Below are 43,501 nucleotides of genomic sequence, written 5' to 3' on the forward strand. Positions count from 1 at the left end.
ACCCACAACAGCGCTTCCTGGCGCTGCCGGAGGTCCCGGTATCCCCGCTTCGAGGGCCGCATCTTCAGCGCCACGGAGGTCGCCCACGGCAAGCCCGCCCCCGACCTGTTCCTGCACGCAGCGGTGGCGATGGGTGTCCCGCCCGTGGCGTGCGTCGTGGTCGAGGACAGCCACTACGGAGTCCAAGCGGCCCGCGCCGCCGGGATGCGCTGCTTCGGCTATGCGAACGGATTGACTCCCGCGCATCGGCTGGAAGGCCCGGGCACGGTGGTCTTCGACGACATGCGCAAACTCCCGGCTCTGCTGGACGCAGCCTGACCACGCGCGATGGCCACAGCATCAACCGCAGCACGGACGGCGGAGCCTTGGCACTCATGAACGATGGCACGACCGTCGAATAATCACGTCGATTGGCCGTATCGCCGGCCCCTGGCCAGAGCCGACGAGCCTTCGCGGGCCGAGTGCGACCGCGTCGGTGGTCGGCGACCTGGTTGAGGCATTCCTGACCAGGAACCTGCGCAAGATCACGTATACGCTCATCGGCACGACCGGGCGGTGGTCAGGTCACGCGCCGTGAGGTTGAGTCGGGCGCGGTCAGCGGCCAGAAGCCGATGGCATGAGGCACCACTGTTTCCCTCTCGGCGGAGGAGGTTGTTATGGAGTCGGGCCAGCCGCCCCAGGCTGCGATGGAGGCGGCGACGGCGGACCTGCTCCATCTAGGCTTCCTGGACATCCGGATCCTCACTGCGCCACTGCTGGAAGCCCATCCGGCGGACGCACTGGACCGACGTCGTGAGCGCGCCAACATGATCGCCGACATCTGCCACCAGCTTCCAGGACTCCTCGCGCCGCAACGACGCGATCAACTCGCCGACGGGCTGCGATACCTATGGCAAACGGCGAGCGCGACCAAGCGCCAGTGGCTGCGGTCCCGCTGGGACCACCTGAACTACGACCACCGCTGGCTGACCGAGGCCGTAACTGAACAGCCCAGCCCGGACGAGAACTACCGCAACTGTGGACCGCCGGCCCCACTGGTTGAACCCTGACCCCTTGGCCTCGGACGGTGGCGAGCTACCTGCGGATGCGGATGCTGAGCGGGCATCTCCGGCATCCGTGCAAGGATCATCCGGTGGTCATGGAGCCGGTCCCCAGCTACGAGGACCTGATCTGGTTGTTCGAGGCGGAGCCGGTCTATCGGTACGCGGACGACGAGCGTGAGGCCGGCTACCAGTTCGACTGGCGAGAGCTGTGGCCGTACACGGCAGTTACGTTCCGAACCACCCGAGCTGGTTACGACGTAGAGATGTACATCGAGCCGGGATACGAGGTCGTTCGGCTACGGTTGCGTACCGCCTCTGACGGAGTCGAGTTGCTCGACCTGGATCTGCGTGCCGTTCAGGGTGTCGGAGTCGAACGGATCCATGGTCGCGAGCTGCTACGGGTCGATTTCCCGGACGACTCGCCGGCTTCCACCCTGTGGCTACGGATGAAGCCCGACGTCGCGCTGCACTGGTCGTATGGCCCGGCAGGTTGACGTGGCTGCGCGGAGAGCGGCAAATCTGTAGTGGTCAAGATCGTTAGAATTGTCCGCACACAGCCTGTCGGGGCCGCCTGGTGGTCAACGGTCCGGTGCCCGTAATTCTTCTATCAGCGCCACGATTGAACGTTGGACGTGTAACCCGTCGTTTCTGAGCACGTTTCGGGCATGCTGTTCCTCTCGCTGTCGTGTGGGAGGTGGTGCCGGGTGGGCCGACGCCCGGAAGTGTTCGTGCGGGCGCTGTCGATGCCGGAGGGTCAGCGGCTGCAGCGGATCACGCGGACTGCGAAGGATCCGGTGAAGCTGCGCCGGGCGATCGTCGTGCTGATGTCCGCCCAGGGCCAGCCGCAGCGGACATCGCGCACCTGGTCAAGGCCGGCGACGGCTATGTACGCGGCGTGATCCACGCGTTCAACGACAGGGGGTTCGACGCACTGAACCCAAAATGGAGAGGGGGCACACCGCACAGGATCAGTGAGCAGACCCGTGACTGGATCTGCGTGATCGCCCGGTGTGACCCCCGATTCCTCAGCCGACCCTTCTCCTGCTGGAGCCTGTCGAAGCTCCGTGACTACCTGATCGAGACCGGCCGGGTCACCACTGCACACGCATGGCAATTATTCATGGTCGGCACCGGCCATCCATCAGAACCGACCTTGCAGGCCGGTCCCCGTGTTGTGCACGAGGACCGACGTGTCAAGACGGCCCGGCTACGCCGGGCCGCGCGCACGCGCTACAGCCGTTCCGGCCCGCGCGCACGCGCCCAACAACAGCGGGCCGACCGACCAAAAGGCCGAAACAACCTTCCGACGGGCCGTAACGATCCCTTTGCGATGCGACCATCGCGGATGGTTCCGGGGATCGACGCCGCACCGCTGCGCGGCATGCCCCCGCTAATCTGGTCTCACGTTCGACCCACCCGAACCATCCGTCGATTCGCCTGGATGTCATCCTCTCGTTGACGGCAACCGTGACGGCAACGTGAGGCGACAGACGCGCATTCGGACAGCCGGCAATTAACGCATGTAACTGCTGACCCTGCGTCAGATGATCGTCAGTTCCGTTCCCAGCGTCACCCTATGACCGGCCTGAGCGGCTTTAATCAGCCACCGAACGGCCATAGTAAAGCAACATTTCCTCACGCACCGGTCCGCCCTTAGGAATCCGATACCACCACCCTTCGCGATCTGGCTTCACTCTCCCATCAATCCGTTCTGCATAGCCCTCCGGGTCAGGCTCGGTAAAGTTCATGAACCGTTGGTCCAGCTCCGCGACAGCCCGCTCGATGCGCGGCCTCATATCGAAACTAAGTTGAGCAAATCCTTGCGCTATCAGGTCTCGAATGACGAGCGCGGCGACGTAGTCGTGAGCTCCCCAAATCGAGCGATCGTCCAAGGGCGCAAGCAAATCGGATTCAAGCTTCGACAGGTGCTCTCGCCACGCTCCTACCAGGTCAACTAGACCAATGCCTCTGCCGGGCGAGGCAGACACAACAGTTTCATTGAGCCGCAAAATATCGGCTTCACTAAGGCGCTCGCGAAGCCACTTGGCTGTATCTTCGCCCATCAGCTCACCTGCCCGAGAAGTATGCCGTACTCTTCCACGGCATGTCGTAGTTGATGATGACCCTAACGCCGTTGTGCTCAAACTTGGCAGCGTTCTGCTTATCAACCTGAACCGGGCCAGCGTTCCTCAACGCATCCTCGATTTGGCTGCGGCCAGGTCGACCCATCGCCGGGTTTCCGCCGCCCGTATGGCCATAAACGAACTCGGTCATCTCGTCTAGAGAATAGTCCGAACCGTGGAAATCAGCATCGCCGGGAGTCTTCTTCCCGAAAGGCACCCCACAGAACGGTCCTGTGTTGTGCACGAGCACCGGCGTGTTGCCAGCCATCACATAGTACGTGTGGAAGTCTTCGACCGTGAGGTTGTAGGCGAGCGAGCGCCAGGAGGACTTCGAGGTGCCTTCAGTGACCTGTACGGGTTCTCCAGCGGGGTTGGCTAGCTGGTCGCCCGGTTGGAGCATGTCGGCGCGCAGCCATTGGCGATTTGTTTCACTCCAGAAGGGGTGGTCGTCAGTGGTTGCGACGGTGGCCCCTTCCACCATAAGGGCTCGGAGGTCGTCCTCGTGAATCCAAACGTGGCTGACTTTGCGTTCGCCGCTTCTGCCAGCCTCTGGGTCTGCGGATTGAATCTTGTCGCCAACCTTGAGTTCGCTGATGGCTTTGGTTGTTCCGTCCGCCATCAAGACCCTGGTGTCGGCGCTGAAGCTGCATGCGGCCCTCGCCCCGTCAATGGCGTTGTCGGCGCCACGTAGCAACTTGTAAACGCCCTTCAGGAGTCTACCCCCAATAAGGGATGCTCCTGTCCAAGCGCAACCCGACGCGCTACCTTGGGCGCAGTCTCGCAAGTCGGCATATCCGTTGACTTGCGCGATGAATTCAGCTCCTGCTTCGACTCCACCGGGATCAGACGCTGCGCATGCCTTCGGGTTGTTGTAGCACCAGACCCTGGAGAATATTTTGCTCTGTTCGAATGCCGGAAGATCCTCGAAGTAGGTCTTGAACTCGCGGAATGCAAGCCAGTTAGGTGTCAATAGATTAGCGACGCCGTTTTCTCCACCGAGGGTGGAGTTTCCAATATCTACCCTCTTTCCGCCACCGCCACCGCCACCGCCGTTGCCGCCGCCGCCGTTGCCGTTGCCGTTGCCGCCGCCGTTGCCGTTGCCGCCGCCGTTGCCGTTGCCGCCGCCGTTCGTGGGGTTTCTGGGTGCGGTCCGTTTGCAATCGCTGTCTTCGCATGGGATGAAGCCGGTGGGGTCAGCGAAGGTGGTGGCGTTGTTTTTGGCGTAGCTGTAGGCGTTCCACTGTTGCGGGTCGGTGAGGTCTTGGATGGGGTCGACGCTGATGAAGCGGCCGAGGGTGGGGTCGTATTCGCGGGCGCCGAGGTGGGTGAGGCCGGTGTGATCGCGGGTGCCGCCGACGAAGCCGCGGGTGCCGAGGAAGATGCTTGGAGGAGTGGCGCGGTCTTCGCCGTATGGCAGGAGCCGCTGGCGGTTCGTGGTCAGGTTGTCGGCGTTGATCTGGACCTGTTCGGTGCCGTGGTGGTCTCCGCCGCTCCAGACGAGGCCGGTGTGGGTACGGACGGCGATGGTGCGGCCGGCGGCGGTGTAGTAGCGCGTGCCGTCGGTTTGGGTGGCGCCAGCGGCAAGGGTGAGTTCGGTGGCGCCCAGGTAGAGGGTGGTTTTGTCAGGGTCGCGGCTGATCAGCCTGTTGCCCTCGCTGTCGTAGATGTAGGTGGTTTCGTCGGTGCCTTCGGCGATGGTGTCGAGCCGGCCTTCGGCGTCCCATGCCAGTTGCTGCGCCACGCCGCTTTCGGTATGCCGGGTGAGGGTGTTCCCGCCGGAGTCGTAGGCGAAGGAGCGGGTGGCCGTGGCGGCAAGAGGGCCGGTTGCGGCGACGCTGGTGAGGGCGTGAGGTTTGCTGACGCCGGAGGCGGGATGGGTGTAGGTCCAGACGGTGTTACCTGCGGGGTTGTGGTCGGTCTGCTTGGTGCGGTTCCCGACCGCGTCGAATTCCCAGGAACGCCAGTAGGGGTCGATGCTGCCGCCCCTCTGGGGGGACTGGTCGCAGGCTGTGGCGGATGGAGTGCTGCCGGTCCAGGCGTTGGTGAGTTGGCGTAGGGGGTCGTAGCGGAAGCATTCGACCTGGTCGGCGGTGCCGTTGGTGCTGCCAAGGAGGGAGGTGATGTTGCCGATGGCGTCGTAGCGGTAGGCGGTCGCGTATTTGGCGGTGAAGGTGCCGGGGCTGTTTTCCAGGTCGATGCTGGTGGCGTCGAGTCGGCCGGTCTGCTGGTCGAGGGTGTTGGTCAGTCGTACCCGCTTGCCGCTGGAACCGAGAAGGAGTTGGTGGGTGGGGCCGTATGCGTAATAGCTGGTGGCGGCGACGTAGGTGGCCAGGCCGGTGACGGTGGTGGGGTAGCCGTTGTTGTCGAAGCTGTAAGTGATGGTCTCGGCGGGTAGCCCTCCTGCAGCTGCTTGGCTGCTGCTGGTGAGGTGTCCGGCCTTGTCGTAGGTGAGGGTGCTGGTGTAGGTGCCGGCGAGTGCTCCTTCGGCTGCGGGGATGGTGACGGCGGTGCCGCTGGGTTGGTAGTCGTCGGTGTAGCCGGTCACGGCGGTGGTGTAGTTGCCGCCCACGTCGTGGCGGGTGGAGGAGGTCAGCTGTCCCTTGGCGATGCTGTCGTAGACGTAGCTCGCGAGTTTGGTGCCGGTGCCGACATCGCCGGCCCAGCGGGCGATGGCGCGGGATTTGCCGTCGTATTGGGCGGAGACTTTTTGTCCGCGTCCGTCGATGGTGTAGGCGAGTCTGCCGGCGGCGTCGTAGTGGGTGGTGGTGGTGCCGGAGTCTGGGTCGGTTTTCTGGGTGAGGCGGCCGGCGAGGTCGTAGGTGTTGGTCCAGGTGTTGCCGGCAGGGTCTACGGCTTTGGTGAGTTGGTTGAGGAGGTCGTGGGTGTAGGTGGTGCTCTGGACGGTGTTCGGGTTGGTGGTCGAGGTGTACTGGTCGAGGCGGGTGACGTTGCCTCGGACGTCGGTGTGGCTGACGGTTTTGGTGCCACCGGTCGGGGGGACGACCGTGATGCGGTCGCCGTGGTAGGTGGTGGCCGTTTGCCGCCACGCCGCACCGAGCTTCTTGTCCACTTCCGTTGTGGTCCGGTTCAGGTGGTCGTAGCTGGTCTCGCGGATGGCGGGGACGGTGGCCAGGTTGGGGTTCACGAGCCCGGCCCCTGCTGCGGAGCTGTTGTGGAAGGGGGCGGTGGTGGCCGCGACGTTGCCGCGGGTGTCGTAGGTGGTGGCGGTAACGATGCGTCCGCCGTTCGGGCCGGGTTGCTGCGCTTCTCGGCTGCGGGCGAGGCCATCGAGGTATTGGAACGAGGTTAGGTAGACGGGGCTGCCGCTGTGGGATTGAAGTGTCTCGGTCTTCGTGCGTGCTGGGGCGGTCGGTTGTCCGATGCCGCTGGAGGTGATCTGGTAGCCGAATCGCAGCGACGGCACCGCGGAGGACTTGGCCTGCCCTGGCAGGTAAACCTCTGCCAGCCGGCCGAGCGGGTCATAGACCAAGTCGGTGACCTTGCCGTTCAGATCGGTGATCTTCGAGGGTTGACCGGTGTGCCGGTCGATCACAGTGGTTGCGGTGTGGTTGAAGCCGCCGCCGGCGGTACTGGTGATCCCGTTGTCAGGCCAGTTGATCGCTGGACTGTAGTTGGTAGTGGTGGTCAGTCCCGCAGGGCCGGTCGTGGTGCGGATCCGGCCGGTGTTGTCGTAGGTGCTGCGTCCGCTGGAGGTGTAGCTGGTCGGGCTGGTGTAGGTGCGGACCTCGGCGACGTTGCCGTCGAACGGGGCCTGGGCGCCTTCGGCCGTGTAGGTGTCGTAGAAGGTGACCGCACGGGACAGCAGCGTCCCGGACCCGCAGGTGTCGCCGGACCAGGTCTCGACCCGCTCCGGGAAGCTGATCATGTAGTAGGAGTTCGGGGCGTCCTGCTGCGCGTACGTGTAGGAGGTGCAGGTGTTATCCGCGACTCCTACCTGGTTGTACTGATGGAGCCGGATAGGCAGCCCGTAGGTCGACTCGTAGACGATCTTCTTTTCGCTGTGCCGCCAGCTGCCGTCGTCGAGTTTGACGCGGGTGTTCTCCAGGCCGGTACGGACTTGGCGGGGGTTGGCGTAGCCGGGGCCGTTGTAGCTGCCTTGGATGATGTGGTCGTAGCGGGTGCTGGCGACCTCGGTGTAGGTGGCGTTGGCCGGATTCGCGTTGTAGGCGGTCATCCGGTACTGCCGGGTTTGCAGGGTCCGGCCGGCGCGGGCGTAGTGGTCGTCGTAGGTGTTGCCGTCGTAGTCGGTGACGGTGGTTTGTTTGATGCCGCCGCCGCTGCCGGGGTCGTAGATGTCGTGGTACATGCCGCGGAAGAAGTTCGACATCCACACCGTGTACTTCGACGGGTCCGTACCGGAGCCCTGCAGCACCCGGACCCGGTTGTAGCCGGCGAAGATGCTCCACGTCTCCTCAGCGTCCGGCACGAGCGGGTTGTTCGGGTTCTTCCAGGCCGGATTTCCGACCGTGTAGTCGTACTGGGTGACCTGGTCCGGTGAGCCGCCGACCTGGTCTTTTACCACGACCTTCTTGACCAGGTATTTGTGGAAGATGCCGAAGCCGGGGTCCGCGCCGGGTGGTGAGTGGAAGATCGGGTAGCAGTCCTCGGTGTTGACGTCCCAGTTGCCTACCTTGCCGTTGTGCCAACTGGTGAACCCGGACTGGTTCGAGCCGCCCTGCGGGCACGGTTTCTGCGTGCCGTACGTGACCTCCGTCCGACCACCGAAGCCGTTGCGGACCACCAGCAGGCGTGGCATGCGCATGGCGGACACGCCGAGGCCGGTCTCGTTGTAGTCGACGCGGCCGTCACGGAAGTTCGGCTGGACACCGTCGACGTAGTCGAAGTCCACCGGCGGCATGTCGATCTTGTTCGCGTCCGCACCAATCAGGCCGATCGGCCGCACGTAGTCCAGCACGAACGTCCGCTCGGTCAGACCCGTCGGGTTCGACACCTTGTACCGCAACTGCACCCGGCTGATGTTGTTCCACGCCGCGGTGCCGGAGTTCCACTGGTACGACGTCACCCGGTCCAGGATCTTGCTGGTGAAGAACGACTGGGTGTAGTTCCCGCACGAGGACGACCCGCACAACAGGTCGCCTGGCACGTCAGGGTAGGAGTTCGGGTTCGACGACAGCGACGGGCACGCTGTCGGCGTGTTGTTGAACGGGTCGTCCTCGGCGGTGCGTTCCACGCACCGGTTCTCCCACCCGAAGACCACCTTGCCGACCGGTACCGCGCCCGTCTCGGTGACGTTCTTCGCGTACTCGATCTCCGACAGGTACCCGCCCCGGTCGTACTCCAGGATCGAACCGCTCAACGCCCGCTTGTAGTGGTTCGTCTCCCGCGTCCAGTGCAGATACGTTTCGTTCTCATTGGCGTCACGAACCCGGTCCAGGTTCCACCGCCACGGATCCCGACACGACCCCGGATACGAGCTGTAACACGGCTCCCCCGGCTCATCGCCGAGGAACGACATCTTCCACACCGAGTCCCGCACGAACCCGAACCGGTACTCCGTGCCGTCCTGCGTCCACACCTTCCAATAGCCGTCGTCCTCGGCCCCACCGGCAAGGAACTCCACCCGCCACCCGAGATCGTCGACCGGCTTCCACACCCCCGCGGTGGTCTTCACGATCTGCGTCGACTGCCCCTGCAACGAGATCGTGATGTGCGAGGCGGTCACGTCGTTGGTGGCCGCCTCACCGTCCTCACCGTCCGGGGACTCCCAACACATCTCCGTCTTGTGCGTCCGACACGGCTTGTACGTCCGCTCGACGTACCCCGGGGAGTACGACCAGCCCAAGCCCACCGGACCAGACTGGTTGTTCGTGCCGTGCGTCATCCCATCCACGGCAGAGGAGCTGTACGACAACTGCAGGCCCAGCGTCTGCCCGTACGGCAGCGGCGGCTCCGGCAACGGATACGTGTAGGAGAACGAGCCCGCGCTCTCCCCCACCTGCCACGACCCGGACGGCTTCAAATCCGACGCCGTGTACGAGCCGGTCGACCCACCCGACGCCGATGACGCCAGCGCGTACACCCCGGTCGACTCGACCGTCGACTCCGGCGCGAAACCCTCGAACACACCAGTCCGGCGTCCGGCCTCGGTCGGGTCGCCACCGACGTCCACCACCGCCGTCAACGTCTGCGCGTGCGGATCGTTGGTAGCCGACACCCACACCGGATCCGCCGAACACTCCGGCACCTCCGGCGTCGTCGCCGCGCACCCGGGCAGCCGCACCAACGTCAACCGGTCAGCGAACGAACCCCCATACGCCTGCGCGAAATCGGAGTAGTCGACCACAACCTGCACCGCACCCGCCGCCGCCGAACCGTCCGCCCTGGCAAGCGAATACAGGGGGCCCGCGTTGCCCAACGCCACCGACGCCGCCCGGTCAAACGATCGCACCCGCACCGACCCGACCCCGGCAGCCGACAGGCCTCGCGCCGCCACACCCTCACCCGCGGTCGTCTCGCTGGCCGGCTCGACCGTCAGCCCGAACGCTGCCCGGTCTTCGGCGTCGCTCTGAAGGTCGAGAACCGCCTCACCGCCTTCGGGGAACTTCCCGGCGGGCAGGGGGTCCGTCACCGTGACCTCGTCATCCGGATCCGGATCCTGCGCCTGCTGCCGCACCGCCACGCTCGCCACCGACGTGGAATCACCCGGCTCCAACGCCGGTGCCACCGCAACCGCCGGACCTTGCAGCTGCACCACCGGCAACAAGCCCGCCAGCACCGCCACCGCCAGGACTCCGGCCCTGGCCCTCCCTCGGACGCCGAAACGGTCGAAGGCGGTGCCCTCACGGCGGTCAGCAAGCATGACGACACTCCCGGTCGATCAAGAAAAGTGATCGACACGCTAGACACCCCAGAGAGACCGGCACAAGAGCACGACCGGCCGCACGAGGGCACCGTCCACCAGGGACGATCACCCTGCGCACATATCTGGGTGCAAGGCCCGTCGCTGCCGCCGCGCGTTACCGCCACAAAGTTCGCACCAAGCTCACCGCGCCGTCGCCACCCGGCCGACACGCTCACGCAAAGCGATTTTCAGCAATTTTTCAGTTGGTGGAAAGATCACCGCGGTGAGGCTTGCTCCGTCGGGGGATGCCGCCGGCCACGTGTCAGCGGCTGGCAGCCCGGACGGCCTACGGAGGAGGCAGGTCCTGGTGGCCGGGTGCTCCAGCCGAAGCGATGCGCGCGCAAGGCGCCGTGGCTCAACGAACTCCTGGCACCGACCGCGCCTCGACACCCACAGCCTCTACGAGATCCGGGGCTGTTCACCGCCCCGCCTGGGCGAATGGTGTCGGCGGTTGCGGTCTGCGACTTGGAGGTCGAGGCGCGAGGCCGGGCTCAGTCGCTCGACCTCGGCGGGCAACGATCCGTCTTCCCTGGGCGGCCGAACCTGACCGAGGTGCCCGTTGGCCGGCCACAGGGAGGCAATGGGCAGGGCCAGCGGTGGGATCGCGCGGACGGCGGTTCGCGGAGATCGTTTTCGCCGTGGCGCTTCGGCCGCGATGGTTGGTCGGCCAACGAAGCGCCGAGGCAGAGGACGGGCCCTCCGGTAGGGCCACCGGTTGTTGGCGGTCATTGAAACTCCCGGTGTCCGCTGTCACCGATCACGGCTGCGTTGATGGGAGGGCGGCGGGCTCACGGAGTCGACACGGTGCCGGGTTGTTTAGCCTTTCGAGGCGGGCGAGTGTGTGCGGTTCGTGCGCGAAGCGGCTGGCCAGGGTCGTGGCGGCGGCTCTGGTTTGCGGTGTGTTGTCGAAGCGTAGGTGCAGGTCGACCCAGGCGGAAACGGTGCCTGGATAGGTGACGTCGGGTCGCAGATGGCGATATGACGTCCACGCCGCGTCCCACCGGTTCTGGTTGAGCTGGGAGATGATCAACGCCCATGCGTGATCATGATTCGTCGGGTCGTCTTTGAGCGCTGCTCGGCAGCACGCCTCTGCGCCAGCCCAGTCGTTTTGCGTGGCTCTGTGCTCGATGAGCCGGCGATGCAGGGCTCTGCGTTGCTCGGCTGCGAGTTCGCCGGTAGCGAGTAGATCCTTGGCGCACTCGTCGGCGGCGTCGAGGTCGCCCCGAATAGCCAGAATGTTGACCTTCTCCTGGAGAGCTTTCAGTGCCCCGTATCCCGTCCAAATCTCGTCGCACACGGCGAGGGCCTCGTCGTAGCGTCCCGCCTCACGAAGGATCTCGATCAGGATCTCTGCCGCAGCGGGTGACCAGGCAGACCGCAGCAGCGTGACAGCTACGTCGAGGTCACCGCTGCCAGCGGCGTTGCGTGCGGTGTAGACGACGCGGTCGCCGTTGTCGAGATTCGCCAACGCCGCCGCCCGATCGAGGTCTGTTGGGTCGAGTGCGCCCCTGGAGGCAAGCTGGTTCAGGCAGATCCTGGCCGCGAGCGCGGTATCCGCGTTGTCGAGCGCGATACGCCACATGGCGACCGTAGCCGTGGCGGGTTGGCGCGGGTCCGCAGCGAGCGCGCGGATCAGTGGCTCGGCGGGTGTGCCGCGCATGGCGTCGCCGAACCGGACGGCACGAATGCGGTCGTCCAGGGCGATGCTGGCTTGGGCGCCCACGATCGCGACGACGGGGTCGTCTGCTTCTCGGTCGGTTGCCTGGCCGCCGAATGCGGTGGGTGTGGCCAGCTCGATGACCTCCATGAACGCGCCGACGAGCATGCGCTCCTGCACGAGAAGGCGATGGACGGTCTCGCTAGGCCCAGCCCATCGCCGTACGTTGTTGCGGACGGACGTGGCGAGCTCTATCGCCTCCTGCTGGTCACGGAAAGGTAGGGCCGAGGCGCCGCGCAGCAGGCGCTCCATCAGCGCCCTGGCCCGGCCGAGCCTGCCACCGGTGCTGCTGGGTTGCCGTTCGCAGACGCGTTCATAGATGGCCAGCGCCTGGTCGAGGTCGCCCCGGCCTGCGGCGCGCTCGGCGAGGAACAACAGGCAGGTGGGTTCCGCGTCGAGCTCACCGTCGGACCGATCTCGTAGGAGTTTCTCCAGCAGGTCCTCTCTGCCCGATTGATCGGCTTCGAGGGCGCAGACGGCGATGTCCATGAGCAGGTTCGTCCATGCCCGTTGCGGGGCCTGGACCGGACGGAGAAGGCCGGCGGCTCGGCCCTTGTCCCCGACGGTGATGGCCATGATCGCCGCGATGCCGCGCAGCCGCAGCTGGTTGTCCGGGTCCCGTTCGGCCGCCAGCGCGAACGCCTCCATCGCCAGGTCCCGGTGGCCGTGGTCGTTGGCGTACGCCCCGACGGTCGCCAGCCGCGCCACCGTCGCGTGAACCCAACCCCGACTCGCGGCAAGGAGCGGCTCCACGACCGCTCTCGGGTCGTCGCGGCCCCCGCTGAGCATCCGTGCGAGACGCCGTGCGCCCTCGGGGTCGACCAGGTTAAGGGCTGACAGCGTCTCCACCGTGGATGGTGGCAGCAGCGGCAGAACCTCCGCGACAGGATCCGGGTTGGCCGAAGGCGCGGCGAGCGCGATGTCACGCAGGGCGTCACACGATGACGCGTCGAGTACGTTCGCGGACGGTACCTCAATCGACCAGCCGCGGTCGGTCTCGTGCACCGCGTCGGCGGTGATCTGAACCCAGTATCCGACTCGGGTCGCCGGGTCAACGATGACGAGTACCACGGGCATCAGGTGGGCCAGCCAGTACGTGAGGTGCCGAGGCTTTCCGGTAAAGCGCCACCCGTTCCGCGTCCTCCGTCTGAAGAACGTTGGCCCGCATTTGATCTGAACGGCGATGTACCGGCCGGTGGGGTTTGTCAGACCATCAACCTCGACTTGAGCGTCGATACCCTGATCCGCCTCGCGCTGCTCCCGAAACGCCCAGTTCAAATTGGTGAACGCGAGTTGCACCTCGGCAACGCCGAGGCGCTCCATCCCGACGGACGACGTCGTCACCCTTCGACCCCCATCCACCTCGTCGCCAGCCGTGCGCGGCTGGCCCCGCTGTCACCGTTTGCCTCGTCGACTTCGGCCGCCCAGGTCACACGGGCCGACCCCGTCACCGTCTCGGTCACCAGGCCACGGCGTCCATCACCGCCCGTACTTGGAGCCCAGCGCATAGCACCTCCCACGGCACGGACGGAAGCGCCGTAGCTCACGTGCCGGTGGGACCTCCGCCCGAACCATGGCTGGGGCGGCGTTCGTGTGCCCCGTGGGGTGGCTCAGTCGTCGTCTTGGTCGATGTCGGGGTCGAACTGGGTGAGCCATTCCACGTCCCCGTTCGCTTCGGTGGCGACCAGCCCGGCGACGAGCCATATCAGGGCGGGAAGGAACGCGTTGCCGAGCCGGTCGAGGGCCTCGTTGACGGTCACCGTTGGTGCCAGTGGGCTGCCGAGAAGGCCCGCGAGTTGGAATGCCTGATCGGCGGGTTCGTCATCAAGGTTCTGGCGGATCCACCGCACCGCGGGGCCGGCGAGGTCAGTGGTCGCGGTTGCCTTCGCGCTGGTCAGCCAGGTCATCAGGACGGCAGTCAGGGTGGTGGCGGCGAGGCCGGCGGCGTCGGGGTCGTCGGCGTGGTCGAGGGCTTCCCCAAGCCGCCAGGCGGGTTCTTCCATGCCGCTGGTGATGGTCTCGTCGATCAGGTCCCGCAGCCCGTCAGCGGAGAGCTCGACCGTGGCCGCGAGGTCGATATCGTCGGCATCGCCCTGATAGCGGGTCACGGCGTCGGCGTAGGCCCGCACGTCGGCGGCGCTGAACAGGTGCTGGTTCTCCACCGTGACGAGGTAGCCGACCTCCCGCCAGGCATGGATCGGGGCCGGGTCCACCCCCGAGGCCTCGGCGGCCTTCAGCATCTGGTCCACGGCGTCATCGAAGCTCCGCTGACTCAACGGGGTCGGCTCGTCGGCGTCCGGGTCGAAGAACAGCGGATCGTTCGGCCCCGGATCGCGACCGAACTTCTCGCGGAACGCCGCGAACTGCGCCTGGAACCCCTCACGCAACTCCGTGCCCGCCTCGGATCCCGCGTCCCACGTCAACGTGGCAGCGCCGTCCGCGCCGACGGTACGCTGCACGAACTGGGGGTCCCCCATCCGGTTGAGGACCAGACGGGCATGCTGTTCGTGGAACTCTTCCTGCCGGGCCACCTCTTGCCGCTGCTGCAGGCGTGCGCGCTGCTGCGCGGCGCGACGCTGACGAGGTGTGCGCTTCTTCGGCATAACCCGCTCCTCCCGCCACCCCTTTCACAGGCGACCCGGGCATTATCCCTATGCGACAGCCCGACCCGACTCCGCGACACAGGCCCTGTCGGACACGCCTGCCTGTACCTGGCTCGGCAAGCAGATCCGCCCCGTAGACAGCCTCGCCTCCGGTTCCCCACGCACCGGCCCGCTATCGTGCGGATGGACTCGCCACCACAGGAGGACGCGTGCGTCGGATGACCAAGTTCCACGAAGCGGTCGAGCGGCTGCGCCAGGAAGGCCGCCGTCGCGGCCTGGACATCTCGACAGCCACCGCGCAGGACATCCTCGCCGACCTCGTCACCAGCACCGCCGCCACTCTCGGCATCCGCGAAGAGACCTTCGTACGGTCCCACCTTCCGAACGTCGACCTCACCGACCTCGTGGCCCACCTCAAGCAGGCGGACGACGCGCAGAAACGCGAGGTTGCCGACGCCTCCCCTGCGGTGGTCAGCATGGAGGACACCGGCCGGCTCATCGCGTCGCTCGCCCAAGCGGTGCGGTGCGTCAGCCTCAACCACGACCGACTCGCGCAGGGGCACCGCGACAAGTGGGAGGCCGTCGGCGTCCTCGACGACGCCAGCAACTGCCTGACCCTGCTCGGCGAAGCCGTGAGCAATAGCCACACCACAGCACAGGGCACCGCCGTGCTCTGGAACGACGAAAGCGTCGTGTACGCACGACGCGCTCTCACCCAGACCATCACCAACCTCCGCGACGGCGGCTGGACCTTCGCCCACGGACGGCAACTCGACGCCGACGTCGCCACCCGCATGGACGACGACCTGCAGATCCTCCCGCAGAAATGAGCACGCCATGTGCCGGGCAACCCAGCGCACAGGTGCCACCGGTTCACCGAAAGATCAACTGAAGAGTCAGTGGAAGCCAGCTGCGAACCTTTGATCCCGACACTCGCACATCGTCGGCGCGGAAGGGGAAATCAGCTGGAAACCGGCAGAGCGGCCAAGGCGAATACGCTTCGCGTATCCCCGAAGGAAGTGTTGACCACCGCGAAGCCCGCCGACGCGAGGTCCACGGGGACTACCGCGACACCACCCTGCATTGAGGTCTATTCCACGGCGACCGCGCCGACGAGGGGGCCGAGGAAGGCATCGCCCGCTGGTGTTGGTGGCGTCGAGGTGAGGTGCGGACACGAGTGCTCTTTGGTCGGGGCTGCTGTGGACGAGCCGTGGCGTATTGCTTCACGCCACCGCCGCGCAACTGGCATCGGCCCGGCTGCGGCATGCGGCCCGCAGGGTGGGCGTTGGCGATGCTCGCCGAGGCGCGGCGGCGGCTGCGCGCCCAGGCCGTGGAATCCGACGCAGCGGACCGGCTGGGCCGCAACCGGATCGCCCGCGAGATCGAGAGAACCTGCGCGAGACGGCTCAGGCTCTGGTTCCCCACTGGAATGGCCTGATCCAGGAGGCGCGTCTCGCGCTGCCGGCGAACTGGTCCCCCACCACCATCCTTGAGGCTTCGACGAGTTCCTGTACCGGCGGGACTGGGAGTGGCTGTTGGCGCCTTGGTCCTGGCCGATCGGCTTACTTTGGTGCGGCTCGTCGTGCCGGTATGGGCAGGGTGCGTAGCTCGTTGACGAGGTCGCGGACGGCTGGAGAGCGCGGGGCGGCGGGGGCGAGTTCGTCGTGAAGTCGGAGTAGGAGGACGACGCTGCGCACGGAGTTGACAGCGGGTAGGCGGCCGAGGGCGAGCCGGGCAGCGCCGACCGCACGGTCCAGGTCACCGGCGGCGTTGTGGGCAAGACTGAGCCATGCGCCGTGGCGTAGTGCGGAGCGTTGTGGCGCCTCAGTGGGACTGGTGTGAGCACGGGCATGAAGTAGCTGGCCGGCTTGGCGGAGCAGTTGTTTGCGTCGTGTCGGCACCCGCTCGGCCAGGACCACGAGGCCGCGGCCGGTGATCGCGTCGAGTTCGATGCGGTCGATGTATGAGGCCCACCGAGGAAGCGGCGTGTCGGACTTGGCGTCGAGGAGTTCAAGGGTGCTCGTGCGCATCCGTGAGTAGCTGGTGACGTCACCGGCGACGGCGTGGGCGAGGCTGCTGCGGGCGGCGACCAACGCGCGGACGGCGGGTGGCGTGGTCTCCGCCGATTCTTGCGCCGCCGCGGCGAGTTGCAGGGCGTCGAGGGCGTGGCCTCGGTCTGCGGCCTGGTTGGACATGAGAGCCAGGACGCTGGCGGCGAGGCCCGGCTCGGCTGCCGCGTGCGCGGCGCGCAGGGCCGTGAGATACCAGCGTTGCGCGATGCCGTCTTCGCCTGCGTCGAATGCCATGAAGCCGGCGGTCTGCGCGAGCTGCGCCAGGGCTGCGGTCAGGCGGCGGCCGGTGGCGGCGTTGTAGGACGCGCGGCGCAGGAGCCGGGCGACGGCGGTGAATTGGTCGTTGACAAACTCTCGTGCGGCGCCACCTTGGTTGTCGTCGAGTTGTTGGGCTTGGGCGACGACGGTGTCGATCATGTCGAGCAGCGGCGGGCTGACGGGCCCGCCTTCGCCTGCGGCGGCGACCATGTCCGGGACGGGCTGCTGCAATGCGGTCCAGGCGGGGGCGGTCAGTGCTGCGCCGGTGACGGCGATGATGGTGCGACGGGTCGGCACTGGTCCTCCTACGAGGCTGAGCAGTCCGTTGCTGTCCCAGGGTAGATCCATCGCGTGGTCTGCCGGCAGGGCAGGCTGGGGACGTGGCGCGGCCTGACCCCACACGTCCGTGTACAGCAGGTCGGTGTGGAGTTGGGCGGACAGTAACTCGACGACGAGGTCGGGTATGTCGCCGTGCGGCACGGCGCCGTCGGAGATCCACTTGTAGGGGGTCTTGGGGTGGACTCTGCGGCTGTTGCCGCGTGCCGCCAAGACGGTATTGATCCGTCGGGCTAGGGCCTCGGGTCGCCATCCCGCGTCGTGGAGCAGATCGGACAGGCCCCGGTTGGTGTGGGGAGTTGATGGCTCGGCTTCCACGGTCGGAGCCTCCCTTGCGAGCGCCGAGGTACGGCGGCGGGCTCGACAGTAGCGGCCTGATCGGTGGCGGAGAAGGAAACGCACCATCCGCACCAGGTTCCGCGCGTACCGCACCGACGGCACCGCGTCGATCTCTGCCCCGGACACACGACAGCGGCGACAGTCGATAAACGGGCGCGGCGGACATCGAGGCGCCGTCCCGTCTGGACTTCACGTCTGCTCACCGTCCGCCGCCACGAGGAGGGCCGCGATGCCAAGCACGCCGCTCGCCGGCCAGGAGGGATCCGCTATGTTCGTCGATGTCGTTGTCGTCGGTGCCGGCCCGAGTGGTCTGGCCTGCGCCCACACGGTCGTGCGCCAGTCCCTGGGCCAGCGGGTGCTGCTGTTGGAGGCCGGTCGGGGGTTACGGAATCGGCCGTGCCCGGTCGACCGAGGGCTGCGCTGCACGGGGTGCGCCGGGATCTGCAACGTGATCAGCGGCTTCGGCGGCTGTGTGCACTACGGCGACGGGGTGAAGCTGAGCCTGCTGCCGTCCGGCCGCCGCCTCATCGATCACTTCGGCGAGGACCGCGCCGGCGAGCTGTGCGAGCGCGCGTTCCAGTTCCTGACCGTGCCGCTAGCGGAGCAGCCGCTGCTGCGCGGCACGTGCCTGGGCGCGCCGGTGACCACGGCGTTCGCCGGTCACGGTCTGGCCATCCGGGAATACCCGGTCGCGGTCCTCGGCGAGACGCAGGTCCGGGCCATGCTCACGGCGTTGCATGGCTTCCGTGACGACGCTCTGACCGTGTGGGAGAAATCGGAACTGATCGCCACCGCCCTCACCGGAGACCGGCTGACGGTGACGGTAGCGACGCCCGGGGGTCCCGTCACGGTCGACACAGCGCAGCTGGTGCTGGCCACGGGCCGGCACGGGGTGACCAGCACCCAAAACCTCCTGACGGCGTTCGGGGTGCAGACGGTCGCGCCGGACATGTCGCTCGGCGTGCGTCTGGAAACGAGGGCCGAGGTGCTGGCCGCGATCGGTGTCGAGCACCCCGATCTGAAGATCACCCAGCTGGAGCAGGTGGACAGGAAGACGAAAACGTTCTGTTTCTGTGGCGGCCCGAACGGTGGCCGGATCAAGTTCACCAACTACCAGCGCTCGTTCGGCCGCGAAGTGATCACTCTCGACGGGCACGAAACCACCGAACGCCGCCCGGGGGCGAGGCCGCTCGCGGCCAACTTCGGCCTGTTGTGCCAGCTCGCCCGCCCCGGCACCAGCGCTGAGGTCCGCGCGGAGATCCTGTCCGACTACTGGCGGCTCAGCGCCGGCCGGCCGGTCGCGCAGAGCCTGCGTGCGTTCATGGCCAGGACGGCCGAGCCGCGGAGCTGGCCGGAGTTGGCTGCGGCGGTGACGTTCGAGCCGTCCGTCCAGGACTTGAGCACGGGCCGGCTTGACAGCTTGTTCACCGGCGCCGAGCACGCCAGCCTCGTTGAGAGCTTCCGCCGTGTCATGGGCTCGATTCTGGACCACGCCGGCACCGGCGCGTCCACGGATGATCTTGTTGATGACGTTCTCGTGATCGGGCCGGAGGTCGAGTTCCTGTGGGACCGGGTCCCGGTCGACGAGGACTGTAAGGTGCCGGGCCTGCCGATCTTCGTGATCGGTGATGCCGCCGGGATCGCCCAAGGCATCGTGCAGGCCGCCATGATGGGCGTAGCCGCCGGCGACGCCATCGCGACCGGCATGCCGGCATGACCGCCGCCACGACCCGCCGCCCGGTCCTGGATCGGTTCGGGCCGCTCTACCCGGCCTCCGCGATGGCGTTGCCGGTCATCCCCAGCCTCCCGATGCCGCGCCTGCCCGCGCCGCCACCGGACGTGCGCAACCTGAGCCCGCACTACCGCGACCACTACGGCTCCCACATCCTGCGCGAATACCCCGCCGGAGACTGCGGGGACCGGATCGCGGTCATCGACAAGGCGTTCCCGCACAGCGTCTACGACATGATGCTGCTCGCCACGGTCCGCGACGACGACGTGATCGCGTCGTCGGTCAGTGATGTCCCCGAGGCCATGCTGACGACGCTGCTCACGTTCTGCGCGCAGTTCGTCCGCTACGTCCACGCCGGCTCGACTCGGCGCCGGTTCGCACTCGACGGGGCGCAGCTGATGATCGGCACGAACTACGACCCGGCCACGACCGACCGGGACAACGGGCAGTGGTGGGACAAGCGGATGCACTGGCACCTCAACTGTTGGCCCGCCACCGCCTACCGCCATGCCTCGATTGTGCCGCTGGGCGAGGTGACTGACGTGAACCGGCGCCGGGCGCTGGTCGACCCCATCGCGTACCTCGCCGCGCAGGTCATGGGAGACGCACTCCGCACGCAGCCGCTGCCCGCCGGCTGCCGGGTGGTGGGCGATGCGGATCTGTCCCCTGCTGGTGGCCCGGTAGGTTTCAAGATCGCTCTTCCGGGCTGGGATTTCCTGCCCGGTGCCGCCTGCGCGCGGCTTCTCGTTCAGATTCACGACGTGGCCGCAGGCGCGTACGCGCAGCTGCGGGGGTGTTTCACCGGTAGCCCGGCGGCGTCACCGTCATGGGCTCGGCCAGGGCTGCTGCCGCCCGGTCAGGTCGCGGCGAACCTCGACAACCTCGCCTGGCTCTCCGAACCCGCCCGGCGGGGTCTGGTCGTGCTGAGGTCGTTGCTCCGGGACGTCACCGCCCACGAGATGGACCTGATGCGGGCCGACATGGACCTCGCGAACAGGTGCTTGACCCTGGCTGGCCTGGACTATCACCTCGGTTTCTGGTCCCCACCGCACCCCGACAGCTGGCCCGACAATCCGCGGGTGTTCCTCGTGATGCAGTTCAAGCTGCTCAGCGCCGTCGGCAGCAGCCCCGCGATCGGAGGCGGCGTCGCCTCGATCCTCGACCGCTTCCGGGGCCCGGTCATGTCGGCGCAGCAGACCCGGCTGCGCCGACAGTTCCAGGACCGCTTCCTCGCGCTCCTGGACTGCCACACCCCGCAGGTGACGGCGTGACCAGCCGTGCGCCCCACGCAGCCGTCGGGGCGGGCATCACCCCGGAAATCCTCGCCTTCTACGCCGACGGGGCGGAGCAGGGGCGCCTGAGCGACCCGCGCCGCCGCATCGAGTACCTGCGCACCCTCGATATCCTGGCCCGCCACCTTCCCCCCACAGGAACGGTCGCCGACGTGGGCGGCGGACCCGGCGCGTACGCGCTTCGGCTGGCCGCGGACGGCTACCACGTGCACCTCGTGGACCCCGTCCCCCTGCACCTGGAACAAGCCGCTGCCTCGTCCACCCACGCCACGTCGCCAGTGGCGTCGATCGTGCGCGGGGACGCGCGTCGGCTGCCACTCGGCTCCCGCAGCTGCGACGCCGTTCTTCTGCTCGGCCCGCTGTATCACCTCACCCACGCCGCCGACCGCGCCCGCGCCTGGACCGAGGCGCACCGCGTGCTCGTCCCGGGCGGCATGGTCGCCGCCGCAGCGACCTCGCGCTTCTACACCACCTGGGAGTACCTCGCCAAGAACCTCTACGACGACCCGGCCGTGGAGGCGATCCTGGCCCGGCATCTGCGCGACGGGCAACACCGCAACCCGACCGGCGACCGACGGCTGTTCACCACCGGCTACTTCCACACCCCGAACGACCTCACCGCCGAGGCCACCACCGCCGGCCTGCGCCCGCACGCCCTGCTCGCGGTCGAAGGTGCCGCGAAACTGCTGCCCGACCTCGCCGAGCGCCTACGCGACCCACACCGCCGCGACCTGCTCCTACGCGCGATCCGCCGCATCGAGGCGGAACCCTCACTGCTCGGCATGTCCGAACACATCCTGCTCATCGCCCACAAACCCACACCCGACAGCACCGCCACGGAGGAGACGAGATGACCGCCACCGTCCGGCTCGCCGGCTGTGACCTCCCCACCGCCCACGGACAGTTCCAGCTGCACGTCTTCGGCCCCGAGGCGGGACCCGAAGAAGTCCTCGCCGCCGTCCACCGCCCCCAGCCCACCGACGGGCAGACCCCGCTGGTGCGGATGCACAGCGCCTGCGCCACCGGTGACCTGCTCGGATCACTCACCTGCGACTGCGGCCCCCAGCTGGCCACATCCCTGCACCTCATCGGCACATCCGACTACGGGATCCTGCTCTACATGCTGCGCCACGAAGGCCGCGGCATCGGCCTCGCCGCCAAGATCCGCGCCTATACCCTCATGGACCAGGGATACGACACCGTCGCCGCGAACGCCGCCGTCGGCGCACCCGCCGATGCCCGCGACTACCGGCCCGCCGCCGACGCGCTGACCTGGCTCGGCGTCGCCTCCGTCCACCTTGCCACCAACAATCCGGGCAAGATCGACGCCTTCCGCGCCGCTGGGATCGCCGTCGACCGTGTCCCACTATCCGGTTTCGTCACCCCCGCGAACCGCGACTATCTCCACCAGAAGGACACCCTGCTCGGACACCTGAACAGCAGCGGAGCCGCCGCCGCTTACTGACCCGTATGTCCCTCCGGACACGGCCCGCCGATTGCCCCCGGTATGTATCATTCCGCCGTGTAGCAGGCGGGGGCACGCGGCTTACAAGCCGGACCACGACCCGCAGTAGAACGGTGGCGCACACCGACGCCGCTGATCAGCGGCACCAATTCCTCCGAACCGGATCACCACTCGTCGGCATAGCCGACGAGGAAAGGAAACGCTCAATGAAGGTCTGCGTTGTCGGCACCGGATACGTCGGTCTCACGACCAGCGTCAGCCTGGCCTTCCTGGGCCACGACACCACCTGCGTAGACCTCGACAAGCAAAAGATCGACACCCTCCGCGCCGGCCACTGCCCGATCTACGAACCGCACCTCGAAGCGCTCCTCGAACAAGCTCTCCCTCACCTGACCTTCACCACCGACTACGCCGTCGGCGTAGCCGACGCCGACGTCGTGTTCATCGCCGTGCAGACCCCGCAACTGGACAACGGCAACCCCGACCTGCAGTACCTGCGATCCGCCGCCGAAAGCGTCGCCCAGCACCTACGCGGCGACTTCACCGTCGTGGTCAACAAGAGCACCGTCCCGATCGGCTCCGGCAACTGGGTCGACGCGATCCTGCGCGAAGCCTACGAACGCCACCACGGCCACCGCCCCAACGGCCAATTCGCCGTCGCCTCGAACCCCGAGTTCCTGCGCGAGGGCACCGCGCTCGCCGACACCCTGTACCCGGACCGGATCGTCATCGGCTCCGACAGCCAAGCCAGCCTGGACGTCCTCAACCAGCTCTACCGACCCATCCTCAACCAGTCCTTCACCCCACCAACCGTGCTGCCCCGGCCCGCCGGCATTGGCGCCGTGCCACTGATCTCCACCGACCTGGCCTCCGCCGAGCTGATCAAATACGCGGCCAACGCCTTCCTCGCCCTCAAGATCAGCTACATCAACGAGATCGCCGCCATCGCCGGCAAAGTCGGCGCCGACATCCGCGAAGTCGCCCGCGGCACCGGCCTCGACGCCCGCATCGGCCCCCGCTTCCTCAACCCCGGCATCGGCTGGGGCGGATCCTGCTTCGGCAAAGACACCGCCGCACTCATCGCCACCGCCAGCGAGTACCACCTCCCCATGCCGATCGTCACCGCCGCCCGCGACGTCAACCACCGCCAACGCACCAAGGTCATCGACCGGCTCCTCGACGAACTCCACATCATCAAAGGCCGAAAGATCGGCATCCTCGGCCTAGCGTTCAAACCCGACACCGACGACCTACGCGACTCACCAGCCATCGACATCGCGAACCTGCTCCTCGAACGCGGCGCCCGAATCACCCTGCACGACCCCGTCGCCGCCGACCGCTTCCGCCGCGAACAACCCACCCTGGCCGAACACCTCACCAACCGCGTCGACGACGTGTTCGACGACGCCGACGCCATCGTGGTCGCCACCGAATGGGCGCACTACCGCGACCTCGACTGGGCCAAGTTCGCCCCCACCATGCGCTCACCCCTCGTCCTCGACGGACGACACTGCCTCAACGCCGACAGACTCACCGAACTCGGCTACCGATACCTCACCATGACCGCGCCAGCCATCCCCCCGCGCTCCGACACCCAATAGCCACGACGCACCGACGACAGGCACCATCCGGGCCGTCGACGGCCCCCGTTGACCGTGCGCTAAGGCGAGCAGAGTGGCACAGTCGGACGTGGTCGTCGATCAGCGCACGGCGGCATTCCGACGCGGTGTCCACGCGAGCGCTCTGCAGGCGGTGACTCGAAGATGGCAGGGCGTCAGCGCCGGAAGGGACGTCGTCCGTCTCGCGGAGTCGCCTCCGGGAACGGGCGGAACCACACTGCCGGCCGATAGTCACCCATTCCTGTAGACCGGTTGTATTCGCTGTCGGGGTCCTCGACGCCGTCGAGCTGGGCATCGAACAGGTTGAGGATGTCGTCATCCTCGAGCAGCACTTCGGACGTGATGTCCCAGTCGTAGTCGTCGGGGTGTGAGGGCAGCCTGGCCAGGTCGGACGGGGCCACGCCCCAGCCGTCTTGGTGGGCGTCCTGGCCTGCGCGCAGTATCAGGTGTAGGGCCATCTCCTCGCCCGGGCAGGTGGGCGTGGGGATCCTGCCGGCTTCGAGGTCTCCGGTGAGATCGTCGAACGCGCGGGCGGCCTGCCGACGCCACACCGCGTCCTGCCGCCAGGTGATCCGCGGGTAGCTGGCGAGAAGGCTCCACTCCCCTTCCTCGATGACCGGGGCGTCGCCGTGCTCGTTGACGTCGTCGTATGCCTGGTCGGCGAGGATCTGCGCTACCGCCCACAAAATCATGGAGGTGCGAGGAGTCAGTTGATATCCAGAGCAAGCGGTGCAATCGCCCTTCCCGCAGCGGCACAGCGGGAAGAGCGTGGCGAAGTCAGGTGCCGCAGGGACGGCTGCCGGTATCGACTCGCCGTCGAACACCTGCTGGGTCGAGTCGACGACAACAACGCCCGGAACGTCGGCGATGACGTCGTCCACGTGGACGAGCCACGCGACAGCACCTGCGGGATCGCCCTGCACGTCCTGCCGCGCCTCGGCGCGGACATCGGCAACGCTGTGCCCGGCAGGGGCGCGGAACGGCGTGGCGTCGATGTCGTCGAGAGCTGCCTGTTCCAGCGCGGCGTGATCGGTGACCTCGACGACCAGTTCGGCCTTTACCACGATCCGCTGGCGTTGCTTGCCCGCAGGACGTTTGCCCGGACGCCTGCTCCGCTTGCCCATGCGCGCCAGCGTAGCTCCGCTTTCGAACGCTGAGGGTGGTGGGCAGTAAGCGGCGAACAGTGCACGGCGCTCACGAAACCCGTCATCAATTAGCACAAACGATCGAATCGCAGGGTACCGTGATGTAGTGACCGTCCCCGACGCACTCCCTGATCAGCCTGCGCTGACCCGCCGGCAGCAGCAGATCCTCACGGTGATCCGGCAATGGGTCGCGCAGCACGGCTACCCGCCGACGGTGCGAGAGATCGGCAGGGCGGTTGGCCTCGGCTCGCCGTCGTCGGTCACGCATCACCTGAAGACCCTGGAAGGACGCGGTCTGCTCCGGCGGGCTGCGGGTGGCCCCCGTGCGGTCGACGCACGCCCGGCAAGCACAGGCGACACGACCTCCGGCTCCAGTGCCCACGGCGGGACACCGGTTCCCCTGCTGGGAGCCATCGCCGCCGGCGCACCGATCACCGCCGAAGAGCACGTCGAAGACATTCTTTCCCTGCCCGCCGAGTTGCTCGGTCGGGGCACGCTGTTCGCGTTGCGGGTGCGAGGAGATTCGATGATCGAGGCGGGCATCACGCATGGAGACGTCATAGTGGTGCGTCAACAGTCGGTGGCCGATAACGGCGACATCGTCGCCGCGATGATCGATGGCGAAGCCACCGTCAAGCAGTACCGAATCCACGACGGCCACATCACACTCGTCCCCCGCAACCCGAGCTACCCGGTGATCCCCGGCGACGACGCGACCATCCTCGGCAAGGTCGTGTGCGTGCTTCACCGCCCGTAGACCACGCACTAGATGCTGCAATCAGTGTGCGAACTCTAGAGGTGGTCACCCGAGAACGACCTCGTGGCGGTACGCCTGCACCCGAGCGCCGTCGGCAAGAACGACCTCGACCCGCCCGCCGCCGTCAACCTGCCTCCCTACAGCGTGGACCGGCTTACCAGCATGCTCGACGGCGCGCGCCTGGTCGGGGTCCGCCCGGTTGGGGCGGAAGACCCAGCTGAGGCTTACAGGCTGATTGATCACGAGCACCCCCCGACGGTGGCACACTTGTTCGATCGCCGAGCCTAGTCGGACTGTCTTCGACAGTTGCTTGCGGCGCGCCGACTCGCGATCGGTCAGTGACTCAGCCGGTGGCTGCGGTTAACCCGCCATCCAGCCACCAACATCCGCTGTCTCCAGGTCCAGTCTGACTCGGAGAAGGCCCACGGGATGACGCCATCGGCCGTGTTCCCAGGCGATGTCTGCGCTCACCTCAACCACCATCACCGGCTCCACCGCGATGTAATCGATGGGGGGTGGCCGGTTGAACTGCCCGAGCCATCCGGCCGGCAGGGGCTGTGGCCATGGATGCCGCTGGTGCGGTCCACGCCAGGCGATGACAGGCAGCAGGGCGCCGAGTTCTCGGCGCTGGGCCGTGGACAGCGGCACGGTGCGACCGACGTAGCGCAGGCGCCCGTCGCGGTGGTCAAACCTGCCGAGCAGGAGCGCGATCGGGTCCGTCAGGCGACCGATGACACCTCCGACCACCGCCTCGGCGCTGATCCGCTTCTTAATCTTGATCCAATCGGCTCGCCCCAGCCGGTAGGTTCCCGCCAGGGCCTTGACCACGAGCCCTTCGATGCCGGCGTCCGCACCGTGGTCGTACCAGGTCAACGCCAAGCCCGTGTCGATCGTCTGCGGACAGAGTGGCAGCTCTGCGGGGCCGTCGGTGAGCAGCCGCGCCAGGCGCGCCCGCCGTGCCGCCAGCGGTAGACGAAGCACCTCGACGCCGGCCTCCTGCAGCAAGTCGAAGATCACCAGGTGAGCGGGGTGCCGGCGGATCTCCTCGACGAGGCGGCGGCCGGCCGTGACGCGCCGTTGCAACAGGCCGAACGAGGTCCGGCCTCGGCCGCTCTCCCAGGCCACCAGTTCCCCGTCGACGACCGTGCCGGGCGGCAGGGTCATGGCCAGGTGCCTGCAGACATCCGGGAAATAGGGGTGAAGCGGTCGTCCCGCGCGAGACTGCAGAAAGACGTCCTTCGCGTCAACGAACGCAGTTCCCCGCCACCCATCCCACTTCGGCTCAGCAGCAGCCCCGGGCCGACCCAAACCTGGCAGGTGGGTGGTGGGCCGCGCTCGCATCGGCTCGATCGGCGGCCGCAGCATTGTTCCCCCAACGCGCTATCGCACCGGGGGTGGTTTCACACCTTAGGCGAACCCTGCCAGTGCCGGCAGGTGAACGCGACCGACCGCATCAATAGTGGCCGCGCGGGTCTGCCGATTGCGTGGTGGGCGGACATGTTGCCGTAGGCACCGCCTGCAGCGAGCCGCTGAGCTCATATGTGGCTCGACGCCAGGCGACGCCGCGAGGCGCCTCAGCTCCCGTGGCAGACCATGAACCCGGCCGCCTGCGGGTCGGTTTGAGGGATACCAAGGCGAGGACGGGGCGTTGCCGCGGATCCGACTGGCAGACGACAGCTGCGGGCATTCTGTGCGGGCACGGTGGTGCGGTCGCTGGAACACGCCCGTTGTCGGCGGGTCGCGGCCGATGATCGGAGCATGTGGGCGAAGATCGACGTGCCGTGCGTCGGAGGGCCGGTAGACGGCCGCTCCCTCATCGTGCCCGTCGATGACGACGGGTGGCCCCCCACCACCATTGATCAAAGCTGGTTGTGGATCGAGTACGGCAGCGAGCTGCTCAACGCGGACGTTGACGGTGTGTACGAGCTGGAGCCGATTGCTGGCGGCGGCCCGCCATGGGTCTACGTGTGGGCCACAGCCAAACCCTCCAGCGCCCCGGGCCGATAACCCATTCAGCTTCGGAGGTTGGCCACCTCATGGCCACGGGCACCCGCGACCAGGCAAGGGAGGTTGGAGTTTGCCGGCGGCCTATCTGCTGGTCAGTCATTGCGTGCACGGCCTCGGCCAACGACTGTGCAGACTCGGCCTGGCAGGCCAGAGCATCCCGCAGCTTCGCCGACGCGACATCCTGGCCGGCGGCCCTCCGCGGCATCGGCTACTTCCCCGATGCTCCTGCCGAGTCCGATCGCGGCGGCCCGCAGCGTCGCGATCGGCGTTTCCGGATCCGTGATCCGCACGTCGCCTTCCAGCAAGTCCGCCAAGTCGTGCGCGTCCATCGCGAGATTGACGGCCTTGCCGGCGTATGCGGGCAGCGAGGAGGACATGGATTCATCCTGCCAGTGTGCTACCGCGACCGTGCTGATTGATCTAGAGCCAGCGCCAGACGCGGCTCCGGCCACGGACCGACAGCGCGCTCGCGCCAGCCTCGGGTGACGCCCCACGTTCAAGTGACGCTCGATTCGCGCGTTGATCAAGCCAATCACTACGCCCTGGCGGCAGTCGATGACGGCGCTGCTCGTCACCGCGACGAGGTGGACCACTTTCCCGTCCACGGCAGCCACTGACATGGTGGCCGGATGGCGGGAAAGCCGCCTAGGGCGAGGCGGTTTCACGTCACGGAAGGATCCGAGTCGGAACGGGAATTCCCATAGCGGCCCAACCGAGGGCTTCCCTACAAACACTCTCCGCAATGAAGATTTGCCAAAGGGTCCATTTGCCAACCAACCCGACGCCTTCGCCTTGATGAATCCCATCCAGGCGAATATGTTCGGATCATTGATCACTCAGCGAGCGGGGGAGGTCGCCATGCGTAACGGTGTCGAATGGGACTAAACTTGCGGTAAGCGGGCTGCTACTGTGGATGACGCTTCGCGTGGGGGCTGACAACCGCAGGGGACTGATCGATGCCGTTCCGGCGTGACAGATTGCCGCTGGCTCTCCTCACCGCGTCGGGCGTGGTAACGGCGGCGGCCTGTCTTGTGTGGGCTGTGTTGCACCTAGGACCACCCGCGCCTGGGCAGTGGGTGTATCTGTGGATGGGCGCCGGGCTCATGGCCATGGGCGCGGCGTTCTCGGTGCCGCTGCAGCCCCGCCTGTCGATGCGGGTCACGCTGACGCCGACGGCGTGCCTGGTGTGCGCCTCGGTGCTGCCCGCGCCGTGGGTGGTCGTGTGCGCGGCGGTCGGCGTGAGTGTGGCCCGGTTGTTGGTGAGGCGTCCGCGCTCGGCCTGGTTGCACAAGGTCGCGCACAACACGAGCATGGACATTGTCGCCGCAGCTCTGGCTGCTGGCGTGATGTTCACCGCTGGCGTCCGCCCCGAGGTCGGCGAGCCGCCATTGACCGCTCCGTCTCTTTCCCACCACGTGCTCGCCTTTCTCATCGCGGCGGCCGTGGTGGTGGTGTTCGAGGAACTGGTCACCACGGCTGCGGTGACGCTGTCGACCAAGCGCCCGTTCCTTGTCGTGCTGCGCGGACTGTGGCTTACGCGCCTGTGCGTCGCGATCGCGGAGATCGGCATGGCAGGCGTGGTGACGACCGTTACCGGACTGGACATGCGGGTTCTCGTAGCGCTGCCGTTGGTGATGCTCGCCGTGTATCTCCTGCTCAAGTATCGACTGAAGATCGCCGAGGAGCGGCGGGCTTGGGAGCGTCTGGCCGCGTTGAGCGATGCTCTGACGTCGCGGGATCTGGATGTGGTGCTGCAGACCGCCGTTGGTGGCGCGGTCGATCTGTTCGTTGTGCGGGCGGCGGATATCGAGATCGCGGCGGGTCGGCGTTTGGTGAGGGCCAGTCAGACGGGCGGTGTTGCCCGGCTGGTCTACGACGGGCCTACCGCTGACGCTCCTGAGATGGACCAGGCGCGGCACGCGGTGTCGTACGGGTTCGGTGCCGACGGCGACGGAGTCCACGGGGTCTTGAGGCTCTACCTCAGTGGGCCCCGAGACGCGCTGTCCGTACGCGAGGGCTCGACGTTGCGGGCCTTTGCCGCGACGTTGTCGTCCAGCCTGGATCTCGCGCACGCCTACGGTCTGCTCGCTGCGGAGGCGCAGCAACACGAGACAGCCGCGAGCCACGACACGCAGACCGGCCTGTTGAACCGCGCCGGGTTGCTCAGCCGCCTTGGCGAGGGGTTCGGTAGTACGTGCCATGCGGTGGTGATCCGACTGGACACTCACGCCTTCCTGGCCGACGTGGTGGGCAGAGATGACGCGGTGAATCTGCTCCGCACGATCGCTGATCGGCTGCGGCAGGCCTCCGGCGACATGAGCTTCGTGGCCCGGATCGGAGATGTGACGTTTGCTCTGGTCATGGCAGGTGTCACGACAGATGTCGCCTACCAGCGGGCCTGCTGGACGGTCGCGGCGCTGCGCCGCGGGATTCGCCTCGGCGGGCGCCGCTTGGTGGTGCGGGCCACCGCGGGCATGGCATCGGGGGCACCTGACGCCGCTGTGATCGATGCCGCCGAGCGGGTGCTGTGGCGGGCCAGCCAGCGTGGTGATGATCGGCTGGTGTCGTATCAGATGGGTCCCGTGCGCGAGTGGACGCTGGACCGGGAGTTGAACAGCTCCCGGCTCTCGATCGCGTTCGAGCCGATCGTTGACCTGGCGAGCGGCAGGATCGCGATGATGCAGTCCGTGCCGCGCTGGCTGTACTCGCGGCATGAAGTGCTCCCCGCCGACGATTACGTCTACCAGCTCATCGGCAATGACCACGGTAGTTTGGAGACCTTGGCCAGGACCGTGGTGGGACGGTCACTAGCCGCTGCGACGCTCTGGCGTGACGTTCTGCCAGACACGCCGCTGGTGGTGCCGATTCCCGCGGGCGCCCTCACTCAGCCTTTCGTCGAGGCCGTGCGCTTGCAGCTGTCGGAACACGCCGCCTCGCCAGGCCGGTCGCTGGTGCTGGCACTGAGCGCCCCTCCAGAACCGAGCGCGCGGGAGGCAGCCGAGTGGATCGCGCAGTTCGGGGTGCGCCTGCTGATGGACCAGTACGGTAGTGACCACGTGGGGCTGGCGACGCTGGGCGCAGCCGAGTGGAGCATCCTGCGGCTGCATCCCGCATACGCCCTGGATGCGGGATGGCAGCCGGCACGGTCGGTCATCCGCGCGGCGGTGGACCTCGCCACCGACCTCGATCTGGCGGTCATCGCGCCGGGGATCCGCACCGAGAAGGAGCGGCACGAGCTCGTCGAGCTCGGCTGCACGATGGGCAGTGGGCCGCTCCTCGGCGGCGAGATGTTCCCCAGCCAGGTGCGCCATCACGCGCTGCTGTGGCAGCCCAGGGCGCTGCACGGTGGGGCACAGGTCGTCCGGCTACACCGCGCTCGCCGACCCGCTTCGCGTCACGGATCCTGACAGATCATCGACGGGCTCTTGCAGGCGACCGTGCGACGCCCGGGTGGTGATCGGGGTCGTTACCACCGGCACCCAACGGGCTATCTCCGCCGCGACCAGTGGGGAGTCGTGCAGAGCGTGACCCATGTGGGCGAGGCGGCGGGCCTCGGACGGTACGTCGGGCGAGCCGTGCTGGGTGGTCGACAGGCACGCGTCGCCTGCGTCAGGGGGCAGCGAGGTGCGACGGTGGCGCAGCGCGACGGCGACGGTGGCGGCTTCCGCGACGGCCACCACCGCCTCGGGATCGAGCCGGTGGCGCCGGGCTCGTCTGGTCGCGCTGTCGTGTACCCGCGAGCTGTACCAGGGACGCAGGACGCGCAGGGCCTCGTGTATCTCGATGACGGTCCGGTGACGCTGTCGCCGGCCGCGGATTTCCATCGGCACCGGTTCAGCAGGGCTGGTGCTGACGATCGCGACGCCGGAGATGCCGTCCTGCAGAGTTATCCACAGTTTGAGCAGGTGCCAGTCGGTGCGGCGCGCGGCCAACCATGCTGGCCTCACCCGCGCCAGCGCCTGCGACGGGGCAGTTGCACGGTGTGCGGCGCGCGCTGTCGCCTCGGCCCGTGTCAGGCGCTGGTACAGCAGGTCGGCCGCCAGCTCGGCCTCGGCCTCGACAGCCTGGTCGAGGTCGTCGTCGTGTAACGCGTCGCCGTCGTGGTCGAGGATGAGGTGCGCGACCTCGTGCAGGACGGTCTGGGTGCGGGTCAGTGCGGGCAGCGTGGCGTCGACGATGATGGTGTCCTCGTCTGGTCGCCGGACCAGCACTCCCGGTGGTAGGTCCGCGCCCAGGTGCAGGTCGTGAACCCGCAGGCCACGCCCCCGCGCCCGTCCGATTTCCTCGCACCAGGCGTCCACGCTGTAGGGCGCTGGCGGCGGCGGTACGTTCGCCTGCCTCAGCCGTCGCGACAGGCGCGCCCGAGCCAAGATCATCCCGCCTCCTGACGCTACAGCCGGTGCCGGTCCGAAGATCAGAGTGTAGCCGTAAGGAAACTTCCGGGATACTGTTCTTAGTCCTGAATGGACCGCAGCGCCCACAGCAGGCGCACGTCTCGTCCCGAGGGCGAGTGCATCCGCGACGACGGAGGGACGGTTGTGACCGACCAGCAGACGATACGGGGCTTCGACGGCGGCAAGGCGACGGTCGCTCGGATCTACGACTACCTTCTCGGCGGCCACCAGAACTTCGCGGCCGACCGCACGGCGGCGGAGCAGATCTTGCGGGCCGTTCCCGAGTCGAGAAACATGGCCCGCTCCAACCGGCTGTTCATGCAACGCGCGGCCCGCGCGGTGACCGAGTTCGGCATTCGGCAGTTCCTCGATCTCGGCAGCGGCATCCCCACCCAGGGCAACGTGCACGAGGTGGCGCAGGCCATCGACCCCGCTATCCGTGTGCTCTACGTCGACATCGACCCGGTGGCGGTCGTCGCCTCCAACCAGATCCTCGCCGGCAACCCCACGTGCCGTGCGATCGAGGCCGACTTCACCCGCCCCGAACTGATCCTCGACGCGCTCGCCGATGGCGACCTCGCCACCGTGATCGACCTTGACCAGCCGACCGCGCTGCTGTACTGCTCCGTCCTACAGACCGTTCCCCAAGACCGGGTCGACGCTGTCGTCGCACCGATCCGCGACCGGCTCGCCGCCGGCAGCGCACTGGTCATCTCCCACGTCAGCTCCGCCCTGAGCGACAGGTACAGCGCGTCGACCGTGTCCGCCGGCAAAGACGTGTTCCGACGGCAGGCCGACACCGAGGTCACCCTCCGCACCGACGCACAACTCACCGCCCTGTTCGGCGACTTCACCATGATCGAGCCCGGCTTGGTGCCGCTCAACGAATGGCGGCCCGAACCCGGCGACCCTGACCCGTACGCCGACAAGACCATGCCCTCACCCATGCGAGGAGCAGTAGCGATCCGCTACTGAGGTCCACCACTTCCTAGAAGGGCGCCTACGGCGGAAGGCGGCCGGCCCGGCAATCCTCGAGGGCGGAGCCTCACTGCTGCTCCGAGCCCGAACCCGCATTGCGCGACTGATCCTTGGCCCGCCGCCACTGAGCCTTCCCAGCATCGGCTTGTCACCGCTGGTGGTGCGGTCGGCCGCCGCGGTGATGCTTTGCCCGACCACCAAAGGTCGACTCCTGGTGTTGGCCCTAGGCGGCCCGGCGGCAAGCAGGGTGCCGTCGATGTTGAAGTGCGTGTGCCCGGCCATCTTCGTCGGCCCGGGTGGCTGTCCGCACGCCGACGGATCACCGGTAGGTGTGCAGCAACGCAGACAGCGGCAACACCGCCTCCCAGTGAACATCGAGCGCGACACGGTAAGCGGCACTGGCGGCCATGCGAGACCCCGTTCTTGAAATTGATGTCTTGGCGGCGAACTACTTCCCTTCAGGCGCGTCGATTGTCCGCCGTGCAGGTCAATCAGGCAGGGGTGTCGCTCTTGGGCTGTCGCCACCGGTCGCGGAGCCCTTGCTGGAATGGCTCAATGTTGGCCGGCTATCAGTCGGGGGGTTCCGCATACTCGCCGAGGGCATAGCGAAGCCGATGGTTCAGTTTGTGCAGGGCTTGCGGCAAGGCGGCGGTTGCGTCGTTGTCGCCCGTGAGGAGGCCGACGCGCGCAAGCCGCTCCGCTAGACGCATCGCAAGGTACGGATCGATCTCTTGGGCGAGCAGCTCGCCTTCGAGCGTGGCCAGCAGCCCGACGAGGGCGGCCAAATCTTGTCTGGCGACCGGGTTCGGCGCCGGCGCATTCCCTGAGTCCGTCATGGTTCGATTCTGGTCGGTCTGGTGCCGGATCACCGGTAGGTCATCGCAGGCGAGGGACTTGCCAAGACCATCTACCGTGCCCGGCTCGCGGCAACGGAGATGCTGCCAAGGCTGGCAAGATCTATGGACGCGGCGCTGGCGGGCGTGGTGAATTAATTCCACTTGTGGCGACACCGGTCGCCACAAGATTCGGCTATTCACCACTGCCCTGTTTCTTTGTGGGCGCGACGGCATATCTCACCTCTGAGACGGGTGTCTACGATGCGCTTCGGATCGATTTCGTCGGCTTTACCTCGCTGGCTGCCGATAGGCTTGAGAATTCGAGCAACCGCGATGTTGGCGATCCTTGGGGCCGCAGGGCTAGTGGCGACGGGATGCAACGTGGCTCCCCAGGGACCTTCCGCGGGTGCCGGCCCAACCTCATCCGCCGAGGCACGCCGACCGATGCCGTCGGGCGCTTCCGCACCGGCCGCGGCTAAGTACCAGCCGGTCAGCGCGTTGTCCACGCGGCTCGACCTGCGTGCGATCTCCAACCTCCTCGGGCGCGTCGACCCGTCGCTGATGGTGGACAGTTCCCACAGGGTTGGCAGCTCCACCAGCCTGGGATGCACGTTCACCGCCGGGCGCATACCTGAGGGCGTGGTGGTGACGGTGCGCGCCGATGTCGGTGCGCCTGGCTCGGGCAGGTTGATGTACGAGGGTCTGCGGCAGGTGCAGGAGTCGACCCGCCCGGTCACTGACCTACTCGATCTCGGCGCAGCCGCGTACTCCTACACCGACGAGTCAGGCCTGGGCGTCGTGACCTACGACGCGAACCTTTACCTGACGGTCAGCGCCGCAGCCCTGCGGCTCGGCGCCGACCTGCCCGACGGGCTGGCCGCCGCACTGCGAGCCATCGCGTTGTCCGCCCTCGACAGCCTGCGCGGCTAATTGCAGCCGCGTCCCACCATCTCCGCTTTGCCGACGCCTGGAGGCTCTCCCATGCCCCTGCCATCGATGCCCGCCGTACTGCCAGGAGTGGGCGACACCGATTACGCCCGCTACATGCGCACCGACGAGTTGCTGTCCCTGCAGAAGGATCCGAGCGAGTGGGTGCATCCCGACGAGTTGCTGTTCCAGATCACGCACCAGAGCACCGAGCTGTGGCTGAAGCTCACCCGTTCCCTCCTGGCACGGGCCCTCACGCATCTCGGTGTCGGGCAGCCCGGCGCGGCGGAGCTGCAGCTTCGCCGGGCTTCGGAGGCGATGCGGCTGATCACCGAGCACCTGCACATTCTCCGGTCGCTGCCTCCGGCGCACTTCGCTCTCATCCGCCCCGCGCTGGGCACCGGTTCGGGGTTTGAGTCTCCTGGCTGGCGGCTGTTGCGCTCGGCCACCACGGAGCTGGACATCGCGTTCAGTCATCTGCTGGCTTCACACCGGCTCAGCCCTGCCGATCTGTACCAGCGCCCGCCGGCGGATCCGCTGTACCGGCTCGCCGAGGCGTTGGTGGAGTTCGACGAGCGGATCGCCCAGTGGCGCACTGAGCACTACAGCGTGGCCACCCGCGTCATCGGTCAAGGTGTGCTTGGCACCCGACGCACGCCGATCGACAGTCTGCCCACGTTGCTCGCCCATCGTCGTTTCCCGACGCTGTGGGAGGCACGGGGAGTTCTGATCGGCGCAGCCGCGTCGGATCGGTGCCCGCGGAGGGCGCAGCCGTGACGGCGGTGGCGCCGCCCCAGCCCACGTCGCTGCGACAGCGACTGAGTGCGTCGCCGGTCGGCGCGCACCTGGCGGCGTGCAGCGTTGCCCCGCGCACCAGCGAGGTCGACCGGGCGCTGGCCCGGATGCTTGACGACTTGGCCCGGCCCGGGTTCTGGCAGGCATGCGAGCAGCAGGTCGACTTGGCCCGGGAACTGTTCGCGCGGCTGATCGGCGCGGACACCGACCAGATCGCGATCCTGCCCAATGCCAGCGTCGCCGCATATCAGGCCGCGACTTCACGGCACTGGCGGCGTCGCCGAGAAATCCTGACCACGTATGCCGAGTTTCCCGGCCTGGCCCACGTCTGGATGGCCCACCAGCGGATGCGGGTGCGATGGTGCGGCAGCCCGTCAGCGGCCGTGAGCGCCGACCATTACCTGTCACAGATCACCGACCGCACCGCACTGGTGTCAGTTCCGGCCGTCACCTACCGCGATGCCGTTCGTCTCGACGTGCGGCGGGTCGCCGATGCCGCGCACGCCGCTGGCGCTGCCGTGATCGTCGACGCCTACCAGGCAGCTGGTGTGATGCCGCTAGACGTCAATGCGATGCGATGCGACTTCCTGGTCGCGGGCACGGGAAAGTACCTGCTCGGGTTACCTGGGATCGCCTTCCTGTACGTCCGACAGCCCGGCGCCGGCCCGGCGCCGACACTCACCGGCTGGCTGGGCCGCACCGCCCCACACGCCCTTCGAGCCACCGTCCTTGACTCACCCCCGCACGCACGCAGATTCGAGACCGGCACGCCTGCCGCGGCGGCCGTCTACGCTGCGGTCGCCGGCCTGTCTCTCGTGGGTGACCTGGACCTACGGCAGGTCCGCAGCCACACGCAGCGGCTGATCGCCGTGGCCGCGCATCGTCTGACCGAGCAGGGCGAGATGGTGAGGGTGGCGAGCAACCTCGACGCACAGGGCGCGCACCTTGCGCTCATCGAACCGCATGCCGAGGCGATGTCTGCCTGGCTCGGGCATCGGGGCATCGTCACGGCCCCCCGCCACGGCGTGCTGCGTCTGGCGATGCACGCCTACACCACCGGCGACGACATTGATGCCGCGTGCGAGGCGATCGCCGAATACCGGCACCGCGCGGGATCCGCACGATGAGCATCAACCCGATACAGCAGTGGCTGAACGGCCGGCCCAACGCCCGCCGGTTTCCCTTCGAGCCGACGATGGTCGCCTTTCAGCACCACGGGAAGCACGCCATGCCCCAGGAGTGGCTCACGCTGCTGAGCACGGCCCGAGACCGCCTTTTCGAGGTGTCAGGGCCCAAAGACCACCTCACCGCTTTCCTGTTCAACGCGCTCGACAAGGCCGACAACCGGTTCGACTACCGCAGCTACCTGGCCCTGCCGCTGCTGCCGATCCCAGACCCCGATACCAGTAGCGACACAGCCGCCCGGCTGATGGCCCGCCGCAACCGCTATCACGTCCTGCTCCTGTCCGACCTGATCGCCTTCGAACTCCACGCCCTCGACAGCGCCAAAGCGCCGCTGCCCCGGCTTCGCCCCACCGAGCCCATCGTGCGCAAGCGCCTACGGCACGCGGTGCGAGCAAGTGTTCCCGCGCTGCGCCGGCTCAGCATCGACCTCCACCTCCCCGACGAGCCCGTGTCGGCGGCCCGGCACCTCGTCGCGATGGCCTGCGTCGATCGCTCCAGCACCGACCGCCTGACGCTGCGAACCAGCATGCTGCCGGTCTCGACCGTGCACGATGAGTGGCTATTCGTACGGGTGCTGCAGGCGTTCGAACTGGCCTTCGGACAACTTGCCGTCGACCTCACCGCGGTCTGCAGCGCGGTGAGCGACAAGCAGCTGCCAGAGGCCGGTGCCCGCCTCTGCACTGCCGCCGCGCTCCTTCGGGAGGCCGGCCCCTTGTGGTCCCTGTTGGCCACCATGCAACCGGAGGCATTCCACACCTTCCGGGTGCACACCGACGGCGCAAGCGCCATCCAGTCCCGCGCGTACAAACTCGTCGAGTCCCTGTGCCGCACACCCGACCGGCAGCGTCTGCACTCGGCGGCGTACCGCTCCGTGCCTGACGTGCAGGCCCGCATTCGCCACGGGCAAGCCACCATCGACGACGCCCTGGACGCGATCCGCGCCGACCAACACACTCTCTCGCAGACACCAGCCCTGGCCGACGGGATGCAGCAGTTCGCTGCTGCCCTGCAGCAATGGCGGCGTACCCACTACCGCCTCGCAGTACGGATGCTGGGCACCGAACAACCCGGTACCGGCGCCACCCCCGGCACGCCCTACCTCCTGCAAAACCGCGAGACCGCCGTGTTCCGCCACCGCACCGCCATTGGAAACCACCAGCAACACCAGCAGCCGTAGGCGTCCGTATCCAGCGTCGGGGACCCGCACCCCCAGCAAGGCCCCATCTCACAGCCGGCCGCCACGGCCAGGAGGTAGGAGACCACCAACCCGGCAACAGATACATACGACACCCGCAGCTCCCGGACCAGCGCCACAGCTGCGCCGCCGACCGTGTGGGAGTTGCCCCCTGGTCCTGGACACTTGAGCCTTGGATCGTGAGGGTCCGGGGAGATCAGGAGTCCCTGACAGTGGTGATGAAGCACTACCCTGCCGAGTTCAAGGCCGACGCGGTCGCGTTGTACCGGTCTCGGCCTGGCGCGACGATCGCGCAGATCGCTGATGACCACACATCCAAACGCCGCTCATAGGTTCGCGGGGTTGGGGGACGCTGCGGGGGCAACGGCAAGCAGGGGTGCGGGCTTGATCTCTATCTAGCCCGATCGACGGGACCTCTCCGGGCTTTGCGATGCCTTCGCACCCTTCTGTGGCTGCTTGGCGCGTTGCCGCTACGGAGTCGCGATGTAGACGTCGACATCGGCCCCGCCTTCAAACGCTACATCGCCGGCGACCTCTACTACGTGGTCAAGATCGCAACGAGCCAAGGTAGTGATTGCGTCCGCCGCGCGGATTGCCTGGTAGATCCTCTCGGCCGTCTGAGGCAACCCAGTCCGGTGCCTACTTGTGCCACCGGTACGCTGACAACGCAGCAGTGCCACGCGCCAGGCGTTCAGTAGACCAGCCAGAATAGCAAAGTGCTTCGACGACGCGAATTGGCCGCGAGGAGGCACAGAAGGGTACAGAGAATGTCCTCGTTCAACTTGGGAATAGGACTGATTCTAGCGTCGGCCGGTTTAGTGTTCGCAGCTGGCTGCACTCCCACACCTGCGACTCCCGAGACCGTTGATGGAGTCCCTGTCTACAAGGAGGAGGACAGACCTCAGGCGCCTACCGTCACTGGCGATAGTCTAGACGGCCAAGCAGTGCATTTCGCCGCACACGAGGGCAATGTCCTTGTCGTCAACTTTTGGGCGTCCTGGTGCGCTCCGTGTCGACGCGAAACGCCTCATCTAGTCGAGGTGGCAGCGGCAACCAGGGATCGGAACGTGAAATTCGTTGGAGTTAACGTACAGGACACCTCAGATAAGGCCCGGGCCTTTGTTGCCGCCTATCAGGTCGACTACGAAAACATCTTTGATCCAGGCGGCCGGGTCGCGATGAAGTTCTCGAATCTCGCGCCTCGAACCATTCCTGCAACAGTCGTTGTAGATGCGGATGGCAATATCGCAAGCGTCGTGAACGGGCCAATCGCAAAGGAAACGCTCGTCGCAATACTCGAGGAGGTACTGCCGTACAACGCCGACATATAGGCGCACAGTTTTCTGGCCGAAAGTGCGTCTCTGGGCACGTTAGGCGGGATGGTCGGCACGTCGGTCGGAGTTATCGTTGTGCTCTCCGTTTCCATCGCGCGACAATGGACACCATTGATCGATCCATGGGTGGCAGTTCCGGCACCCCTCGTTGGCACATTAATCGGTATTCTGGCGGGCCTATATCCGGCACTGCGCGCGGCACGCATCGAGCCCGTCGAGGCTCTTCGTCGCTGAAAGAGTGGCGCAAGGAGACATGGCCGGCGGAACGTAAAGTGCGCTGTAGGCGTGGCCTTGAAGCGGTTGACGTTGCCTTCCACCGGGCCTGAACTCCCAGGTTGAGTGAGTCCGGCGACGACGGCATCGCGGTCGCTGTTCAGGCCAGGGGCGAAGTTGCGGAGACGACCAAGCCGGGCCACCAAGCGGGCGCCGAACCGACCCGACCAGTAGCGCCGAGTAGGTGGTGGTGCTGGTGAGGGCCACCACTGCGACTGGAGCACCGGGGACGACCACATGGGCCGATCGGCGGTGCATTCACTGCAGCCGGCAGGCCGTCAGGGCGCCAACGGCCGGCAGCGCAGCGGTCGCGGCAAGCGAGACGGCGGGGCGTGCGGTGTCCCAGTGAGCAGCGCAGATAGCGGCACCGAAGGCGCCGCCGAGGAAAGTGGCGAGGATGAACAGGCCGATGGCGCCGCCCCCGTCGCGAGGTCCGGTGCGACCGCTGACGTAGGCGGTGAGTAGCGTCTGCGCGACGGCCGCCGCGGTGAACGCCGCGGTGCTGGTGGCCGCGAGCACCCAGGGCCGTGGGTCGGCCGCGGCGTAGGCAAGCCCGGCGGCCAGCACGAGGCTCACGACGGCAAGCACACGCCTAGGCGGCTGGCGGCGGGCCGCTCGCACCGTGGATCGGGCTACCAGGGCGCCGATGACCGCGCCGGGTAGCAGGAGGACACCGATGTCTGTGGTGGTGTAGTCCTGGCGGGCCAGTAGGTGGGGTGCGGCGTAGAGAGTGGCGAAGAGACCGCCGTAGACGCATCCTCCGGTGGCGGCGGCAAACCAGAACCAGGCGGCGGACAGCGTCGCAGGCGGCAGGAACCCGTTGGTGTGCTTGCGGGCGTGCACGACCAGGCTGGCAGTGAGGGTCGCCGTGACGGCGGCAATCCCGGCCGTCACGGTGTCGGGCCGCTGGGCGGCGGACTGCGCGAGCAGCAGTAGCCCGGTGGCGGTGGCCGTGACGAGACCGACGCCAGCCCAGTCCACCGGCGCCTGACGGGGCATGCGTGTGGTCAGTGGAAGGCACGCCGGAACGGCGGCGATCGACAGCGCTGGCAGGGCCAGTGCTACCTGCCAGGACCAGTGCGTCGCCATCGCGCCGGCGAGTGGGGCGGTGGCGGAGAACCCGGCGAGGCAGGCACCGAACGCGGCCAGGGCAGTGGGGCGGCGGGCGGCCGGTAGCCCGGCCGTTGCGGTGAGCGCGACGGCCATGGTCGCTCCGGAGCCCATTGCCAGCAGGATCCGGCCGCAGACAACGACGGTCAGGGTGGACGCGATGGCGCATGTCACGGCGCCTGCGGTCAGCAGTGCCGCGGCGGTGAGCAGGACGGGGCGGGTGCCCCAGAGGTCTGTCATGCGTCCGGCTGTCACCGCCCCGACTCCGACGCCGACGGCGTAGGCGGTGAGGATCCAGACCAGGGCGGGGCTGCCGTTGGCGAGGTGGTCGGCGGTAGCGGGCAGGGCGACGGCGGCGGCGCTGACGCCATACACCGCCGGCCCGTACAGGGCGCCCCACCGCCATCCCGCGCCGCGACTGCCGGAGACGGTGGTGCGGATCGACCTATTGACCGGTGATGAGGAGTACGTGCTCATCGCAGGACCGCCGTCATCGCGGTCGGGTACGGATGCAGGCTGCTGAGGTCGTCCCCGGCGCGGGGGTGTGGCGGGGCAGGTGGGCGTGTGCGGCGGCGACGGATCAGGACGGCGACCACGACGGCAGCCGGGGCGAGCAGGAACTGTCCGGACAGGGCAGCGACCGCGGCGACGGCGAGTGCGGCCACGCCGGCGTTGAGCCGCTGGCGGCGGGTGGGCAGCAGACGTACCGCCGCGGCGAGACCGAGCAGGGTGACGCAGGCGAGCATCGCGGCGAACGTCCGCATCAGGGCCTCCACGGTGATCACGTGTGGTGCCCCGGCGGCGGCTGCCGCGACGAGCGCGGCGGCGGCGGCCTGCACGAGGACGCTTCGTCGGGGCGCGCCGTTGTGCGTCGCCGCGAGGCGTGCGGGCAGGATGCCGTGGCGTGCCAGGCTGAGTCCGGCGCGGGCTCCGGCGGCGACGAAGGTGACGCTCGCCGCGACGGTGAACAGGACGGCGGCCATCGCGACCACCGCGGCCATCCACGGCCGGTCCGCAGGGGCGAGTAGGCGCATCAGTGGCACCGTGGTGCTGCCGGCCTCGTCGCCGAGGACACCGACGGTGCACCATGCGAGTCCCGTGTAGAGCACGACGATGACCGCGAGGCTTGCCATGGCCGCTCTGCGTACCTGCCGCGGATCGGTGAACTCTGCGGACAGGTTGGCGGTCGCCTCCCAGCCGCAGATCGCCACGAACAGCACCGCGATGGCACTGCCGACTCCCGCGATGCCGTAGGGCGCGAACGGGGTCATCCGATCGAGATTCACCCGTGGTCCCGCCGCCACGACCACCGCGACGAGCAGCCCGATCAGCACTGCGGTGAGGACCAGTTGCACCCGGGCGGACAGGTGCAGCCCCACCACGTTCGCCAGGTACACCACGGCCAGTAGGGCCACGGTGACCCCGAGGGCTGTCCTCGCGGGGGCGTTCAGCGCGGCGGTGGTGTAGCGGGCACCCGCGATGGCTCCCGCGACCACCCCGACCGGCACCGCGGCGAAGAGCCAGCACCCGACCACGTCTGCGGTGCGGTCACCGAACGCCCGCCGGGTGAACGCGGCCACGCCGCCGGAGTCGGGGTAGCGGGTGCCGAGCGCGGCGAACGAGGTCGCGATCTGCGCGGACACGCACAACAGGGCCGCCCACGCCAGCAGCGACGCCGGGCCGGCAGCTCGCACCGCCATCGCTGGCAGGACCAGCACTCCGGGACCCAGGACGGCGCCGACGCACAGGGCCGTCCCACGGGCCGTGCCGATCCCGGCGCTCACCGCGCCCGCCCATTGCCGGCAGGGCCGACGCCGGGTTTGATCTGGTCGGCCAGCGCCCCGAGCGCCGCGGCGAGGTCGTCCTCGGATGGTATTGCGGCGCTGCGGAACAGCTCGGCCCGCCGTGCGCCGACCTGGCGTCGCAGCATGCCCGCCAGCGAAGATCCTGCCTGCGTTGGCCGTACCACCACCCGTCGCAGGTCATGCTCGTGCTGCTCGCGGCGCACGAGACCGCGGTCGCCGAGCAGGGCTAGCGCGTTGGTCAACGTCGCTCGGGCGACTCCGGCCTCTGCGGCGATGACCGGTGGCTCGGCTACGTCGCGGGCGCACACCAGCACCAGCACGTCGTAGGTGGTCCATGTCAGGCCCGCCTCGCGCAACACGGTGCGCTCCAGGTATGCGCGCACGGTGTTGGCGGTGCGGCACAAACATGCCAGCATGTCGGGCTCTGGGGGGCGGGCGGTGTGCCCCCCGATGGGTAGTCGGTAGATCCCCGACGGTCGGCGGGCCGTGCCGCTCCGCGCGATTTTCCGGGTTGGCGGGGCCGCCGGAGGGTCTGGTTGTCGCTTCGCTGCACCTGCTCGGTGTGGCGATCCGTCGGTGACGGCGGCTGCGGTGTCGTGCCGCACGGGTTGGGAGGTTCCGAGACGCATGTCTGCCCCGTTCATGCCTGTGTCTACTGGAGTTGTTGGCGTGGCCTGACCTCGGGGCGGTCGGGAGACCCCCGGGTCGGTGACAGCGCGATCTGGACGCGGGTGGTCGCCGGACCTCGCCCCTGGGGTCCGGATGCGCGTGCGGTGATTGGGCTTGCGTGAGCGGGCGTCGCGCCGGGGTGCAGGGATGCGGTGCGGTGGGAGTGTCGGCGCGGAGGGTTGCGTCAGCTCTGTTGTGGGTCGCGTGTTGGCGTGGGAGTCACGCTCAGTGCGGCGTTGACGCGCTGACCGAGCAGCCGCAGCTGGTGGTGGACCGCCACCAGGGCCGCGCGCCGCGAGGCGCTCGGTTGGCGGGCCGCCGCGTCGACGAGGACGTCGATTTCGCCTCGCAGTCGGTGCAGGCCACGGCTGGCCGATGTCAGCGGCAGGTCGAATCCGCTGCTCTTCACGCTGCTGCGACGCTTCGTGACGCGGGCTGCTGGTGACCGTCGGCGCCGCGTCGAGACGGCACCGTACGTCGCGTCGGTTTGTTGTTGCCTGATCATGGCCTCATCTCCTCGGCCTCACGCTGTCGGACGTCTCGCCGTTCACCGCCCCGGTCAGGGGGAACGGCGACGCCTCAGGGCATCGAGCGGGGTCACTTCAGGGG

General features: G+C 67.8%; 35 protein-coding genes. 20 read left to right on the forward strand and 15 right to left on the reverse strand.

Features of this window, described 5'->3' with window-relative positions:
* The 5 genes from C1I95_RS05950 to C1I95_RS36200 all read left to right on the forward strand — a co-directional run.
* Positions 1-318, forward strand: a 318-nt coding sequence (locus C1I95_RS05950; protein WP_146605645.1) for an HAD family hydrolase, incomplete at its 5' end; no start/stop codon positions are given.
* Positions 319-656: 338 nt separating this feature from the next.
* Positions 657-1,049 carry a hypothetical protein gene (locus C1I95_RS05955; protein ID WP_146605646.1) on the forward strand — a complete coding sequence of 131 codons (393 nt, stop codon included), beginning with the start codon at positions 657-659 and terminating at the stop codon, positions 1,047-1,049.
* A 17-nt stretch (positions 1,050-1,066) separates the two neighbouring features.
* Entirely contained in the window at positions 1,067-1,537 is a 471-nt protein-coding gene (locus C1I95_RS05960) for a hypothetical protein (RefSeq protein WP_111212751.1), read from the forward strand.
* Positions 1,538-1,708: 171 nt separating this feature from the next.
* Positions 1,709-1,942, forward strand: coding sequence for a hypothetical protein (locus C1I95_RS36195; RefSeq protein ID WP_233513384.1), 234 nt, complete (start codon positions 1,709-1,711; stop codon positions 1,940-1,942).
* Positions 1,939-2,502: a helix-turn-helix domain-containing protein gene (locus C1I95_RS36200; RefSeq protein ID WP_233513385.1), complete on the forward strand. Its 564-nt coding sequence runs from the start codon at positions 1,939-1,941 to the stop codon at positions 2,500-2,502. Before C1I95_RS36195 ends, C1I95_RS36200 begins: the two co-directional genes overlap by 4 nt.
* Before the next feature lie 136 nt (positions 2,503-2,638).
* Here C1I95_RS36200 and C1I95_RS34735 read toward each other — a convergent pair whose 3' ends face one another.
* The 4 genes from C1I95_RS34735 to C1I95_RS05980 form a co-directional block, all read right to left on the reverse strand.
* Positions 2,639-3,106: a hypothetical protein gene (locus C1I95_RS34735; protein WP_146605647.1), complete on the reverse strand. Its 468-nt coding sequence runs from the start codon at positions 3,104-3,106 to the stop codon at positions 2,639-2,641.
* Positions 3,107-3,110: 4 nt separating this feature from the next.
* Positions 3,111-10,007: a polymorphic toxin-type HINT domain-containing protein gene (locus C1I95_RS05970; protein WP_111212752.1), complete on the reverse strand. Its 6,897-nt coding sequence runs from the start codon at positions 10,005-10,007 to the stop codon at positions 3,111-3,113.
* 799 nt (positions 10,008-10,806) lie between these two features.
* Positions 10,807-13,110, reverse strand: coding sequence for a DUF4365 domain-containing protein (locus tag C1I95_RS05975; RefSeq protein WP_111212753.1), 2,304 nt, complete (start codon positions 13,108-13,110; stop codon positions 10,807-10,809).
* Positions 13,111-13,376: 266 nt separating this feature from the next.
* Positions 13,377-14,369 (reverse strand): hypothetical protein, encoded by a 993-nt coding sequence (locus C1I95_RS05980; RefSeq protein ID WP_111212754.1) that lies wholly within the window; start codon positions 14,367-14,369, stop codon positions 13,377-13,379.
* Positions 14,370-14,578: 209 nt separating this feature from the next.
* Here C1I95_RS05980 and C1I95_RS05985 point away from each other — a divergent pair, with 209 nt between their 5' ends.
* Entirely contained in the window at positions 14,579-15,199 is a 621-nt protein-coding gene (locus C1I95_RS05985; RefSeq protein WP_146605648.1) for a hypothetical protein, read from the forward strand.
* A 732-nt stretch (positions 15,200-15,931) separates the two neighbouring features.
* On the opposite strand, the gene C1I95_RS05990 is transcribed toward C1I95_RS05985, so the two are convergent.
* On the reverse strand, positions 15,932-17,353 hold the full coding sequence (locus C1I95_RS05990; protein ID WP_111212777.1) for an NsdA family TPR-like regulatory protein: 1,422 nt from the start codon (positions 17,351-17,353) through the stop codon (positions 15,932-15,934).
* A 289-nt stretch (positions 17,354-17,642) separates the two neighbouring features.
* Between C1I95_RS05990 and C1I95_RS05995 the strand changes: the two genes are divergently transcribed.
* From C1I95_RS05995 to C1I95_RS06015, 5 genes are all read left to right on the forward strand, one after another.
* On the forward strand, positions 17,643-19,091 hold the full coding sequence (locus C1I95_RS05995) for an NAD(P)-binding protein (protein WP_111212756.1): 1,449 nt from the start codon (positions 17,643-17,645) through the stop codon (positions 19,089-19,091).
* Positions 19,088-20,377, forward strand: coding sequence for a hypothetical protein (locus C1I95_RS06000; protein WP_111212757.1), 1,290 nt, complete (start codon positions 19,088-19,090; stop codon positions 20,375-20,377). The genes C1I95_RS05995 and C1I95_RS06000 overlap by 4 nt, the downstream gene beginning before the upstream one ends.
* On the forward strand, positions 20,374-21,252 hold the full coding sequence (locus C1I95_RS06005) for a class I SAM-dependent methyltransferase (protein ID WP_233513387.1): 879 nt from the start codon (positions 20,374-20,376) through the stop codon (positions 21,250-21,252). The genes C1I95_RS06000 and C1I95_RS06005 overlap by 4 nt, the downstream gene beginning before the upstream one ends.
* On the forward strand, positions 21,249-21,863 hold the full coding sequence (locus C1I95_RS06010) for a GTP cyclohydrolase II (protein WP_111212758.1): 615 nt from the start codon (positions 21,249-21,251) through the stop codon (positions 21,861-21,863). The genes C1I95_RS06005 and C1I95_RS06010 overlap by 4 nt, the downstream gene beginning before the upstream one ends.
* A 206-nt stretch (positions 21,864-22,069) precedes the next feature.
* Entirely contained in the window at positions 22,070-23,464 is a 1,395-nt protein-coding gene (locus C1I95_RS06015; protein ID WP_111212759.1) for a UDP-glucose dehydrogenase family protein, read from the forward strand.
* 173 nt (positions 23,465-23,637) lie between these two features.
* On the opposite strand, the gene C1I95_RS06020 is transcribed toward C1I95_RS06015, so the two are convergent.
* A complete protein-coding gene (locus C1I95_RS06020) occupies positions 23,638-24,606 on the reverse strand; it encodes a hypothetical protein (RefSeq protein WP_146605649.1) in 969 nt (322 codons plus the stop codon).
* A gap of 106 nt (positions 24,607-24,712) precedes the next feature.
* Between C1I95_RS06020 and lexA the strand changes: the two genes are divergently transcribed.
* Positions 24,713-25,384 carry a transcriptional repressor LexA gene (lexA, locus tag C1I95_RS06025; RefSeq protein WP_438941288.1) on the forward strand — a complete coding sequence of 224 codons (672 nt, stop codon included), beginning with the start codon at positions 24,713-24,715 and terminating at the stop codon, positions 25,382-25,384.
* A gap of 45 nt (positions 25,385-25,429) precedes the next feature.
* Here the strand turns inward: lexA and C1I95_RS06030 are convergent, their stop codons facing one another.
* Both C1I95_RS06030 and C1I95_RS06035 read right to left on the reverse strand, forming a co-directional pair.
* Positions 25,430-25,633, reverse strand: a complete 204-nt coding sequence (locus C1I95_RS06030) for a hypothetical protein (protein WP_111212762.1) — start codon at positions 25,631-25,633, stop codon at positions 25,430-25,432.
* A 111-nt stretch (positions 25,634-25,744) separates the two neighbouring features.
* Positions 25,745-26,725: an ATP-dependent DNA ligase gene (locus C1I95_RS06035; RefSeq protein WP_233513393.1), complete on the reverse strand. Its 981-nt coding sequence runs from the start codon at positions 26,723-26,725 to the stop codon at positions 25,745-25,747.
* 417 nt (positions 26,726-27,142) lie between these two features.
* Between C1I95_RS06035 and C1I95_RS06040 the strand changes: the two genes are divergently transcribed.
* Positions 27,143-27,391 (forward strand): DUF8847 domain-containing protein, encoded by a 249-nt coding sequence (locus C1I95_RS06040; RefSeq protein ID WP_111212764.1) that lies wholly within the window; start codon positions 27,143-27,145, stop codon positions 27,389-27,391.
* Positions 27,392-27,483: 92 nt separating this feature from the next.
* On the opposite strand, the gene C1I95_RS34740 is transcribed toward C1I95_RS06040, so the two are convergent.
* On the reverse strand, positions 27,484-27,768 hold the full coding sequence (locus C1I95_RS34740; protein WP_146605650.1) for a hypothetical protein: 285 nt from the start codon (positions 27,766-27,768) through the stop codon (positions 27,484-27,486).
* Between the two features lie 699 nt (positions 27,769-28,467).
* Here C1I95_RS34740 and C1I95_RS06050 point away from each other — a divergent pair.
* A complete protein-coding gene (locus tag C1I95_RS06050; protein WP_158566305.1) occupies positions 28,468-30,798 on the forward strand; it encodes an EAL domain-containing protein in 2,331 nt (776 codons plus the stop codon).
* Here the strand turns inward: C1I95_RS06050 and C1I95_RS06055 are convergent.
* Entirely contained in the window at positions 30,757-31,767 is a 1,011-nt protein-coding gene (locus tag C1I95_RS06055; RefSeq protein ID WP_111212767.1) for a DUF6545 domain-containing protein, read from the reverse strand. The two genes, C1I95_RS06050 and C1I95_RS06055, sit on opposite strands and share 42 nt — an antisense overlap.
* A 162-nt stretch (positions 31,768-31,929) precedes the next feature.
* Between C1I95_RS06055 and C1I95_RS06060 the strand changes: the two genes are divergently transcribed.
* Positions 31,930-32,760, forward strand: a complete 831-nt coding sequence (locus C1I95_RS06060; RefSeq protein ID WP_233513388.1) for an SAM-dependent methyltransferase — start codon at positions 31,930-31,932, stop codon at positions 32,758-32,760.
* Between the two features lie 572 nt (positions 32,761-33,332).
* Here the strand turns inward: C1I95_RS06060 and C1I95_RS06065 are convergent.
* Positions 33,333-33,599 (reverse strand): hypothetical protein, encoded by a 267-nt coding sequence (locus tag C1I95_RS06065; RefSeq protein WP_111212769.1) that lies wholly within the window; start codon positions 33,597-33,599, stop codon positions 33,333-33,335.
* Positions 33,600-34,043: 444 nt separating this feature from the next.
* Between C1I95_RS06065 and C1I95_RS36205 the strand changes: the two genes are divergently transcribed.
* The 5 genes from C1I95_RS36205 to C1I95_RS06090 all read left to right on the forward strand — a co-directional run bounded on the left by C1I95_RS36205 (position 34,044) and on the right by C1I95_RS06090 (position 39,032).
* The gene (locus C1I95_RS36205) at positions 34,044-34,529 is read left to right on the forward strand and encodes a hypothetical protein (RefSeq protein WP_233513389.1); all 486 of its coding nucleotides are present in this window, start codon (positions 34,044-34,046) and stop codon (positions 34,527-34,529) included.
* Positions 34,530-34,580: 51 nt separating this feature from the next.
* Complete coding sequence (locus C1I95_RS06075; protein WP_111212770.1) at positions 34,581-35,303, forward strand: tryptophan 2,3-dioxygenase family protein; 723 nt, start codon at positions 34,581-34,583, stop codon at positions 35,301-35,303.
* Positions 35,300-36,448 carry an aminotransferase class V-fold PLP-dependent enzyme gene (locus C1I95_RS06080; protein ID WP_233513391.1) on the forward strand — a complete coding sequence of 383 codons (1,149 nt, stop codon included), beginning with the start codon at positions 35,300-35,302 and terminating at the stop codon, positions 36,446-36,448. The genes C1I95_RS06075 and C1I95_RS06080 overlap by 4 nt, the downstream gene beginning before the upstream one ends.
* The gene (locus C1I95_RS06085; RefSeq protein ID WP_111212771.1) at positions 36,445-37,683 is read left to right on the forward strand and encodes a tryptophan 2,3-dioxygenase family protein; all 1,239 of its coding nucleotides are present in this window, start codon (positions 36,445-36,447) and stop codon (positions 37,681-37,683) included. Before C1I95_RS06080 ends, C1I95_RS06085 begins: the two co-directional genes overlap by 4 nt.
* Before the next feature lie 785 nt (positions 37,684-38,468).
* Positions 38,469-39,032: a TlpA family protein disulfide reductase gene (locus C1I95_RS06090; protein ID WP_111212772.1), complete on the forward strand. Its 564-nt coding sequence runs from the start codon at positions 38,469-38,471 to the stop codon at positions 39,030-39,032.
* Positions 39,033-39,566: 534 nt separating this feature from the next.
* Here the strand turns inward: C1I95_RS06090 and C1I95_RS06095 are convergent.
* The 4 genes from C1I95_RS06095 to C1I95_RS06110 all read right to left on the reverse strand — a co-directional run bounded on the left by C1I95_RS06095 (position 39,567) and on the right by C1I95_RS06110 (position 43,301).
* Positions 39,567-40,895 carry an MFS transporter gene (locus C1I95_RS06095; RefSeq protein ID WP_111212773.1) on the reverse strand — a complete coding sequence of 443 codons (1,329 nt, stop codon included), beginning with the start codon at positions 40,893-40,895 and terminating at the stop codon, positions 39,567-39,569.
* A complete protein-coding gene (locus C1I95_RS06100; RefSeq protein ID WP_111212774.1) occupies positions 40,892-42,202 on the reverse strand; it encodes an APC family permease in 1,311 nt (436 codons plus the stop codon). Before C1I95_RS06100 ends, C1I95_RS06095 begins: the two co-directional genes overlap by 4 nt.
* Positions 42,199-42,606, reverse strand: coding sequence for a MarR family winged helix-turn-helix transcriptional regulator (locus tag C1I95_RS36210; protein WP_233513392.1), 408 nt, complete (start codon positions 42,604-42,606; stop codon positions 42,199-42,201). Before C1I95_RS36210 ends, C1I95_RS06100 begins: the two co-directional genes overlap by 4 nt.
* A 470-nt stretch (positions 42,607-43,076) precedes the next feature.
* On the reverse strand, positions 43,077-43,301 hold the full coding sequence (locus C1I95_RS06110) for a hypothetical protein (RefSeq protein ID WP_111212776.1): 225 nt from the start codon (positions 43,299-43,301) through the stop codon (positions 43,077-43,079).
* Positions 43,302-43,501: the final 200 nt, after the last annotated feature.

This window comes from Micromonospora craterilacus (genome assembly GCF_003236315.1).
Taxonomy (GTDB): domain Bacteria; phylum Actinomycetota; class Actinomycetes; order Mycobacteriales; family Micromonosporaceae; genus Micromonospora; species Micromonospora craterilacus.

Coding starts and splice junctions, on each gene's coding strand:
- C1I95_RS06040 (WP_111212764.1), top strand. CDS start 27,143: ATGTGGGCGAAGATCGACGTGCCGTGCGTCGGAGGGCCGGTAGACGGC.
- C1I95_RS06090 (WP_111212772.1), top strand. CDS start 38,469: ATGTCCTCGTTCAACTTGGGAATAGGACTGATTCTAGCGTCGGCCGGT.
- C1I95_RS06075 (WP_111212770.1), top strand. CDS start 34,581: ATGCCCCTGCCATCGATGCCCGCCGTACTGCCAGGAGTGGGCGACACC.
- C1I95_RS06015 (WP_111212759.1), top strand. CDS start 22,070: ATGAAGGTCTGCGTTGTCGGCACCGGATACGTCGGTCTCACGACCAGC.
- C1I95_RS34740 (WP_146605650.1), bottom strand. CDS start 27,768: ATGTCCTCCTCGCTGCCCGCATACGCCGGCAAGGCCGTCAATCTCGCG.
- C1I95_RS06085 (WP_111212771.1), top strand. CDS start 36,445: ATGAGCATCAACCCGATACAGCAGTGGCTGAACGGCCGGCCCAACGCC.
- C1I95_RS36205 (WP_233513389.1), top strand. CDS start 34,044: ATGCCGTCGGGCGCTTCCGCACCGGCCGCGGCTAAGTACCAGCCGGTC.
- C1I95_RS36195 (WP_233513384.1), top strand. CDS start 1,709: ATGCTGTTCCTCTCGCTGTCGTGTGGGAGGTGGTGCCGGGTGGGCCGA.
- C1I95_RS05980 (WP_111212754.1), bottom strand. CDS start 14,369: ATGCCGAAGAAGCGCACACCTCGTCAGCGTCGCGCCGCGCAGCAGCGC.
- C1I95_RS05970 (WP_111212752.1), bottom strand. CDS start 10,007: ATGCTTGCTGACCGCCGTGAGGGCACCGCCTTCGACCGTTTCGGCGTC.
- C1I95_RS06055 (WP_111212767.1), bottom strand. CDS start 31,767: ATGATCTTGGCTCGGGCGCGCCTGTCGCGACGGCTGAGGCAGGCGAAC.
- C1I95_RS05995 (WP_111212756.1), top strand. CDS start 17,643: ATGTTCGTCGATGTCGTTGTCGTCGGTGCCGGCCCGAGTGGTCTGGCC.
- C1I95_RS05955 (WP_146605646.1), top strand. CDS start 657: ATGGAGTCGGGCCAGCCGCCCCAGGCTGCGATGGAGGCGGCGACGGCG.
- C1I95_RS06095 (WP_111212773.1), bottom strand. CDS start 40,895: ATGAGCACGTACTCCTCATCACCGGTCAATAGGTCGATCCGCACCACC.
- C1I95_RS06065 (WP_111212769.1), bottom strand. CDS start 33,599: ATGACGGACTCAGGGAATGCGCCGGCGCCGAACCCGGTCGCCAGACAA.
- C1I95_RS06035 (WP_233513393.1), bottom strand. CDS start 26,725: ATGCGAGCGCGGCCCACCACCCACCTGCCAGGTTTGGGTCGGCCCGGG.
- C1I95_RS34735 (WP_146605647.1), bottom strand. CDS start 3,106: ATGGGCGAAGATACAGCCAAGTGGCTTCGCGAGCGCCTTAGTGAAGCC.
- C1I95_RS06000 (WP_111212757.1), top strand. CDS start 19,088: ATGACCGCCGCCACGACCCGCCGCCCGGTCCTGGATCGGTTCGGGCCG.
- C1I95_RS06010 (WP_111212758.1), top strand. CDS start 21,249: ATGACCGCCACCGTCCGGCTCGCCGGCTGTGACCTCCCCACCGCCCAC.
- C1I95_RS06020 (WP_146605649.1), bottom strand. CDS start 24,606: ATGGGCAAGCGGAGCAGGCGTCCGGGCAAACGTCCTGCGGGCAAGCAA.